Origin of the sequence: Halorubrum lipolyticum DSM 21995, from assembly GCF_000337375.1 — an archaeon.
In the GTDB taxonomy this organism is placed as follows: domain Archaea; phylum Halobacteriota; class Halobacteria; order Halobacteriales; family Haloferacaceae; genus Halorubrum; species Halorubrum lipolyticum.
The window spans coordinates 1-57,385 of sequence record NZ_AOJG01000010.1; the positions used below are offsets into that span (position 1 = coordinate 1).

Sequence of the window (57,385 nt, forward strand, 5' to 3'; positions counted from 1 at the left end):
GAGCGACTGAAGCGCGCAGCGAGCGTGCGCCGCCCTCGGCGACTGGGGCTTTGGAGGTCGTCACCGCAGTATCGTCGTACCCTTATAAACAGCCGACAGCAACACCACTCGATCACGTATAAATAACCACTCACCCAACTCGCTATACCCACTCCCGCTATCGATCGAGAAGCGCGCTTCGCCGACCGACCGGTTCAGCCGTCAGCCGTCGACGTGGGGGGCGGCCACCGACGCGTGATCGTCGATCAGCGCCGTGAACAGCTTCCGCTGTGCGGTCCGGATGTGCTGGTAGAACGCCTGCGGAGAGATGTCCAGCGAGTTCGCGACGGTTTCGCCGGTCGCTTTCCGCGGCGATTCGAAGAACCCGCTGTAGTACGCCGTCTCCAGGACCTCGAGCTGTCTGTCGGTCAGCCGGTCGAGAACCGACGCGTAGAACCCGTGTTCTGACGCCTGTTCGCGCGTCTGCTTCGACGCGAGGTCGACGTCGCCGAACCGCTCGCGGAGGAACTGCGTGACGTGCCGGTGATCGACGCCGCCGGGGACGTCGATGGCTAGCTCCGTGCCCGCGCTCGTCGCCGTCGCGTTCCGGAGGATGGCCCCGTGGTCGGCCAGCTCCGCCGCGAGAAACGGCTCGGTCAGTCGGAGCCGCAACACGCCCCCGGTATCGCCGCCGCGGATCCGCCGAACGGCCTCGACGGCCACGAGGTCGTCGGTCGCGTCGACGACGGCGTCGACCGGTGCGTCCTCGACGGTGAGGAACACGGAGTTACCGGTCTCGGTCTGCTGGACGCCGCCCTCGTAGGCGAGCGTACAGTCGGCGACCTCGGCCAACCGCGCGAGCACGAACGACGGGTCGCGAACCGCGTACTCGACGCGGGTCATCGAGGTGGTGAGCAGCGCGCGCTTGCGCTCGCTGGCGCTGATGGCGGCGGCGATCGTCTCGCCCAGCTCCGCGAGGACGGTCCGGACGGTCTCGTCGAAAGCGTCCGGCGTCTCCGCGTACACGGTCAACACGCCGTACGAGAGGTCGTTGTACACGAGCGGGACGCTCAACGCGGAGAGCAGGTCGCGCGAGATCGCGTCCGTGCGCCACGGCGACGCGCGGAGGTCGGTCGCGACGTTCGGGACGTGCGTCACGTCGCGCGTCGCCGCGGTCCGACCCGCGGGCTCGACGCCGTCGGCGGCGACGGGGAACGACTGCGTATCGAGGTAGCCCCGGTCGGTCCCCGCCCACGCCCGCGGTGTCACCGCCTCTCCCGTGTCGTCGCGGGCGCCGATCCACGCGAGTCGGAAGCGCCCGTCGGCGGTGAGCCGTTCGCAGACGGTGTGGTCGATCTCCTCGCGGGTCTCGGACTGCACGATCCCGTGATCGATCTCGCGGATGGTCTCGTTGATCCGGTTGAGCGCTGAGAGTCGATCGTTCTGCCGCTGGAGCTCGCGGTCCTGTTCGCGGAGCTGGGACTCGCGATCGACCCGGTCGAGCGCCGCTTCGGCCGTCGCCGCGAGGAGGTCGGCGAGTTCCCGCGTGACCTCGTCGAAGGCGCCGACTGCGGTCGATCCAGCGACGAACACGCCGTGGTTCCCGAGCGGGATGTACGCCGCGCTCCGGAGGTCGGTGGCGGGGTTCCCGAGGCGGTCCGCGTCGTGGATATCCGCGAGGAACAGCGCCTCGTCCTCGACGAAGCTGTGGCTCGTGAGGTCGCGGCCGTCCGCGTGTACGGCCGGCAACGGCCCGTGCGCGCTCCGCATCGCCCGCGAGCGGGCGGCGGGTCGGAGGCGGGTGTCGTCGGCGTCGAAGAGGTAGACGGCGCCGGCGTCGAGACCGAGGACGCCGGGAGTGTCGTCGACGACGTGCTGAGCGATCTCCTGGTGCGTTTCGGCGTACAGGAAGTCCCGGGCGGTCCCTTGCAGGGTGGCCAGCGCCCGCTCGCGCTGCTTGCGCTTCGTCACGTCCCGACAGCTGTACAGCAGCGTTCCGTCCTCGATGGACACCTCTCGAACGTTCACCAACAGCGTGTGTTCACGGCCGGCCTTGTCGGTGGCCGTGGTCTCGATGTTCTTCAGAACGCCCTCGTCGGCCAGCCTCTCGCGGTCGAAGAGCCCCTCGCCGAGCAGGTCCTCGATGGTCCCCAGCTCGCGGATCTCCTCGGCGGTGTACCCGAAGATGAAGTGGGCGTTGGGGCAGACGTACGTGTACTCGCCGCCCTCGTCGGTCATCAGGACGGTGTCAGTCATGTTGTTGAGGGTGACGCGGTGGAGCCGTTCCGACCGCCGAAGCTCTCGTTCGAGGGCGACCCGATCGGTGATGTCCACGCCGTCGACGACGATCGATACCAGATCGTCCCGCTCGTCGGTGACCGGTCGCACGGAGAGTTCCAGCACCCGCTCGTCGGCCGCGTCTCTGACGACGACGGCGTGCCCGAACTCACCGTCCCGAGCGACGTCGACGAGGCGTCGAATGTCCTCCCTCGGCCGGTCGGTCTCGGCCCACCACGGCAGCGTCCAGAACGGGTCGCCGACGACGGCGTCGACGTCGACCTCGACGTCAGCGTCGACCATCTCGCGGGCGGCCCGATTGACGCGCGTGAGCCTGCCGTCGGGATCGAGGACCCACGTCGCCGAGCGGGTGTCGTGGAAGGAGGCGTCGAACTGCCGCGCGCGCTCGCGCCGCGTCGCCGACCGCTGGGCCTCCCGGATCGCCCGTTCGGTCCGGCGGAGGGAGTCCGAGACGGCCGCCTCGATGTCGCCGACAGCGACGTAGTCGGTGACCCCGGCGTCGATCGCCTCGCTGGCAATCGCCTCGCTTCCCTCGGCCGTCCCGAGGATGACCGGAAGCGCGACCGTTCTGTCGCGGATCCGGCGAACGAGGTCGACGCCTGTGGTCTCCGGGAGCCCGGAGTCGGTCACGACGCAGTCGACCCCGGATCCGCGGAGCGCGTCCAGGGCCGCCGAGGCCGTCGAGACGGCGTGGACGGTCGCGTCGGACCGCTCTCGGAGGGCGTCGGCGTACGCGGTCGTCCACGTCGTCTCGCCGACCACGACGACCGCGGCGGTGTCGAGAGCGCTGTTGGATGCGGAACTCATGTGAAACGCGACGGCACCGATCGCGTGCCGGTACGCGACGCGGCGCGTCGATGCCGTCGACTACTCGCCGAACGAGGAAAATCTCTGCTATTTACTATTCAATCCCCGATCTTCGTCGGCGTTCGGCGTTCGTCCGGGCGCCGCCGCGACCGAGCGGAGCGGACGGCTTTTAGGTCGTCGCGGTCGAAACGGGCCGGTGTGACACGCTCCGACGCCTCGGGCGGGCTCCGGTCGCTCGGTCGGCTCCGGCGCGCGCCCGTCCGGCGGCGCGTTCGCGACGCCATCGCCGAGGAACTGCTCGGCACGCCGCGGAGCCTCGCCGTCGTGCTCGGCTTCACCGCGTTCATGCTCGCGGTCGGGATCGGGTACTACGCGCCGACCGCCGGCGAGGTGCCGGTCCCGCTGTGGCCGCTGTACGCGGACTCGGCCGTCGCGGTCGCGCTCGGCGGGATCGCCCTTTTAAGTCTCGTTCCGACGGTCCGCCGCGGAGAGCGCGTGACCGACGCCCCCGTTTCGCGCGGGCTCGCGTACCTCCAGACCGTCGCGTTCGTCTGGCTGGTCCAGTTCGGGCTCTGGCCGGTCGTCTCCCTGAACCTCGCGTTCGGCGCGTACGTCGCGGCCCCCGACGCGTGGATCTACTACTGGGGCGTGCTCGGGACGCACCTGCTGTTCGTCGGACTCGCGCTGCTGTTCCCGGCGTTCGGTCGAACGACCCGCGGCGCGCTGGGGCTCGCGCTCGCGCTCGTCGTCGGCAACGTCGCCCTCGACTACGGCGCCGGCTTCCACCCGCCGCTCCTGTACGAGCCCGGACCCCTGCTGGCGGGTTCGACGCTCGCGATCGGCGTCGGATCGGTCTGGCTCGCGAGCCGGTCGTTCCGGCAGCTCGGCGAGGATATTTAAAAGGCGGAGGACGGCGGGCGCTACTGCTCACTTCGTTCGCAGGTAGCGGGCACGGCGGGATCCTCGCGAGCGAACGGAGTGAGCGAGCGTGGAGCCGGTCGCGCTCGTGACTGAGCAGTAGCGAAGGAGCGGGCGCGACGGGATTCGAACCTCAGTCACTCCGCTCGCTTCGTTCCCTGCTTCGAATCCCGCTTGTGCCGCTACTGCTCACTTCGTTCGCAGGTAGCGGGCACGGCGGGATTCGAACCCGCGATCGAGAGGTTAGGAACCTCTCGCCCTGTCCGCTAGGCCACGCGCCCGAGGCGGTGGAGAGTGGAGAAAACGTCGCCGCGGGGATCGGTCGGCGCCGCGGAGCCGAATTACGCGCTGGTCTCTTTCTCGGTGTCGGTCTCGAGGTCCGCGTCCTCGTCGTCGAGCGTGGAGTCGGTATCGATCGTCGACTCCGCCTCATCGTCGCCCTGCATCTGCTGTAGTTCGTCCTCGACCTGTTCGCGCCCCTTCTTGAACTCGCCCATCGCCTGGCCGGTCGATCGAGCGAGCTTCGGGATCTTGTTCGCCCCGAACAGCAGGACCAACACGAGCAGGATGATGAGGAGCTCCGGGCCCGCCGGAATGCCGCCGATCAGTGGAATCGCACTTGCCATCTCTACACGACCGTAGCTCTCTGGCGACTATAGTCTTTTTGCCTCGATGAACGACCAACGGATACCGTCCGAGCGTCTCCGAACCCGTCGATCGCGGGCGTTCGACGTTCGAGGCGATTCGCCTCGGATCCGGACCGAACCGGCTGTCGACGGCGAAACGATGAAACCGCGGCGCCGCGACCGATCGGTATGACCGATGTTGGCGACGACGCCCCGACCTTCACCGCCTCGATCGTGACCGACGAGATCGAACCGTTCGACCTGTCCGACCACCTCGGCGGCGAGCCGGTCGTGCTCGCCTTCTTCCCGGCCGCCTTCTCGAACACTTGCACCGACGAGATGGAGGCGCTCCGCGACGGCTTCGACCGCGACGACTGCACCCTGTTCGGCGTGAGCACCGACCTCCCCCACGCGCTCGCGGCCTACCGGGGGCAGTACGAGCTCCCGTTCGGGCTCGTCGCCGACACCGAGCGCCGCGCGATCGAAGCGTACGACGTCGTCGAGTCGTTCGAGGACTACGGGGTCGACACGGTCGCGCGGCGGGCCGTCTTCGTGATCGACGGCGACGGCGTCGTGACGTACCGCTGGCTCGCGGAGAACCCCGGACGGGAACCGGACTACGACGCGCTGGCGGCGGCGGTCGCGGACGCGGCCGAGTAGCGTCCGAAACGGCGGTCGCGGCGGTCGAGGCGATCGTCAGGCCGCGTCGCGGAGGTCCGCCAGCGACTCCGGGTTCTCCATCGACGAGAGGTCGCCCGGGTCCTCGCCTTTATAAACGGATTCGATCGCGCGGCGGATGATCTTCCCGGACTGCGTCTTCGGAAACGCGTCGACGAAGAGGAGCTCTCGCGGCCGGAACGGCTTCCCGTGCTCCTCGCCCACGAGCGCCCGGAGCTCTTCGCGGAGGTCGTCGCTCGGCTCGACGCCGGGCTCGAGCACGACGTACGCGACCACCGCGGTACCGGTGGTGTCGTCGGGGACGCCGACCGCGGCCGCCTGGTTGACGGCGTCGTGGTCGATGAGCACGCCCTCGATCTCGGCCGGCCCGACCTTCCGCCCCGCGACGTTCAGGGCGTCGTCCGCGCGGCCGTGGAGGAACCAGAACCCGTCCGAATCCTTCTGCGCGAAGTCGCCGTGGTCCCACAGGTCCTCCCACGTCGACCAGTACTCCTCGAGGTAGCGCTCGTCGCCGGACCACAGCGACTTCGTCATCGACGGGCAGGAGTCGCGCGCGACGAGATAACCGCGCTCGCCCGACTCCCTGACCGACTCGCCCGTCTCGTCGACGATGTCGATATCCATCCCGAGCCCCGGTCCGCCGAGCGTGCACGGCTTCAGGGGTTGATTCGGCATCGGCATCAAAAAGCAGCCGCAGATCTCCGTGCCGCCGGAGATGTTGAGTATCGGGCAGTCGCCCCCGCCGACCGCGTCGTAGAACCAGCGCCACGACTCCGGGTCCCACGGCTCGCCGGTCGAGCCCAAGATGCGGAGCGAGGAGAGGTCGTGACCCTCGACCCACGAGTCCCCGTGCTTGCGGAGCGCGCGGATCGCGGTCGGCGAGATGCCGAACTGCGTGATTCCGTGCCGGTCGATCATCTCCCAGAAGCGGTCCGGCTCGGGGTGGTCGGGCGCGCCCTCGTACATCACCACCGTCCCGCCGAACGCGTGGTTGCCGATCAGCGTCCACGGCCCCATCATCCAGCCGATGTCGGAGACCCAGAAGAACCGGTCCGCGGGCTTCTGGTCGAAGCCGAAGTGGATCTCCTTGGCGCACTGCGTCAGGACCCCGGCGTGGGTGTGGACGATCCCCTTCGGCTCGCCGGTGGTACCGGAGGAGTACAGCAGCATGGACTCCTGATCGCTGGGGAGTCGCTTCGTCTCGTAGCTCGGCGACCGCGACGCGACCGCCTCGGTCCACGTGGCGTCGCGGTCGGGGGTCCACGGGACCGGGTCGGCGGCGACGCCCTCGGCGTCGGGGTCGCTCGCGGGCGTCGCCCCCAGCCGGTCGTACACCACGGCGTGCTCCACGTGACCCGCCTCGGCGATCGCCGCGTCGGCGGTCGCCTTCAGCCGAACCTCGCTCCCGCGGCGGTAGAAGCCGTCTCCCGTGAACAAGACGGACGGCTCGGCGGCCGCGATCCGGGTCGCCGTCGCCTCCGTACCGAACCCGGAGAAGATCGGCACCGCGATCGCGCCGACCTTCAGGCAGCCGTAGAGGATCGCGACGACTTCGGGAACCATCGGCATGTACAGCCCCACGGTGTCCCCGGTCTCGACGCCGACGGACTCGAGGTAGTTGGCGACGCGGTCGCTCTGGCGGGCCAGCTCGTGGAACGTGACCTCCCGAACGTCGCCGGGCTCGCCCTCCCAGATCAGCGCGACCCGGTTGCGGTCCGGCGAGTCGACCGCGGCGTGGCGGTCGACGACGTTGTGCGCGACGTTGATCTCGCCGCCGGGGTACCAGTCGGTGAACTGCGGCCCGTCGCCGTCGTCACGCACTCGGTCGTAGTCGGTGTAGAAGTCGATGTCGAGGTACGCAGTGATCTCGTCCCAGAACCAGTCGACGCCGGACGCCGGCTCGCCCGGGACCTCCGAGGTGGTCCGGGCGATCAGCTCCTCGTAGCCGTCGATCCCGTACTCCCGCATGAACGCGGCGACGTTCGTCGACTCGGCGAACGCCGCGCTCGGCTCGTGTACGATCTCGTCTGTCCCCTCGTACTCGTCCATCCCGTCCGGCCGTTTTCGCGGTGACCGTAAGTAATTTTCCTGAAAGTTCGGCTACCGCGGATCGACGCACTCGCCGGCGACCGAGACGGTCTCGCCGTCGACGACGACCCTCCCGTCGTACAGGGCGCAGACCCCGGCCTCCCACGCCAGTCGCCCCTCCCAGTCGGCGCCCGTCACGACCACCTCGTGGCGGCCCGTCTCGCCGACGACCACCTCGAACGCGCGGGCGACGCCGGGGTCGATCCGGTCGGAGGTCTCCTCGTACCTCGTCCCGTCGTCTCCCTCGACGAGCACGTCCGCCTCGACCGGGTCGTCGCCGTCGTTCCGGACCGTCAGGTCGAGTCGACCGGGATCGTTCTCTCCCGGACCGAGACAGCCGGCGGTGGCTCCCGTCGCCACGGTCGCGGCCGCCGCCGTCGCCGTGAGGAGTTCGCGTCGGTGCACGGTGGTAACTCGTCGCTGCGGAACTTGAACCCCGCACATGCGACTGCTCGAACGCGGTGTGGAGCGTGACCGCCGTTGGAATCCCCTTCTCGCGGCGGCTTCTCGTCCGGAATAGCGGACAGCTCAGAGGGGTTCTCGATCGGTCACGGGAGCGAGTATACGGGGTCGGCCGAGTGATTGTTCATACGCGATCGGATTTATAACCTATCGACGCCGCCAGTCATAACCGTTTAAATACTGAACCACACCGGGTCGACGTCCGGAACGGACGGGTCGGGTCGCCCTACTCCCGGACGAGCAGCTCGATCTCGTGACCGTCCTGGTCCTTCGTGAACGCGTAGTTGTGGTCGCAGGACTCCGGATCGCGGTAGTCGGCCGCCTCGCGGGTCATCAGCGTGTCCCACGCCTCGTCGAGGTCGTCGACGCGGACGCAGAGGTGACCCCAGCCGTCGCCCATCGTGTACTCGCGGCCGTCGTAGTTGTAGGTGAGCTCCAGCTTCATCGCCTCCTTCGGGGCGTCCTCGGGGGCCATGAAGTAGTTCGCGAAGGTGTCGGCCTCCCAGCGCCCGCGCGCCTCGGCGTGCTCGAACTTGCGGGTCCAGTAGCCGAGCGCCTCGTCGGCGTCCTCGACGCGGATCATCGTGTGGTCGATGCTCCACTTCGCGCCGTAGTCGCGCTTGACGATCTCGATCTCGTGGCCGTCGGGGTCCTTCACGAACGCGTAGCGGTTCCCGCAGGACTCGGGGTCGCGGTAGTCGTCGACGCCCGCCGCCATCAGCTCGTCGTACGACTCCTGTAAGGCGTCCTCGGGGACGCGCACGGCGATGTGGCCCCACGCGTCGCCGATCTCGTAGGTGTTGTCGCCGTGGTTGTAGGTGAGCTCCAGCGTCGCGCCGTCCTCGTGCATCTCCTCGGGACCGAGGTGGACGTTGGTGAAGGTGTCGGCCTCCCAGCGGCTCTTCTCCTCGTAGTTCAGGTGGGTCTGGTACCAGTCGAGGCTCTCATCTAAGTCCTCGACGCGGATCATCACGTGGTCGAAGGTTCCGTCCATACGCGGTTCATCGGTCGCTCGCCCCAAAAGCGTACTGAAGGGGGGCGAGGGTGGCCGCGACCGGCTCGCCGCGGGAGGGGAGCCCCGACAAACGCCGTCCGTGTTTTCTGCAGTTACTTTCGGGTTAATAGATAGTCACGGACTCTGATACGTAGGTGGCGGGGGACGCCGCGGACGGCGTCGCTCGCCGCACCGATGCAAGACACACGAGATCCGCCGTCGGCCACGACCGACGGCATCGACGAGTCGTATCGCGCTGAACCAACGCTCGACGCGGAAGCGGTCCCCGGACCGGGCGCCGTCGGCGCCGGAACCGCTGATTCGCGCGGAACGACTGCGACCGAACCGACTCCGATCGAACCGACCGAACCGACTCCGATCGAACCGACCGAACCGACTCCGATCGAACCGACCGACGCGGCCGAGACGGTCGACGCCATGGACCGCGTCCGCTCCCTCGTCGGGTTCGCCTCGGGCTCCCCGTTCGTGGCGGCGATCGCCGCGATCGAGACGGTCATCGCGACCGTCCTGTTGGGCGTGCCGCTCTCGCCCGCGCCGGCCGTGGTCGGGCTCGTCGCGTTCGCGGTGTACACCGTCGACCACGTCGCGGACGCGGCGGCGGACGCCCGGTCGACCCCCGAACGCGCGCGGATCGCCCGCCGATACGGCGACCAGTTGATGATCGCCGCCGCGGTCGCCTACGGGCTCGCCGTGGCGCTCTCGACGCTCGGCGGACCGCTCGCGCTCGGCGTCGCGCTGCTCCCCGGGGCGTTCTGGATCGCCTACGCCTCCGACTGGCTCCCGAACGCCGGGCGAGCCGTCCGCTCGCTCGCGCCCGACGACGGCCTCGCGGCCGCGCCGCGGCTCCCCCGCCTGAAGGAGGTGCCCGTCGTCAGTTCCGTCGTCGTCGCCGCCGGGTGGACGATCGCGGTCACGGTCCTCCCGCTGGCGTTCGCCGACGCCGCGGTGTCGACCCCGACCGTCGCGGTCGCGGTCGCGTACTTCCTCCCGCGGTCGTTCGTCGACACAGAGCTCCCGAACGTCCGGGACGTGGCGGCGGACGCCGCCGCGGGGGTCGCGACGCTCCCGATCGTCCTCGGCGTCGCCGGGACCCGACGCGTGCTGTACGGCGTCGACCTCCTGACGGCGGCGACGCTGGCGGCGGCGACGGCGACCGGGGTTCTCGCGCCGGGACTCGCCGCGGCGCTCGGCGTCGGGATCGCGGCGTCGCTCGCGGTCACCGCGCTCGCCGGGCGCGTCGACGACGACGCGGTGTTGGGCGTCGCCCCCGACTGCAGCTACCTCGTCGTCGCGGTCGCGCTCGCGTTCGTCGCGGCGTGAGCGCGTAACGGACCGCGAGTCTGACGGCGGGACTGCGGGGGCGGTGCGACGCCGCCGCGTCCCCGCCGTCAGCCTCGCTGTTTCCGCTCCGCTCACCGCAGACGACCGCACGGCAGCGACGAAAATGTCTGCCCTCCGGAACAAAATGATTTATATCAAGACTGTCTGCAATTAATTGTGTTCGGGCTGAGCCCCCTCTCGGTCGCGTTGCTCTCCGCGATCGTGACCGGCACGTCCGCGGCGATCCTCGCGTGGCGCGAGCGACCGGAGGCCGGGGCGACGTGGCTGACGGTGCTGCTCGTCGGGCAGGTGTGGTGGACGGCATTCCTCGTCTTCGAACTGGAGGCGCCGACGCTCGCGGCGAAGTCGCTCTGGTACGACGTGCAGTGGCTCGGCGTGGTGATCATCCCCGTCGGCTGGCTGCTGTTCGCGCTGGAGTACACGGGACGTGACCGGTACGTGACGCCGAGGTACGTGGCGGCGCTCCTCGTCGTGCCCGTCGTCACGCTGGTCGTCGTCGCGACCGGCGACCCGTGGGGGCTCGTGGTCACCGACCGCGAGGTCGCGGCGACCGCGGTCGGGTCGTTCCTCCGCGTCGAGACGGGGGCGTGGTACTACGTCGTCGCCGGGTACACGTACCTGCTCGGGGTGTTCGGCTCGATCCCGATCCTCCAGCTCGTCCGCGACGACGCGCGTCCGTTCCGCGGGCAGAGCGCCGCGCTGCTCGTGGGGACGGCGGCGCCGTGGGCCAGCAGCGTCCTCTACCTCACCGGGACGTTCCCGGTCGCCGGGCTGGACCCGACGCCGCTCGCGTTCGCGGTCTCGGGGGTCGCGTACCTGCTCGCGCTCTCTCGGTTCCGGCTGCTCACCCTCGCGCCGGCGCCGCGTCGGCGCGCGCGGCAGTTGGTGTTCGAGAACCTCCACGACCCGGCGTTCGTGATCGGGACCGAGGGGTACGTGATCGACTTGAACCAGAGCGCCGCGGAGCGGTTCGGGATCGACCGACGGGCCGCGATCGGCGAGGAGGCCGACGCGGTCGTCCCGCGGTACGACGAGGTCTCGGCGGCGGACTCGGACCGGTCTCCGCTCTCCGTCGTGGGGTCCCGGGGTCGCCGCCCCTACGAGGTCACCGTCCGGTGCATCTCCGACGGCCACGGGCGACCGACCGGCGAGGTGGTCGTGTTCCACGACGTCGGCGAGTACCTCGGGCAACAGCAGCGGCTGGACGTGCTCAACCGCGTGTTCAGACACGACGTGCGGACGGAGACGAACCTGATCTACGGGTACGCCGACCTGCTCCGCGAGGACCCGACCGACGAGCACGCGCTGGCGGTGGTCAAGCAGAGCGCCGCGCGCATCCTCGATCTCAGCGAGCGCACCCGGACGGCGAGCGAGCTGTTCAACCCGATGTCGGAGGCGTCGCCCCCCGTCCCGCTCGACGTGCTCGTCGACGAGGCCGTCGGGACGCTCCGGACCGAGTTCCCGGACGCGAACGTCTCCGTCGAGGGCGACGTGCCGGGAGTCCAGGTTCCGGCGGTGTTACGGGTGGTCGCGGAGAGCCTGTGTTCGAACGCGGTCCGGCACAACGACAGCGAACCCCCCTCCGTGTGGCTCAGTGTCGCCGCGGAGGACGGGTGGGTCGATCTCTCCGTGGCCGACGACGGCCCCGGGATCGACGACGCGGAACGCGAGGTCCTGAAGCGCGGGACCGAGACGCCGCTCGAACACGGCAGCGGGCTTGGCCTGTGGATCGTGAAGTGGGGCGTCGATCAGGTCGGCGGGAACGTCTCGTTCGCGGACCGGGAGCCGCGCGGAACGGTCGTCACCGTCTCGGTGCCGATCAGGGACGACGAGGGCGGCGGCGAAGGCGCGGACGACGCGGGCGGCAGCGAGGACAGGGGCGACGCGGACGCGGGTCGGTAGGCACTTGTCCGGCGCCGGCCACGTCGAAACATGGACACCTATCTCCCGTACGCCCTGCTCGCGATGGGTGCGTACGCGTTGGTCTCGCCGCTGATGCGCGTCGCGACGACCGGTCCCAACGCGATCCCGAGCGACGTCGCGGTCGTCGTTTCGAACTCGCTTCTCATCCTCATGGCCGTCGGCGTGCTCGCGTACACCGGACAGGGGTTCGCGGAGCACCTCTCCTCGCCGAAAATGATCCACGTGCTGGCGGCCGGCGTCTTCCTCGGGATCGGAATCCTGGCGCTGTACCGCTCGCTGGCGCTCGGCCCGGTGAGCGTCGTGACGCCCATCTTCGCGATGTTCCTTGTGTTCTCCTCCGTGATCGGCTTCCTCGTCTTAGGGGAGTCGTTCACCGCGCGGAAGGCGCTGGGGATCGCCTTCGCTGTGGCGTCGGTGTACCTCGTGTCGGGCGCCTGAGTCCGGTCCCGGTCTCGACGCCGCGCGTCGGCGCCCCGTGTCGACGCCCCGATCCGGAAACGCCCGCCGCGTGACGAAATCCCTTTACTACCGACGGAGAAAGGGGTGTACTCCCAGTGGCTCGCCTCCCGAACCCCTTCCGTGCGCTCATCTTATACATCGGCTTCGCCCTCGCGAAGGCGGGACTGATCGACCGTCACCGCGTGGTCCGGACCACGGACCTCGCGTGGCCACGGATCGTCACGGGGATCGCTCGGATGTCGAAGAACGCGGTCGACGTGGCGATGGTCGGCGTCGCCGTCGGCACCAGCGCCGTCGCCGGCGTCGGCTTCGCCGGCCCCTACTGGGGGCTCGCGTTCGCGCTCGGCGGGGGCGTCGCCGGCGGCACCATCGCCCTCGTCTCCCAGCGCTTCGGCGCGGAGGCGTACGGGGAGCTCGGCGACGCCGTCCGGGCGAGCGTCCTCCTCGCGATCCTCATCACGATCCCAGTCTCGGCCGTCTTCTGGACGTTCTCGACGCGATTCATCGACGTGTTGAGCAGCAACGAGGCCGCGATCGCGTTCGGCGCCGACTACCTCCGGATCGTGGGGCTCGGCGTCCCCTTCGCCGCGCTCAACCTCGTCGGGAGCCGGGTGCTCGTCGGCTGCGACGACGCCTACACCGCGATGCAGGTCCGGGCGGGCGGCGCGGTCGCGAACATCGTCTTGAGCGCCGCGTTCATCTTCGGGCTGGGGTGGGGCGTCGAGGGCGCCGCGCTCGGCACCGTCCTCTCGAACGTGCTCGCCGTCGCCGCGTTCACCGTCGGGCTCGTTCGGGGCCGAGTCCCCGGGATCGGCGAGTTCCCGATCGCGATCGACCCGTTCGGCTCGTACGTGAACCCGGACATGCTCCGCGACCTCGTGGAGATCGGCGTCCCGGTCGGCGCGCGTAACCTCGTGTGGACCGTCGCGGAGTTCCCAATGCTCGCCATCCTCGACGTCTTCGGCGAGAACACCGTCGCGGCGTTCGTCATCGCCCGGCGCATCTGGGGGATCATGAACGCCCCCGGCTGGGGCTTCGGGCTCGCCTCCTCCAGCCTGGTCGGGCAGGAGCTCGGCGGCGAAGACCCCGCGGAGGCGGAGGCGTACGCCAGCGACATCATCCGCTTCTCCGTGGCGACGTACGTCGTCTTCGCGGCGCTGACGGCCGTCTTCGCGACCGACATCGTCACGCTGTTCGCCGAGACGCCCGACAGCCCCGAGATCCCGATCGCCGTGAACCTCGTGTACGCGGCGTGCGTCGCCGTCATCTTCCAGGGGATCTCGGGCGGCGCGGCGGGGCCGCTCGACGCGGCCGGCGACACGAAGATCCCATTCGCGAGCCAGTTCCTCGGGATGTTCTGCGTGTCGATCCCGCTGGCGTACGTCGGGGCCCGCGAGACGACGCCCGCGATCGACGTGCCGGGGCTCGCGACGATCCCGGAGATCGCGCTCCCCGCGATCGGGCTGTGGGGGGTGTACCTCGCGTTCGTCGCCGAGACGACGATCCCCGCCGCGATCAACTACTGGCGGTTCCGCTCCGGGAAGTGGAAGAAGATAAGCGAGGCGTACCGGCCGGACGCGCCGGCCGACGACTGATCTCCCTCGCGGTCCCCTCCGGCGAACGGACGAGTTAGCCCGGCGGCTACCGGGGTAACGTCCGCATAGCAATACCGCTAGGGACGAATATTCACGTGTCCATGAACTTCGAGCGTCTCACAGCGGTCGGCGTCGCCGTCCTCGGTACCGTCTTCCTCGTCGCCGCCCTCGCGGCCGGCGGCGCGGCCGGTACCGACGTGACGCTCACCGTGTCCGTCGTCGATCAGGACGGCGATCCGGTCGGCGACGTGGAGGTGATCGCGACGTGGGAGACGGAGGACGACGAGACGCGCACGGCCACCGGAACGACGGCGAGCAACGGGAAGGTGTTCCTCGACGCCCCGGAGAACGCGACCGTCGAACTCGATGTCGACGACGACACCTACATCCGCAACCGACCGCTCACGGTCGAGGAGGCGAGCGAGTCAGCGGTCGATCTCGGAGTCGTGCGCAGCGGGACCGCGACTGTCTCGGTCGTCGACACGGAGGACCGGCCGCAGGCGGACGCGCGGGTGCGGGTCCGTGAGGGCGGTCGCACCGTGGACAGCGGGCGGACCGACGAGTCGGGCGCGTTCACGTCGGACCGGTTGGAGCGCGGCACGTACGAGCTCAGAGTCGTGAAACCCGGGTTCAACGAGACGATACAGGAGATAAACGTGACCGGGGAGGCGAACGCGAGCGTCGAGATCGAACGCGGCACCGTGTCGCTCGACGTCCGCGTCCTCGACGACCACTTCGACCCGCCGACGGCGATCGAGACGGGGACGATCCGGGTGGAGTCGTCCGTCTACGACGCCGAGGTGACCATCACCGAGGGCACCGTCTCGCTGAACGTTCCCGTCAACGTCGACTACACCGCGGAAGTCGTCAAAGACGGGTACGGCGCGGGGTCACAGATGATCTCCGTCGGGGAGTCGGACGTGAACGCGAACGTGACGGCACAGCGGACGCCGACGCTCTCGGTGACCCCGGCGAACGAGCGGGTGCTCGTGGGCGAGACGACCCGCGTCACCGTGCGCAACGCCTACGACGAGCCCGTCGAGGGGGTGACCGTGGAGGTCGACGGAACCGAGGTCGGCGAGACCGACGACAGCGGCGAGCTCGCGGTGTCCATCGACGAGGCCGGCGAGCGGGAGGTCGTCGCGACCGACGGCGACGTCACGTCCGAACCGGCCGCGATCACGGGCGTCGACGAAGGCGGCGACGCGAACGAGACGGACGACGCGAACGAGACGAACGGCTCCGACGGGACGGGCGACTCCGGTGAGACCGACGACGGCTCGCCCGGGTTCGGCGTCGTCGCCGCGGTCGCGGCGCTACTCGGAGCCGTCGCCGTCGGAGTGAGGCGCGGGAGAGGGCCCGACTGACGCCGATAGAGCCGGTCTCACCACGCCTCGCGCAGCACGCCCTCGATCGACTCCGGAGCCGCGTCGAGCCCCTCCGGGGCGCGGTCCATCGACCAGTCGTCCGCGACGTACCGGGCGATCGCGGGGAAGTCGGCCTCTTCGACCGGGTCCAGCTCCCGGAGCCGCGAGGGGACCGGGAGCGAGTCGCGGACGGCGGCGACCTCGCTGACCACGTCCTCGGCGATCGCGTCGCCGTCGCGGCCCGCGGTCGCGACGCCGAGCCCGTTCGCGAGCGCCCGGCGGCTCGCGTCCACCTCGTCGAAGAGGTACGCGAGGACGTGCGGCGCGACCGCCGCGTGGACCGCCCCCTGCTGTACGTCGTACCGGCGCGCGAACCCGTGGCCGAACGCGTGGATCACCGAGATCTTCCGGTCGAGCTGGACGAGGAGCGAGCCGACCACGGCGCGGTCGGTCGCCGACGGCCCCTCGGGTCGGTCGCCGGCGACGCGCGGGAGCGCGTCCCGGAGGAGCCGCGTCCCGTGAATCGCGGTCGCGTCGCTCACGGGCGAGGCGTCGGCCGCGTACGGCGTCTCGATCCCCTTGTCGAACCCGTTCATCGCCGATCCCGCCAACACCGACCGCGGGGTCGTCTCGAACAGCGCCGGGTCCGCGAGGTCGATCGCGGGCATCGCGCCGCCGCCGCTGACGGTCATCGGCTGGCCGGTGGGCGACGCGTCCGCGTCGAGCACCTCCAGCGACCCGCCCGTGGAGACGTCCGCGCCCGCGAACGTCGTCGGGATCACGACGACGGGGATCGCGGGGTCGGTCCCGGGCGCGAGGTCGCCGAGCGCGTCCGCCCCGGCCTCGGCGTCATCCCGGAGGTCGGCGAGGTCGCGTCCGTCGACGTCGAGCAGGGTCGCCTGTCGCGCGATGTCGAGGCTGCTCCCGCCGCCGACGGCGACGAGGGCGTCGGCACCGACCTCCGCCCGTCGGTCGAGCAGGTCGAACGCCGTCTCGACGCGCTTGTCCGGCGTCGTCCCGTCGAAGACGCCCGCGAGCCGGTCGCCGAGCCCCTCGCGTATCGGGTCCATCAGGTCGTCGTTGGCACCGACGTTCGAGCCGCAGACGACGAGCGCGTCGCCGAGCCCCCGCTCCCCGAGGGCGTCGCCGAGCTCGGCGGCGCGCCCGCGCCCGTACCGGATCTGACAGCCCTGATAGCCGTGCTCGAAGGAGTCCGCGATCGGTAGCATCGACCGCCGATACGCCAGGACGCGGTTTGTAACTGTGGGGGCGAGAGGCGGGCTCGCGGGGAGTCGGAGCGGGCGTCTCCGACGGACGACACCGCGCCCGCGACCCCAAAGAGCCAACCCGCTCCGGGACGCACGCTTCGACGACCCAGAGTCGCCCACTCATGCGCTCGTTCCCACCACTGCCCGACGTCCGCGGCTCGCCGGCCCCCGACGACCTCCTCGACGGCCACCTCTGGCTCCTCGAGCTGATCGACGGGACCGGCCTCCGCTTTTCCATGGACGAGTCCGGGCTCCTCCGCTTCGGCGGCCCGGAAACGACGTACGCGGGCCCGGAGGCGGTCCCGATCGCGCTTCGTCCCGCCGTGGGGCGCGTCCGCGAGCGGTTCGACCGCGAGGCCCTCCGAGGGGCGGTCGACGACCCCGAGGGCGTGGTCTTCTTCGGCGTCGCCACCCACCACCGGGGAACCGACTACGACTGGGACCGGCTCCCGCCGTTCCTCGGGACCGACGTGTGGATCGGGCCGCGAGAGGAGACAGAGACCGGCGCTTTCCGGCCGCCAGACGCCGCTGCTGCCATTTTCGAGGGGATCGGCCTCGGGGCGGTCAACGCGTTCGAGCGAGAGGTCAACGGCCGCGACTTCGATCCGGAGACGTACGCGATCCCCGGCTCGGCGTGGCGCGACGGTCCCGCCGCCGGGGTCGTCGTGCGAAACAAGCGCGGGGGACGCGGGAAGGTTCTCGCGGCGGGAGCGGCGACGGGCGCGGGCGAGCGGCCCCGGGAGGGCGACTCCGACGTTCCGCCGCTCGACGACCCGGAGGCGATCGCCGCGGCGTACGCCACCGAGGAGCGAATCGAGCGGGTCGTCGACGACCTCGACCGGCGGAAGGCGGGCGCGACCGTCGACGCGGTCGCGGACGGGGTCGTCGAGGCGGTCGCGAGGGAGACGCCCGTCCGGTTCGGCGCGGGCGGCGAGCGCGCGGATCCGGACCGGGTCCGCGCCGCGGTCGTCGAACGGGTTCGGGTCGTCGTCGACGGCCGGTAGGGTGCCGAGTTCGTCGTACCGTACGAGCGTAGCGAGTTCGTCGTACGATGGTCCGCGCTCACACGCCCGCGCGCGTGCGCCGGCTTTATAACCCGGCACGGATTACCTCCACCAAGTTCTATGTCAGAGCAGAGCGAATACGGAGCCGGCCAGATACAGGTCCTCGAAGGCCTGCAGGCCGTCCGTAAACGTCCGGCGATGTATATCGGGTCCACGGACGGTCGAGGGCTCCACCATCTCGTCTACGAGGTCGTCGACAACTCCATCGACGAGGCGCTCGCGGGGTACTGCGACGAGATCACGGTCACGATCCACGACGACAACTCCGTCAGCGTCAGCGACGACGGCCGCGGAATCCCGGTCGACACCCACGAGAAGTACGACCGCCCGGCGCTCGAAGTGATCATGACCGTCCTCCACGCCGGGGGGAAGTTCGACTCCAAGTCCTATCAGGTCTCCGGGGGGCTCCACGGCGTCGGGGTCAGCGTCGTCAACGCCCTCTCCGAGCGGCTGGAAGTGGAAGTGAAACGCGACGGCGGCGTCTACCGCCACGAGTTCGCCCGCGGCGAGCCCGCCGAGGACGGCTTCGAGCGCGTCCGAGACATGGACGACGGCGAGGAAACCGGGACGTACATCCGGTTCTGGCCCGACGACGAGGTCTTCGAGACGACCGCCTTCGAGTTCTCGACGCTCGCCAACCGGCTTCGCGAGCTGGCGTTCCTCAACTCCGGCGTCGCCGTCTCGCTCGTCGACGAGCGCGGCGCGGACGCCGACGACGACACGGGCGACGAGGAGACGTTCCGCTACGAGGGGGGTATCCGGGAGTTCGTCGGCTACCTCAACGAGACGCGGACCCCGATTCACGAGGAGGTCATTTACTTCGAGGACGAGGCCGACGACATCCACGTCGAGGTCGCGATGCAGGCGACCGAGGAACTGCAGGGCTCCGTCCACGCGTTCGCGAACAACATCAACACCCGCGAGGGCGGGACCCACCTCACCGGATTTAAAACGGCCCTGACCCGCACCGTCAACGACTACGCCAACGAGCACGGGCTCGTCGACGACCTCGACGCGAACCTCAAGGGCGAGGACGTCCGGGAGGGGCTCACGGCGGTCATCTCGGTGAAACACCCCGACCCGCAGTTCGAGGGGCAGACGAAGACGAAGCTCGGCAACAGCGAGGTCCGCGGCATCGTCGAGTCCGCGACCCACGAGAAGCTCGGGACCTTCTTCGAGGAGAACCCCGACACCGCCCGGAAGGTCGTCCACAAGGCCGCCGAGGCCGCCAGAGCGCGCAAGGCGGCGAAGAAGGCCGAGGAGCTGACCCGACGGAAGTCCGCGCTGGAGTCGACGGCGCTGCCCGGCAAGCTCGCCGACTGCCAGACCCGCGACCCCACCGAGGCGGAGCTGTTCGTGGTGGAAGGCGACTCGGCCGGCGGAAGCGCAAAACAGGGCCGGAATCGGGAGAATCAGGCGATCCTCCCTCTTAAAGGCAAGATCCTCAACGTCGAGAAACACCGGCTCGACCGCATCCTCGAGAACGACGAGATCCGCGCGCTCATCACCGCGATCGGCGCGGGGATCGGCGAGGAGTTCGACATCGACGACGTGCGGTACAACAAGATCATCATCATGACGGACGCCGACGTCGACGGCGCCCACATCCGGACACTTCTCCTCACCCTCCTCTACCGCCACATGAAACCCCTCTTGGAGGCAGGTTACGTCTACGCGGCCCAGCCGCCTCTCTACCGCGTCCGCTACCGCGGCGAGACGTACGACGCGATGACGGAGGCGGAGCGCGACCGGATCGTCGCCGAGGAGTGCGACGGCGACCCGGACCAGGTCCAGCGGTTCAAGGGGCTCGGCGAGATGAACCCCGACCAGCTGTGGGACACGACGATGGATCCCGAGAACCGGCGGCTCAAGCGGATCAACGTCGACGACGCGGCCGCCGCCGACCGCATGTTCAACGTGCTGATGGGCGACGCGGTCGAGCCGCGCAAGCAGTTCATCAAGGAGCACGCCACCGAGGCGGAGTGGGTGGACATATGAGCTCGGACGTGCCCGACGTCGACCCCGGCGACGTCCGCGCCGCGCAGGTGACGAACGCCCGCATCGAAGACGAGATGGAGCAGTCGTACATCGACTACGCGATGTCGGTGATCGCGGGCCGCGCGCTCCCCGACGTCCGTGACGGGCTCAAACCCGTCCACCGGCGGATCCTCTACGCGATGCACGAGGCGGGCGTCACCAGCAACTCCTCGCACCGGAAGTCATCCTCCGTCGTCGGCGAGACGATGGGCGACTACCACCCGCACGGCGACAGCGCCATCTACGACACGCTCGCGCGGATGGCCCAGGACTTCTCGATGCGGTACCCGCTCGTCGACGGACAGGGGAACTTCGGCTCCGTCGACGGCGACCCGCCGGCCGCGATGCGGTACACGGAGGCCCGGATGGCCCCCATCGCCGAGGAGCTACTGGCCGACATCGAGCGCGACACGGTCGACTTCACGTCGAACTACGACGACCGACTCGAGGAGCCCGAGGTGTTGCCCTCGGCGTTCCCGAACCTGCTCGTCAACGGCTCCTCGGGGATCGCGGTCGGGATGTCGACGAACATCCCGCCGCACAACCTCGGCGAGGTGATCGACGCCACCGTCGAGCTGATCGAGGCCCCCGACTGCACCGTCGAGGACCTGATGGAACACGTCAAGGGGCCGGACTTCCCGACCGGCGCGAACATCGTCGGCCGGAACGCGGTCCACAAGGCGTACAAGACCGGCCGGGGGCGCCTCCGCGTCCGCGCCGAGTTCGAGGTCGACGAGGAGGAGGGCCGGATCGTCATCTCGGAGCTCCCCTTCCAGCAGAACAAGTCCCGGCTCGTCGAGCGCATCGCCGACGACGTCAACGAGGGCGCGATCGAGGGGATCCGCGACCTCCGCGACGAGTCCGACCGCGACGGGATCCGGGTCGTCGTCGAGCTCAAGCGCGACGCGATGGCCGAGGTCGTCAAGAACCAGCTGCTCGAGAGCCACCTCGAGCGCACCTTCGGCGTCATCAACCTCGCCTTGGTCGACGGCTCGCCGCAGGTGTTGAACCTGAAGGAGACGCTCGAACACTACGTCGAGCACCGCCGCGACGTGGTCCGACGGCGCTCCGAACACGAGCTCGCGGAGCGCGAGGACCGCGCGCACATCCTCGAGGGGCGTCTGAAGGCGCTCGAACGGGTCGACGACGTGGTCGAGACCATCCAGAACTCCGACGACCGCGACGCCGCGAAGGCGGCGCTCGAGGCCGAGTACGAGTTCAGTGAGGCGCAGGCCGAACACATCGTCCGGATGCAGCTCGGCTCGCTCACCTCGATGGAGACCCAAGAGATCGAGTCCGAGTACGAGGACGTGACCGCCCGGATCGAGCGGCTGGAGACGATCCTCGCCGACCCCGACGAGCTCGATCAGGTGATCATCAAAGAGCTCCGGGAGATCAAAGACGAGTACGACGACGAGCGCCGCACGAGCTTCATCGAGGACGTCGGCGACGTGACCCACGAGGACCTCATCCCCGAGGAGGAGTGCGTCGTCGTGATGAGCGAGGACGACTACATCAAGCGGATGTCGCTCGACACCTTCCGCGCGCAGAATCGGGGTGGAAAGGGCATCATCGGCACCGACCTGAAGGAGGGCGACCGGGTCTCCTCCGTGTTCGCCGCCAACTCACACGACTACCTGCTCGTCTTCACCAACCGCGGGCAGATCTACGAGCTGAAGACGTACGAGATTCCGGAGATGTCCCGGACCGCCCGCGGGAAGTCCGCGGTCAACCTCCTCGACCTCGACGACGGCGAGGAGATCGAGGCGGTCGTCAACACCGAGGACTTAGACGACGACGAGTTCCTCACGATGGTCACCCGCGACGGGTACATCAAGCGGACCGCCGTCGACCAGTTCGGCAACATCCGCACCACGGGCATCCGCGCGATCCGGCTTGAGGACGGGGACGAGCTCGTCGACGTGGAGGTGACCGACGGCGAGACGGACATCGTCATCGGGAGTCGACACGGAATGGCGATCCGGTTCTCCGAGTCGGAGGCCCGCGCGATGGGCCGCACGGCCCGCGGCGTGATCGGCATCGACCTGCGCGAGGGCGACGCGGTCGCCGGCGTCGCCGCCATCGACGACGACTACCACAACTGGGTGCTCACCGTGACCGAGAACGGCTACGGGAAGCGCTCCGATCTGGACGAGTACCGCCTGCAGTCCCGCAACGGAAAGGGACTGATCGACATCAAGACCGGCGATCGCAACGGCGAGGCGGTCGCCATCGAGGCGGTCACCCACGGCGACCACCTGCTCGCGATGAGCGACGACGGCCAGATCATGCGGACCCGGGTCGAGGAGATATCGACGGTGAGCCGCAACACGAAGGGCGTCATCGTGATGAACCTCGATCCGGACGACACGGTCGCCTCCGTCGACATCGTTCCCGAGTCGGCGTACGCCGACGAGGGCGACGAGGAGGCGGGCGACGGCAAAGCCGCCGCGACCGAGAGCGACGAACCGGCTCACGGCGACGCAGAGTAACCGCTTCGACGCTTCCTCACTCGTCCGCCCGCTCCACGCCGGTCACCTCGAACCGGGCGCCCCCCTCGCCGCCCTCCGCGATCCGGACCGACCAGCCGTGGGCCGCCGCCACCTGCTCGACGATCCGGAGGCCGAAGCCGGTTCCCTCTCGGGAGGTTGAGTAGCCGGCGTCGAACACCTCGTCGCGGTCCTCCGCCGCGATCCCCGGTCCGTCGTCTTCGACGAAGAACCCGACTTCGCGGCTCGTCTCGTCGCTCGCTCCGTCTCGTCCCCCGTCACCTCCGGTTCCGCTCCCTCCGTCGAGCGCGCCGACGGTGATCGCCACGTCGTCGCCGCCGTGCTCGACCGCGTTCCGCACCAGGTTCTCGACGAGCTGTCTGAGCCGGCTCTCGTCGGCCCGGAGCCACAGGTCCTCCTCGACCGTCAGCGTCGCGTCCGCGGTCTCGACCGTCTGCCAGCAGGACTCGACGACGGCGGAGAGCCGGACCGGCCGCGTCTCGCTCACCCGCTCGCCCTCGCGAGCGAGCGTCAGCAGGTCGGCGATCAGCGTGTCCATCCGCTCGTGGGCGCCCGCGACCGCGTCGAGGTGCTCGCTGTCGCACTCGTCGCTGGCCAGTTCGACGCGCCCCTGCGCCACGTTCAGCGGGTTCCGGAGGTCGTGCGAGACGACGCTGGCGAACTCCTCCAACCGGTCGTTCTGCCGCTCGAGCTCCGCGCTCCGCTCGTGGAGGCGGCTGGTCCGCGCCGCCGCGTTGAGCGCCGTCTCGGCCGCGGTGGCGAGGATTCTCGCGAGGTGCTCGTCGGTCCCGTCGAACACGCCGGGCTCGGTCTCGCCGACGGAGATGGTCCCGTGCTCGCCGACGGGGAGGATCATCAGGCTCCGCAGCCCGGTTCCGGTGTCGGCCGCGCTCTCCGTCTCGATGTCGTCGTACACGCGAGGCTCGCCCCCCTCGAACGCCGCCCAGTTGAGGCTCCCGCCGTCGGGCGTGAACACTTCCCGCCGGGGGAGCACCCTTTCGACCGCGTCCGACACCGCGACGGGAACGAGCCCGCCGGCGTCCTCGTCGTACAGCCGAACGGTGACCACGGAGAAGCCGAGCACCTCCTCGGCGGCGTCGACGACCCGCTCGGCGATCTCCGTCGGGGAGTCCGCCCGAATCAGGCTCCGGGTCGCGTCGTGGAGCCGCTCTAAGCTGGTCTCGCGGGCGACGCGGTCCAGCGCGGCCTCGAGGTGGTTCGCGAGGATCTCCGCGATGAGCACGTCGGTCTCGGTGAACGCGTGCGGCTTCGACGAGGAGATGACGAACAGCCCGTGGTCGCCGATCGGGTGGAGGACGATGCTCTCGGCGGGACTCTCCTCGTCGAGCCGGTCGAGCGCCGACAGCTCGCCGACGGCGAGCGGCTCGTCGCCGCGGTACGCCTCCCACGCGAGGGCCGCGCGCGTCCCGGGCGCGGCGCCCCGATCGTAGGAGGGCTGTTCGTCGAAGAACGACGGCACCGACGCGGCGAGCGCGACGGGTTCGAGCGCGTCGCCGGCCTCGTTCAGCAGGTGGATCCCGCTCAGCCCGCCGCCGATGATCTCGTCCGCGGCCTCGACGGCCAGCCGCGTCGTCTCCGCGACCGTCCGCGCGTAGTTGAGGTCCCGCGTCCACTCGCGGAGCCGCGCCAGCTTCTCCTCGCGCCGCTTCCGCTCGGAGATGTCGCGCGTGTTGATCACGAACCCGCTGACGCCGTGGTCGTCGAGCCGGTTGCTCCCCACCGACTCCACCCACAGGTACTCCCCGTCCGCGTCCGCGAGCCGGTACTCCACAGCCGGGTTCGGCTCGTCGCCTCCGACCGACCCCACGAACACCTCGACGACCCGCTCGCGGTCATCCGGGTGGACGTACCCGAAGGCGTACTCGCCGACCAGGTCCGCCGGATCGTGGCCGAGGATCCGCTCGACCGAGGGGCTCGCGTACTGGAACGTCCCGTTCTCGTCGAGCGCGGTGACGATGTCGCTGGAGCGCTCGACGAACGCGCGGTGTCGCTCGCGCTCCGTCACGTCCCGGATGATGCCGACGAACCGCCGCTCGCCGTCCTCCTCGAACTCCCCGAAGGATATCGACAGGGGAATATCGCGGCCGTCGCGGTGTCTCCCGGGAAACTCGGCCGCCGACCAGTCGATCGAGCGCTCTCCGGTCGCGCAGTACCGCCCGATCGCCTCGCGGTGCGTCTCGCGCATCCGTTCCGGCATCAGCGTCTCCAGGGGCTCGCCGTCGAGCTCCGCGGGCGCGTAGCCGAACAGCCGCTCGACCGCCGGGTTCGCGAACCGGATCCGGCTGTCGGCGTCGATGGTGACGATAGCGTCCATCGAGTGGTCGGTGATCGCCTGCAGGTGGGCCTGCGTCCGGTCGGCCTCGCGCTCGATCCGACGCTTCTCCGCGGCGTCGGCGACCCGGTTCGCCAGTATCTCGTACTGCTCCGTGCCGCCGCCCTTCTGGAGGTAGTCCGTCACGCCCGCCGAGATCGCCTCGCTGGCGACCGACTCCGACCCCTTCCCGGTGTACAAAATAAAGGGTAGGTCCGGGTCGCGCTCGCGGACCGCCTCCAGGAACTCGATCCCGTTCGGTCCGGGCATGTCGTGGTCGGAGACGACACAGTCGATCGCCGTCTCGGACCCGTCGAGCCGTTCGAGCCCCTCGGTGGCGTTCGAGGCCGTGTCGACAGCGATCCGCGGGTCCTCGCGCTCGAGGAACGACGCCGTGACCTCCGCGAGGTCCGGGTCATCGTCGACGTGGAGCACGCGGATGCGGTCGCCCATGGACTCGAAATACTCGTGACGCCGGCATAACCGTTTGGACCGGCTGAGAGCAGCGTCCGACGGCTACTCCCCGCCAGCCGGCCGGAAGACGACGAGCGGCTCCCCGTCGGTCGCGCGCTCCTCGACGCCGACCGCGACCCCGTCGCCGACGTCGACGCCGTCGACGTCGGGGGACACGCCCCGCAGGACGCCCGTGAGCCGGACCGGCCCGAAGTCGGCGACGGCGTTCACGTACGGGGCGTCGTCGGCGAACCGCGGCCCGGCGACGTGGACGACGCTGTACGTCTCGACGGTCCCCGTCTCGGCGAGGGGCTCCTCGGTGAGCGTCGCGGAGCCGCACTCCGGACACACCCGCCGCGGGGGGAGCGACCCGTGCCCGTCGGGACACGCGAGCGCGTACCCCTCGCCGTCCGCGAGGGCGTCGAGCCACTCGTCGTACCCCGCGTTGCTCGCGGGCGCGCTCATTTCGCCACCTCCAGCACGTGGACGACCGCGCTGGCCACCGTCCCGCCGGCGTTGTGCGCGACGCCCACCTCGGCGTCGCCGACGTGGCCGCTGTTGGGGTGATCGCCGCGCAGCAGCCGGGTCAGCTCCGCGATCTGCGAGCCGCCGGTCGCGCCGACCGGGTGGCCCTTCGCCTTCAGCCCGCCCGAGAGGTTCACGGGGAGGTCCCCGTCGGCGGTCGTGACCCCGTCGCGGGCGGCCCCGATCCCCTCGCCGGGGTCGAAGAAGCCGAGCGACTCCAGGGCGAGCACCTCCGCGATGGTGAAGCAGTCGTGGACCTCCGCCACGTCGACGTCGTCGGGACCGATCCCGGCGTCCGCGTAGGCGGCGTCGGCCGCGTCGTCGGCGGCGGGGGTGCGCGCGAGGTGCTCGCGGTCCGCGAGCGCCATCCGGTCGGTCCCCTGTCCGGTCCCCGTCACCGCGACCGGGGCGTCCACGTCGTGGTCGGCCGCGTACTCCTCGGAGACGATCACGAGGGCGCTCGCGCCGTCGGTGATCGGGCAGGCGTCGTAGAGGTGGAGGGGCTCGGCGACGGGCGGGGCGTCGAGCGCCTCCTCGACGGACACCTCCCGGCGGTACTGCGCGTACTCGTTGGGAAGCGCGTTCTCGTGGTTCTTCGCGGCGACGTGGGCCAGATCGCGGCGACTCCCGCCGTAGGCGTCGAAGTAGGCGCTCGCCATCAGCGCGTACGCGCCGGGGAACGTCACTCCGGCCCGCACTTCGAACAAGTCGTCGGCGGCGATGGCGAGCCCCTCCGTCACCTCGTCGGTCGGGAGGTTGGTCATCCGCTCCATCCCGCCGGCCACCACCACGTCGGCGTCGCCCGCGCGGACGGTTCGGACCGCCTCGCGGACCGCGACGCCGGCGGAGGCGCACGCCTCCTCGTAGCGGGTCGCCGGGCAGTTCAGGCCGGCCGCCTCGGCCATCAGCGGCGCCTGGTGGCCTTGGTGCTCGGCGAGCGCACCCATGAAGTTGCCGTAGTTCAGCTCCTCGACGTCCTCGCGGGGGACGCCGGCGTCCTCGAACGCGCGCAGCGCGGCCGTCGCGAAGAGGTCCCGGCCCGTCCGGTCCGGGTGGCTCCCGAAGCGCGTGAGCCCGACCCCGGCGACGCGTGCGTCGGTCATACACGAACGATTGTCGGGATCCGGTTTATTGCTGCCGGAAGCCGGGAAGGCCTCCGCCACCGAGGCGGAGTCGTGACTACCCGATGTACCGCAGGTCGTCGTCCGGCACCGCCGGTCCGTCCTGCATCTCGCGGATCTTGCCGACGACCTCTTCCATCTCCTCGGCGCGGTCCTCGAGGCTCTCGTAGTCGATCGAGAAGTCGAGCAGCGCCGCGAGCACTTCGAGCACCGCGCGCGCGCTCTTCGGGTCGACGAGGTAGCCGCTCGTCTCGCCCATCAGGCAGGCGGCGTCGAAGCCGCGGCGGCCGCCGAGCCCGAGCACGAGCCCGGAGACGCCGACGATGCCGCCGGCGGGCTCGTCCGGTCGGAACTCGACGCCGGCGTCCTCCAGCGCCTCGACGAGGTCGCCGTCGGAGACCGCGCCGAGCACGGTGTACTCCTCGACGAGCTCGCCGGTCGGCACACCGCCGAGCGCGTACGCCCGGGTCGCGCCGAACTCCGCGGCGATGTCGAGGAACGTCGTGGTGAGCGTGTAGTGGCCCTTGTTCGAGCCGGCCTGGTGGTCGCCGGTCAACACGAGCAGGTCGGCGCCGTCGGTCTCGACCGCGTGGAACTCCGCGCAGGTCAGCTCCGCGACGCCGTCGCCGTCGACGCTCACCTGCGGCGGGAACTCCGTGGTGTACACGCGACGGACCAACTCGCCGTCGAACTCCTCTAACAGGTGCTCGGCCGCGAGCTTCCCCACGTGGCCGACGCCCGGCAGCCCCTCGATGAGCACCGGGTCGTCGAGCTCCGGCGTCGCGACCTCGTCGATCTCGATGTCGTCCATACCGGAGTCGTCGGGGCGGCGGTCACAAGAGGGTGGCTATTCCGGCGGCGCTGGCGGGGCTCGGCGTCGAGAGAGTTGCGGCAGCGGTGCGATCTGGGCCCGGCGTCGGCGGCGAGAGCGGGAACCGCGCTACTCCGACCGTCGCCGCCGCGCCCGGCGCCGGTACTCCCCGTAGGGGTCCTCGGGGCTGAACGGCGCCGGCGCGCTGTTCTCGGTCGGGCCGTCGCACTCCGGGCAGCGATCACCGAGCGCGTACACCGGTCGGTCGTGGGCGGTCTCCCAGTTCGCGCAGACGCGGATATCGGATTTCACAGATACAAAAAGCGGCGCGGGTCGGATCGACTACTCGTCGTCCTCGCGGCGCTCGCGGTGGAACCCGCCGACGCCGCCGGCGGCCTCGATGGCCTCGCGGGCGCGGGCCGCGGCGGCCTCCAGCTGGTCCTCGGCCGTCTTGTAGTCGGGCGCGCGGACCTTGATCCGGTACTCGGGCGAGCCGACGTAGCCGACCTCGAGGTCGACGCCGTCCGGGACCTCGCCGTTGCCCTCCGCCGCGGTGAGGGCCTCGCGCACGTCGTCGACGCCGTCGGGGGCCGCTGATTCGAGGTCGACGTAGCCGGTCACGTCGACGTAGGGCACGGAGACGTTGTCGCGGGCGGCCTCGACGACGGCGTCGAGCGCGTCGTCGTCGAGGTCGACGTCTTCGAGCGCCTCCTCGCCGCTGATCGCGGCCGCCTCGAAGGCGTCGTACAGGGAGTCGTACTCGACGAGCAGCGCGTTGGCGACCGTGGTGTAGCGGTCGTCGTCCACGTCCTCGCCGAGCGCGATGAGCATCCAGTTGTCGGCCTTCTGTGAGTTCTTCCAGTCCTGAATCTTGTCCTTTCGCTGGTGTTCGTTGACGTCTTTGATCGAGAGGTCGATCTGGTTCGACGACTCGTCGACGTCGAGCACCTTCGCGACGACCGTCTGTCCCTCGCGGACGTGGTCGCGGACGTTCTTGATCCAGCCGGAGGCGACCTCGCTGATGTGACAGAGGCCGCGCTTCTCCTCGTACTCGTCGAGGTCGACGAAGACGCCGAAGTCGGCGATCTCGTCGACGTCGCCGACCACCAGCTCGCCGGGTTCGGGCCAGCCGCTGTACTTCATGACGGAGCGGTGAGGCGGTTACCGCGCCTCAACGGTTTCGACGATCTCGCCGTGGAGCTCGGCCTCCCCGCCGGTCGGGGTCGCGAGCGTCGTGCCGCAGACCGCACACGACACCACGGAGGAGGCTTTGCCGAAGACGACCTGTTCGTTCTCGCAGTCGCCGCAGGCGACGCGGTGGAAGCTTCCCGCCATGCTTACTCCTGGAACGTGAGCCGGCCGGCGCGCCAGCCTTCACGCATGTGGGCCTTGCCGCAGTCGCCGCAGCGGTACTTCAGGTGGGTCTTCTTGGTCGGCTTGTCGCCACCGGGCACCTTCGAGTACCCGCCGGCGTTGCCGATCGTCGCGAGCGCGCGGCGTCGCTGGCGCGCGTCGCGTTTCATTCCGGTCGCCCGACCCGATCGAACCTTCTCCACTTCGTGCTCCTGGTGGGAGTCACAGTTGGGACAGTACGTGTTGAAACGACGTGGCATTTCCATGGATATCGACCTTGAGTCGCGGTTCGTCGCCGACGCTTAAAACGGGTTTGGTATGGCCCGCGTGCGGCGGTGCGATCTCCGTGAGCCCCCGCTCACCGCCCTTCACGACTCCTCCCACTCGGCGACGGCTCTGACCGGCGACCCGTCTCCCCCCCGAAGCCGGAGCGGGAAGGCGTACAGCCGGAACCGCTCGGGGAGCCCGTCGAGCCCGCACAGGTTCTCGACGATCGCCAGCGAATCCGTTAAAAGTGCGTCGTGGGCGGGAGTGCCGTCGGGCTCGTCCTCGCGGGCGTATCCGGCTTCCTCCGGCGACGCGGGCGGCGTCGGGTCCGGCCCGAACGCGTCGAGTCCGACCCCGACGCCCAGCCCGCGGCACCGCTCCGCGGCCGCCGCGGTCAGGTACGGGTGGTCGCGGTATCGGTCGGTCCCCCAGCGCGACGCCCACCCGGTCCGGAGGACGAGGAGGTCGGCGTCGAAGTCCGCGGCGTCAGCGTCGGCGTCGTCGAGGGCGTTCGGCTCGGGGAGCGCCTCGGCACCGATCGCTTCCCGCGGCGCCAGCGGCCGGCAGTCGACGAGGCGGGCGTCGAACGCGAACGCGCCGACGCCGCGCTCGTCGATCGTCTCGCCCTCGGAGAGCGTGTGGCGCGGCGCGTCCACGTGGGTCCCGGCGTGGGTCCCGGTCCGCAGCTCGCTCGTCGCGTAGCCGTCGGCCTCGTGGGTCGCGTCGAGCGCGAGCGTCACGTCGGGGTCGCCCGGATACGTCGGCATCCCCGTCTCGATCGGCCGCGAGAGGTCGCGGAACACGGAGCGAGGTGGCTCCGAACGCATTTAAACCGTCCGTCGCGTCTCGGGCGGCCTTCCGCGGCCCGAACGTATTTCCTCCGCCCGCCGCTCGGTGGGCCCATGTCGGAACTGCCGCTCGACGCCTACTACGACCTCACGCAGATCGGCGAGGTCGCCGTCTCGCCCGCCGGTGACCGCGTCGCCTTCACCGCGACCGAGTACGACCAGGCCGAAGACGAGCCCGTCGCCTCGCTGTTCGTCGTCCCGACCGACGGCTCCCGGGAGCCGCACCGCCTGACGAGCGCGTCGGGCGCCTCCTCGCCGGCGTGGGGGCCCGAGGGCGACCGCCTCGCGTTCGTCGCCGCCCGCGAGCGCGACGCCGAGCGACGGGTCGGCTGGCGGGATCGGGACGAGGAGGACGGCGAATCGGACGACGAGGGCGGCGCGGAGGACGAATCGGACGACGAGTCAGCCGATGAGGACGACGACGACCCCCTCGGAAACGGCGACGAGGAGCCGAAGCCGCAGGTGTGGCTGTTCGACCTCGCCCTCGGCGGCGACGCCCGACAGGTCACGGACCGCGACGAGGGCGTCGCCGGCTTCGACTGGTCGCCCGACGGCGACCGACTGGTGATCGAGTCGCGCGACCCGACCGACGAGGAGTCGGAGTACCTCGATCAGGTGCGCGAGGAGGGAGGCCCGATCGAGACGACCCGGCTCCAGCACAAGGTGAACGGCGCGGGGTGGACCGACGACGTGACCGCGTACCTCTTCGTGGTCGACCTCGCGGACCTCGACGACCCCGAGAGCGACCCCCGACGGCTCGACGACGCGTACGGCGGCGGCGCGTTCCAAGATGTCTCCGGTATGGACCCGACGTGGGGGCCGGACGGCCGGATCGCGTTCACGTCCTGTCGGCTCGACCGCCCCGACGACACGAGCGTTCGAGACCTCTACGCCGTCTCGCCCGACTGCGGCGACGCCGAGCGGCTCACGGGCGGCGACCTCACCCACGGCGCGCCGGCGTGGCGCCCGGGAAGCGACGAGGTCGCGACGGTCGCGAGCGACCCTAACGACCCGCCCGCGCCGGCGGAGGTGTATCTCGTCGACGGCGGAGCGGGCGGTGAGGGCGACGGCGTCGCCTCCCTCACCGGCGAGCTCGATCGGACGATCGCCCGCGGCGGCGAGCCCGAGTGGGTCGACGGCGCGATCTACACGCGGATCGCCGACGAGAGCAGCACCCGGCTGGTCCGCGTGGAGCGCGACGGAACCGCGGAGCGCGTCTTCGAGGCGCAGGGCCGCGGCCGCGCCATGGCCGCGTTCGACGTCGCCGCCGACGGCTCGACGGCGGTCATCGTCCTCTCGGATCCCGAGGACGGGACCGACCTGTACGCGGTCGCCGTCGACGACCTCGACGCGGCGGGCGGCGCCGCCGACGGGGACGCCGATACGGCGATAGAACCCGACTCCCTCCGGCGGCTCACCCGCGTCAACGAGTCGCTCACCGACGAGTTCGCGATGCCGGAGGCGCGGCGCGTCGAGTGGGAGTCGGGCAGCTGGACGATCGACGGCGTGCTCTATCACGACCCCGAGGTCGACCCCGCCGACGGCGACCACCCGCTGGTGGTGGCGATCCACGGCGGGCCGATGTCGTACGACGAGCCGGTCTTCAGCTTCGCCCACGCCGCGCTGACGAGCCGCGGGTACCTCGTGCTCCGGCCGAACTACCGGGGCGGGACCTCCCGCGGCCGCGAGTTCACCGCCGAGCTGACCGGGGCGTGGGGGACCGCCGAGGTCGACGACATCGCCGCGGGCGTCGAGGCGCTGGCCGATCGCGGCTGGGTCGACCCCGACCGCGTGTTCGGCCACGGCTTCTCGTACGGGGGGATCGCGCAGGGGTTCCTCGTCACGCGTGAGCCCGACCTCTTCGCGGCGGCGGCGCCCGAGCACGGCATCTACGACCTCCGGTCGGCGTTCGGCACGGACGACACCCACGTCTGGCTGGAGGCGGAGTTCGGGCTCCCGTGGGAGGAGCCGGAGGCGTACGACGCGTCGACGGCGGTGCTCGACGCGGGGGACATCGAGACGCCCCTGCTGGTGATGGCCGGCGGGGAGGACTGGCGGTGCCCCTCCTCGCAGTCGGAGCAGCTGTACGTCGCCGCCCGGAAGCAGGGGATCGACGCCGAGCTGGTCGTCTACCCGGACGAGCACCACAACATCGGGGACCCCGACCGCGCGATCCACCGGCTGACGAAGATCCTCGACTGGTACGAGGCGCACGACCCGGCGGTCGACGGGGACGACTGAGTCGTCTCACCGTCGCTGGCGAAAGGTTCCCGCCCTCAGTGTTCGACGAACTCCACGAGGACTCCGCCCGTCGAGCGCGGGTGCAGGAAGGCGACCTCGTGGCCCCACGCCCCGGGTCGCGGCTCCTCGTCGACGAGGTCGACCCCGAGGTCGCGGGCGCGGTCGAGCGCCCCGGAGACGTCGTCGGTCGCGAGCGCGACGTGGTGGATCCCCGGCCCCTCGCGGTCGAGGTAGTCCGCTATCGCGCCGCCCGCGGTCGGTTCGAGCAGCTCGAAGTAGCCGCCGTCCTCGAGTTCGAGGAAGACGACTTCCATCCCGTCGAACGTCTCCTCGTGGGCGACGGGCGCGTCGAGCAGGCCGTCGAACAGGTCGGCGAGGTCGGCGGCGTCGCGCGTCGCGACGCCGACGTGGTCGAATCGCATACGTCTCGGATCCGCCGCCGCCGACTTATAAGAACCGAGCGAGAGTCGGGCCTCACCCGTGTCCCGCCGGGACCCAAAGGTTTGGATAGCACCCGGGAGAAATGCGTTCAGGCCAGTGAGCGACTCACGACCCGACGCGACGACGGAGCAGATGTCGTCACGGAACATCCTCGGATCGCTGCTCGAGAGCGGGCTCCACGAGATGCAGCGGGAGCGGTCCGGGCTGCTGCTCTCGGGGCTGTCGGCGGGGCTCGACATCGGGTTCGGTCCGCTGATGATGGCGGTGGTGTTGACGCTCTCGCCGGGGGGCTTCGGCGACCTCGGAACCGAGCTGCTGCTGGCGAGTGTCTACTCTATCGGCTTCATGTTCGTCATCCTCGGCCGTTCGGAGCTGTTCACGGAGCACACGACGCTGGCCGTGATCCCGGTGCTCGATCGGCAGGCGTCGCTCCGACAGCTGGGTCGGCTCTGGGGGCTCGTGTACGTCGGGAACGTCGTCGGCGGGCTGTTCTTCACCCTGCTCGTGACGCTCCTGATGCCGGAGCTCGGCGTCGTCGACCCGGCGTCGTTCGAGAGGATCGCCCTGAAGCTCGTCGATCACGACCTCCCGTGGCTGTTCGTCGGCGGCGTCTTCGCGGGGTGGCTGATGGGGCTGCTGGCGTGGCTCGTGACGGCGGCGCAGGACACGACCGCGCGCATCCTCCTCGTGTTGATCGTCACCGGCACGATCGGCCTGCTCCACCTCCCGCACTCGATCGCGGGCAACGTGGAGGTGCTGTTCGGGCTGATCGTCTCGTCCGCCATCACGCCGACCGACTACATCGGGTTCCTCGTGCTGGCGACGCTCGGCAACGCCTTCGGCGGCGCGGTGTTCGTCGCGCTGCTGAAGTACGGCCACGTGGTCCGCGGCGCGAACTGAGGCCGAAAGGGGGATCGGTCGACTAACCGATCGACCTCACCGCCCCGGCTTGTACTCCCCGAACTCGTCGCGGAGCACGTCCGAGATCTCCTGGACCGTCGCGTACGCCTTCACGGCGTCGACGATGTGGGGCATCACGTTCTCTGATCCTTGCGCGGCCTCGCGGAGCGACGCGAGCGCGTCGTCGACCGCGTCGCCGTCGCGCTCGGCTTTCACCCCGTCGAGGCGCTCGCGCTGGTTCTGCTCCTGTTCCGGGTCGACCTCTTCGAGGTCCATCTCCGGCTCCTCGTCGACCTCGAACTCGTTGACGCCGACGATCACCCGATCGCCCTCCTCGATCTCGCGCTGGCGCTCGAAGGCCACGTCCTGGATCTGCCGCTGGACCCACTGGCTCTTGACGGCCTCTAACATCCCGCCGCGGCGGTCGACCTCCTCCAGTATCTCGAAGGCGTCCTCCTCGATCCCGTCGGTGAGGTTCTCGACGTAGTACGAGCCCGCGAGCGGGTCGATCGTGTCGGCCGCGCCCGACTCGTGCGCGAGGATCTGCTGGGTGCGGAGCGCGGTCCGGACCGACTTCTCGGTGGGGAGCGCGAGCGCCTCGTCTTTCCCGTTGGTGTGGAGGCTCTGGGTGCCTCCCAGCACCGCCGCGAGCGCCTGATACGCCACCCGGACGACGTTGTTCTCGATCTGCTGGGCGGTCAGGGTGGAGCCGCCGGTCTGCGTGTGGAACTTGAGCTGTTTCGACTTGGGGTTCTCGGCGCCGAACCGCTCCTCCATGATCTGCGCCCACATCCGGCGGGCGGCGCGGAACTTCGCGGCCTCCTCGAAGACGTTGTTGTGGGCGTTGAAGAAAAACGATAGTTGGGGGGCGAACTCGTCGACGTCGAGCCCGGCGTCGATCGCGGCCTCGACGTACTCGATCCCGTCGCCGAGGGTGAACGCGACCTCTTGGGCCGCGGTCGACCCCGCCTCGCGGATGTGGTACCCCGAGATGGAGATGGTGTTGAAGCTGGGGGTCTCGGCGGCGCAGAAGTCGAAGATGTCCGTGATGAGTCGCATCGAGGACTCGGGCGGGTAGATGTAGAGGTTCCGCGCGATGTACTCCTTCATGATGTCGTTCTGGATGGTGCCCCGGAGCTCCTCGCGTGGGACGCCCTGTTTGTCCCCCATGGCGACGTACATCGCCAGGAGGACCGCCGCGGGGGCGTTGATCGTCATCGACGTGGACACCTCGTCGAGGGGGATCCCGTCGAAGACGGTCTCGAAGTCGTCTAAGGTGTCGATGGCGACGCCCGACCGTCCCACCTCGCCCTCGGCCATCGCGGCGTCGGAGTCGTACCCCATCTGCGTCGGGAGGTCGAACGCCATCGAGAGCCCGGAGGAGCCCTGATCGATGAGGTAGTTGAACCGCTCGTTCGTCTCCGCGGCGGTGCCCATCCCCGCGTACTGGCGCATCGTCCAGAGCCGCCCGCGGTGCATCGTCGAGTAGACGCCGCGCGTGTACGGCTCCTCGCCCGGGTTCCCCAGGTCCTCGCGGTAGTCGTGGTCCGGGACGTCGGCGGGCGTGTACAGCGGGTCGACCTCCTGTCCGCCCGTGTCGGTGGTGAACGTCTCCTTCCGCTCCCCGAACCGGTCGACCGTCTCGCCGTAGGTCCCCTCCTCCCACGACTCCTTGGCGTCCCGGATCGCGTCCAGTTCCTCAGGATCGTACATTAGTAAACGGGTCGCGCGAGCGGGACTTAACACTTTTCGGCGGCCGCGCTCGCGCCGCCGACCTCGATTCCCCCGACCGCTCCGAACCCCCGCGGACGGTCGGTTTCAAGTGACGTGCGGCCGAACGCCGAGCATGGACGCTGCCGCCGACCCCACCGAGCGCTTCCTCGCCGCGACGGCGCCCGAGCACACCGCGACGCAGGCGGAGATGGCGGCCCTCGCGGACGATTGGGGGTTCCCCATCATCGGGCCGGAGGCGGGGGCGGTCCTCCGGCTGCTCGCTCGTCTGACCGACGCCGAGCGCGTCTTCGAGTTCGGTTCCGGCTTCGGCTACTCCGCGACGTGGTTCCTGCGCGGCGGCGTCGACGCCGTGATCTGCACGGAGTTCGACGAGGACGAGGCCGAGCGCGGCGTCCGGTTCGCCGCCGACGGCGGCTACGCCGACAGCGTCACCTTCGAGGTCGGCGACGCGCTGGAGACGATCGAGCGCTACGACGGCCCCTTCGACGTGGTCCTCATCGACCACCAGAAACACAGATACGCCGAGGCGTACCGCACTGTCCTCCCGAAGGTCCGGACGGGCGGCGTGATCGTCGCCGACAACGTCATCCGCGGCTCGGCCGACTTCGGTGACCTCGTCGCGCACTTCGAGGACGGCGCGCCGCTGCCCGATCCCGAGGTCGACGAGAAGACCCGCGGGATCGGGGAGTACGTCGGCACCGTGCGCTCCGACGACGCCGTCGAGACGGCGATCCTCCCGGTCGGTTCCGGGATCGCGGTGTCGACGAAGGTGGCGTGACCCCGCGCAGCCCTTTCTTCCGCCGTTTTCGACGAGAAAACACCGAAGATCAGCGTTCGGTTCCGTCCGTCAGCAGGGGGACCAGTAGTGATGCCAACGCTTCCGTGTCACGAGCCGTCACGGACGGATCGGACGGGTCCTCGTCACCGACGTAGACCGTTTCGAACCCCGCTTCGCGTGCCGGGACGACGTCCTCCTCGTAGGTGTCGCCGACGTAGACCGTCGTCTCCGCGGGCAGTCGCTCCCTCGCCGCATCGAAGATCGCTTGGCTCGGCTTCCGCGCGCCGATCTCGTTGGAGATGAGGACCGCGTCCACGAGGTCGTCGAGGCCGTGTTCCGCGAGCTTGCGGCGTTGCATTCGGCCGTCGCCATTCGTGAGGACGCCGACATTGTGTCGGTCCGCGATGGACGCCACAAGTTCGCATACCGCGGGGGCGAGGCGTGTCGCCGCGGCTTCCAGCTCAACGTACTCCGTCGCGAGCGCTGCCGGGTTCACATCGAGGTCGTATCGCTCGCGAACGGCGTCGAAGGCCTGCTCGTAGGGATCCGACTCCACGCGTTCGATCCCTTGGAGCACCTGTTCAGAGTACGTCTCGGCCATCTCCTCGGTCGGATCGATCGGGAGGGTTCGCGCAAAGAGTTCCTCGAAGGGCACCGCATAATTGAGGAGGGTCCCGTCGAGGTCGAAGTACACTGTCGTCGTCACGGGGTGTGGCTCTCCCCGCGACGAAAAGTAGGTTCCGAACGAGAGGCACCCGTATCGGCCGAAGCTATTCGGGCGTCGACGCCGAACCCCCACTCGATGAAGGTGGGCCTCATCTCGGACGTACACGCGAACCTCCCCGCGCTCGAAACCGTCCTCGACGACATGCCGGCCGTCGACCGGATCGTCTGCGCCGGCGACGTGATCGGGTACAACCCGTGGCCGGCCGAGTGCGTCGAGCGCGTCCGCGAGGTCGCCGCGATGACCGTCCGCGGCAACCACGACCGCACGGTCGGGACGCCCGAGAAGTACCGGGCCAATCGCATGGCCGAGGCCGGGCTCGAACACGCGAAGGAGTCGCTCTCGGACGACCAGCGCGCGTGGCTCGACGGGCTCCCGCGCGCCGAGACGTTCGCGGGGGGGCGATTCCTCCTCGTCCACTCGCACCCCGCGGCCGAGCGCGAGGATGCGTACGTCTACCCCGAGGAGTTCCCGAATCTGGACCGCCACATGGGCGATCACGACGGGATCGTGCTCGGGCACACGCACGTCCAGGGGAAGCGGTCGGTCGCGGGCGGGGTCGTCGTTAATCCGGGGAGCGTCGGGCAGCCGCGCGACGGCGACCCCGACGCGGGGTACGCCGTGCTCGACACGCAGACCGACGAGGTCGATCTCCGCCGCGTCGCATACGACATCGATCGGGTGAGCGAGGCGGTCGCCGACGCCGGACTCCCCGAGCGAACGGCCGCGCGTCTTTATAAAGGCGAGTGACGGAACGCGGCGCTGGACCCGCGGACGAACAGGCGCGTCACGGCCAGACGCCAGCCACGAAGAGGACGTTCCGCACCGCGGTCGCGAGCGAGAGGACGCCGACGCCGGCGCACATCAGCGTCGCGACGAGCCGACGGGTCCCGCCGGCGACCGCGACGGGGATCCCGATGAGGACCATTCCGGCGGCCTTGGTGAACAGCATCCCGGGGACGAGTCCGAACGCGGCGATGAAGGCGGCGCCGACCGGCGACCCCTCGACGAACTGCCCGCTCGCGACCGCGACGTAGGTCGAGGCGATGTCGGCGGCGGCGCCGACGAGGAGGAGCGCGACGGCGGCGGCGAGTCGCGAGGGCACTGCCACACCGGAGGCGATGAACCGTAATAAGCTTCCGGGGACTCGCGGAATTGACCGACGTGAACCGGGTAGGCGGGGATTAACGGGCTGGCCGCGGTGCGCGCACAGCACGACTTCATTTAAACCGCCGCGACGCATATATCCGGTAATGAGTTCGTCCGACGACGAGTACGAGATCGCAGTGGTCGGCGGCGGGCCGGCCGGCCTGACGACCGCGCTGTACGGGGCCCGACTGGGTCACGAAACGGTCCTGATCGACCGCGGCGGCGGCCGCGCGGCGATGATGGCCGACACGCACAACGTGATCGGCGTCACCGAGGACACCTCCGGCAACGAGTTCCTCGCGACCGGCCGCGAGCAGGTGGAGTCGTACGGCGGGACCTTCGAGCGCGGCTTCGTCACCGACGTCAACCGCACCGACGACGACCGGTTCCGGCTGACGACGAACGACGCCGAGATCCTCGCGGACCGCGTCGTCCTCGCGACCGGCTTCTCCGACGAGCGCCCGGACCCGCCCCTGCCCCGAACCGGAAAGGGGCTCCACTACTGCCTCCACTGCGACGCGTACATGTTCGTCGACGAGCCCGTGTACGTGATGGGTCACGGCGAGGCCGCCGCCCACGTCGCGATGATCATGCTGAACGTGACCGACGACGTGGACGTCCTGACCCGCGGCGAGGCGCCGACGTGGAGCGACGAGACCGCCGCCCAACTGGAGGCGCACCCGGTCGACGTCGTCGACGAGGACGTAACCGGCGTCGAGAACGACCCCGAATCCGGCTGGCTCGACGCGCTGGAGTTCGCGGACGGCACCCGCCGCGAGTACCGCGGCGGCTTCGCGATGTACGGCTCCGACTACAACACCGCCTTGGCCGAGGGGCTCGGCTGCGAGCTGACCGAGGGCGGCGAGATCGACGTCGACGACCACGGCCGCACCAGCGAGGACGGCGTCTTCGCGGTCGGCGACATCACCCCCGGCCACAACCAGGTGCCCGTCGCGATGGGTCAGGGCGCGAAGGCCGGCCTCGCGATCCACAAGGAGATCCGCGAGTTCCCGCGCTCGACGGAGTCGATCGAGGCTGAGGGCCCGGTCGACCCCGACGAGGTGCCCGCCATCCCGCCGGAGCTCATGGCGACCGCGGTCGCCCACGAGGGTCACGCCGGCGGACCGCGCGAGGAGGGCGTCGAGGCCGACGTGGAAACGCCCGCGGCCGACGACGACTGAAGAGGGCTGGCTGCGGACGAGTGCCGGAGGGTCGGAGATGTCTCGACTGCAGGGCCCGATCGACGCGTCAGTCCTGTCGGTCGAGGACGCCGCGAATGAATGCACCCTTTTCAGCGGTGTACCGGTCCCGATTCTCGGGATATCGCGCCGCGAGCCGTCGCTTCAACGAGGCGTACCGCTCGGCGAGCTCCGAATCGTCTCGGAGCGCGTCTCTGAAAGCAATCTTCTCGTCGTGAAACGTGCTCCCGACTTCGGCGATCGAGAGGTAGCACGTGCGGTTCTCCGGCGGTCCCTTCGCGAGGAACACCCGTCCGTCCACCTCGTCAGGGCGGCGTTCATAGCCACACGCTTCAAGTGGTGAGACGAGCTCGCTCGCGGTCGTCGACTCGTCGACCAAGGCGAGCACGTCGAGTATCGGCTTGGCAGGCATACCCTCGACCGCGGTGCTACCGATGTGTTCGAAGCGATCGACTCGGTCGCCGACAACATCGATCAGCCGGGCGACTTCCGCGTCGTACGCGTCGCTCCACGACTCCTGATAAGGCTCTAACTCGACAGTGCCGCGAGCTGGCCCGACCATGAAAGTGCCTCTGCCTCGGAATACAAACAATTTTCAGTATTTTCCGAGCGAAGCGAGGAAAATCGCCGGCCGGGACTCCCGCGAGCGAGCGAAGCGAGTGAGTGGGAGTACGGGCGGCGCACGACCGAAGGGAGTTTGCTGAGCGAAGCGAAGCAAACGTCGACTGACGAAGTCAGTCGGAAGTGCGCCGGCCGGGATTTGAACCGGAGGAAGACGGTCCGGGCGTGCGGCGCTTCGCGCCGTTCCGGGCTGCGACTTCCAGGGTTCAAACCCCTTGGCGCATCTTCCCGCACGACTCACTCGTCGCTGTCGCTCCTCGTTCGTAGTGTGCGGGAAGATGCGCCGGCCGGGATTTGAACCCGGGCCATGAGCTTGGAAGGCTCAGGTCCTACCACTAGACCACCGGCGCGCGTTGGGGCGTCCGTTGTTGAACGCGTCTACACGTAGGCCGAACAGTTCTGATAAACGTTCCGTGTTCTCGTCGCCGAGACGCGTCGTCGGACAGCTGAACGCGGTCGATGAAGAACGGTCGACGAAGGGCGGTCGACCGGTGTGAGACGCGAGACCGGAACTGTCGGAAAAAGCGGTCAGACGATGGTGAACTGGTTGGTGACCGTGGTCGCGATATCGGTGGCCTCGCCGCCCTTGATGTGGACCTCGTACTCGTAGTCGCCCGGGTCGGTCTCCTCGTCGGTCACGATCTTCGAGCCCCACGTCGAGCGGTCCCACGCCTCGTGTGCGCCCTCCCAGTTGAGTTCGAGGGGGCCGTAGTCCGCGTCGGGGAACTCGACGACGACGGAGTCGATCGCGTCGGCGCCCAGCGGGTCGCCGGTCTCGGGGTCGAAGATGCCGACGTGGAGGCCCACCTCCATCCCGGCCGAGAACCGCCCGAGACTGGCGCAGTCGTCGCCCGAATCGCCTCCGGACTCGTTCGTCGACTCGTTCGTGGACCCGTTGGTCGTGTTGCCGGTCGTCGTCGTCTCGTTGGTGACGGTCGGTCCGTCCTCGTCTTCGACCCCGGGATCAGTGATGTACGTACAGCCCGCGAGGCTGACCGAGGCCCACGTGGCCGCGCTCGCCGCGACCAGACGGCGGCGCGTCACCGGCGAGTCGGTCGCGTCCGACGACTCGGTGGAGGTGCTGTCGGTTCGTTCCGAAGGCTGGTCTCGATTCATATTAGCTGGTATCCTCCGGACAGCATATAAATCTAAACACGGGTTATTAGCTTCCTACGAACCGGGGACGCCTTTATATGTGTCGGATATGTCGGTCGAACCATGGGATCCGATGGACGACAGGCCAGTAGAACCGATTCACAACAAACAAGCGCCAGCGATTCGGGAACGGCGAGCACGACGCGTCGACGGCTGTTAGCCACCGGCGCGGCGACGTGGGCGACCGTCGGACTGGCCGGCTGTATGGGCGACGACGGTGACGACGGAGGCGACGGGTCCGACGGCGGATCCTCCGAAGCACGGAACTACGTTGTCACCGCTGAGACCGGCGCCGGCTCCGAGGGCGTCCCCGAGAGCGCGGGATTCATTTCGTCGTGTTCCGCGAGTCGGTACTTCGTACCGGGGATGCAGGCGGTCTTCTACGTGGGCATCTTCGACCCCGAGACCGGTGACCAGCTCACCGACGAGGACCTCGAAAGCGTCGTCGTCAACGTCGATGGGCTCCAGAACGTCGAACTCGGTTGGGCCGGCGACGACGAGGAGAACCCGGCCGACGAGTGGGGCGGCTCGTTCGTCATTCCGGAGGACACAGAGGTCGGCTCGTATTCGTACACGGTCGAGGTATCCAACGGCGACAACAACTACCAGACCGTCGGTATCCTCGAAGACTCCTTCGAGGTCATCGAGCAGTCGAATCCGACCAACTACGTCGTCACGACCGAGACGTGGTGGGACAATCAGGCACCCGAGGAGTCGGTCGGCTTCGTCGAGTCCTGCGGTCCGGAGCGGCAGTTCACCCAGGACATGGATGTCACGTTCGTCATCGGCGTCTACGACGGCTCGAGCGGCGAGATCGTCGGCAGCGACACCCTCGACTCCGTGACGATCGAATCGACCGACGGCGCGTTCGATCCGATCGAGCTGTCGTGGGACGAAGGCGGCGAGGACTCCGAACCGCAGTGGTCCGGCACGCTCGACACCGCCGATCTGGCACCGGAGACCTACGGCTACGAGGTCGTCGTCACCAACGGCGACGCGAACTACTACAACGTCGGCATCGCCTCGAACCAGTTCACGATCATCGAGCTGTAAGGCCGGCGCGGTTCCGGGACCGATTTTTACACCGCACACACTGCCAATGAACCACAACGATACACAGTCATCCGGCGGGAACACCGCCGAACCGACGGATTCGGAGTCGATCGACACGGACGAACACGGCGAGGTGAGTGCGGAGACCGACGCGGAGACCGCCGCGGGTAACGAGATCGACACCGAGTCAGCCGACGGGACGCTGACGTTTTCGGATTCGGTGGCCATCGAGACGACGCCCGAGGATCTCTGGTCGACGATCTCGGATCCGGTGACGCTGACCGAGTGCGTGCCGGGCGCGGAGTCGATCGAGCGCGTCTCCGAACGGAAGTACACCGTCGAGATCACGCGCGGGGTGAGCCACCTCACCGTCTCGCTGTCGGGCGAGGCCGAGTTCGTCGAGATGAATCCCCCCGACACCGTGGTGACGAGCGCCACCGCGTTCGATTCGAAGACGGGCAGCGACTTCGACATCCTGGCGGGGATGGAGATCCAGCCGGCCGACGACGGGGGCGCCGAACTGGCTTACTCCGCCGAGGTGTCGATCAGCGGCGGCGTCGGGACGATGAGCCCGCGGCTCCTCCGACCGATCGTCAACCGCGACATCAAGCGCTACTTCGAGAACGTCAAAACCGTCGTCGAAACCGAGTAGGGGCTGCCCAGTGCGGTTCCGGTCCTGCTCGCCAGTGGTCAGTCGTCTCGCACGACTCTACCCGCCGCCTGCCGCGTCAGAGCGTTTTTGCAGGTCATATATACATGCGCAATCGAAAAGGCACCCAATGACAGCCGATCCGACCGACGCATTCGACGAGATCTCCGAGTACGACTCGACCGCCCTATTTAAACCGAAGGTGGTGTCGTTGGTCGTCTCCAACAGCGAGGAGCGGGGCCCGAACCTCATGACCGCCTCGTGGTGGATGCTCGCCGGATACAACCCGTTCCGCTATCTGCTCGCCGTGAGCCACAAGACGCTGACTCACGAGCTCATCGAGGAGAGCGGGGAGTTCGTGCTGGCCGCGCCGTCGATGGAGATGATCGACGCGCTGACGCTCTCGGGGATGGTCAGCGGCCGGGACATCGACAAGATCGAGCACCTCGATCTGGAAACGGTTCCCGGCCGGGACGTCGACGTGCCGCTGTTGGTCGACGCCACCGGTAACATCGAGTGTTCGGTGATGGAGTCGTTCGAGTTCATGGACTGCACCTACTACTTCGGGGAAGTCGAGAACGCCTACGTCACCTCCGGCGGGATGGACGGTCGACTCCTGTCGCCGGACGCCGACGTGCTGGCCTACATGGGCAGCGACTGGGGCGAGGAGGAGACCAAGACCAAATACCGCTATTACGCCGACATCACCGCCGAGTCGATCAAGCGGTTCCCCGGCGACGAGGTCGTCGACTCGCTGCCGCCGGAGCTCCGCGAGCAGTTCGACGACTGAGGGGGCTCACCACAGGGCGGTCGACCGCTGGATGACGAAGTGGGGCTCGTCGCTGTCTTCGTCGCCGAAGAGGAACGAGAGGAACGACAGCGAGTAGCGGTGGTCCGCGATGTCGATGGCGTGTCCGTCGACGTCGTCGAAGCGGTCCGCGTAGCGCTCGACGGTGTCTCGGTGGACCTGGAGGCCGTACTGCCGTCGGAGCGTGCGCTCACAGGCGGTCGGCGACTCGTCGGCGGCGTGGAACACGCAGAGGTCGACGACGGGCTTCGCGTACGCGCAGCCCTCGTAGAACAGCGCCGAGAGGTCGCCCTGAAACGACCGCCCGCAGTCGAGACACTCGTACTGCTGGACGTCGACCCCGACGTCTTCGAGCCCCTCGGCGGTGACCAACCGCGCGACCGTCTTCGGTTCGTTCTGATAGCCGTTCTTCCGATGTTCGTCCGAGCCGCAGTTCGGACAGGGCCGCGGATCGCCCCTGCGCTCGTCGGCGACCTGCCGGAGCTCCTCGTGGATCGCGTTGACGAACAGCGGCGAGACGGCCGGATCGAACGGCTTCTCGTCTGGGCCTCGCATACGGTCCCGTCGACCCCCGTTGGCATAAATCTCACGTTATTATTCGTACCAAATATCACGTTATCTGTCGTATTTACCGTCCCCCTTTATCACGTTAGTATTCAAATCCAAAAAGCCACCTAATAGAAAAACACGGAAACAATTTATATATCGACGAAAGAGGTCCGTCCATGAGCGACGAGAAGCCTGAAAACGGCACTCTGGAGCGAGCAGAGACGGACGGACAGCGGCTCGGTAGAGGAGGGGTGACCTCCCGTCGGACGTTCCTCGCTACCGGGGCCGCGGTGTCGGCCGCAGCAGTCGCGGGCTGCGCCGGCGGGACCGGATCGGGGTCGACTGAGGGGCCGGAGCCGCCGTGGACCACCGAGGAGTTAGCCGATCAGATCGATGATGAGTCGACAGTAACGATTTACGCGGCAAACGGTGACCGACCAACGTGGGAGGCACTGGTCAACGTAATCAACGAGGAGTTCGGGACGAGCCTCAAACTTGAGCAGTACAACGCTCACGCAGGCGCCGTCTCCCAGCGGTTTATGCAGGAACACCAAGCGAACAGTACAAAAGCCGATCTGATCACAACGGCAAACGACGTAACCGCACTCATCCGAGAGGACGGCCGATCGGTCGCCGAAAAATACTACGAAACCGGTCTTGAAGAGAACTTCTGGTTTACCGACGTTCTTAACGATAATGAGGTGTACCCGTGGATGGTTCATGCCCTCAATGGCGGTGCTTGGTCTGTGATGCCGATCAACGAGACCGTCTTTGAGGATCGGGGCCTCGACTATCCCGAGAGCTACAACGACCTCTTCGAGGATCAGTACGAGGGATTGGAGGTCGCTCTACCGGGGTATGTCGTTGACAATCAGATCGGCTGGATTATTGACTACCACGCCGCCGAGACTGAGATGGATAACATGGAGTGGATGGAAACGCTCGTCGATCATCTGAACTTCGTCGGTGTCGAGTCCCACTCGACGGGTGCGCGGTCGGTCGCCGAAGGAAACACGCCGATGATGTTCTACAACTTCCCGTCGACGATCCATCCGCTGATGGACGAGTACCCACTCCGTGCGAACTTTGTCGATCCTGTGAAAGGGAGCTCATGGAAGACCGAGCTGTCGATCCCTGCCAATGCCCCGAACCCGTGGGTCGCTCGGTTCGTCCTGAGTGCGACACTTGAATCGGCAGTCCAACGCCGGATCATCCACGATGTGCCACAGGTCGCACCTGGACGCACGGACATTGATTACGCTGCTGAGGAGCCGACTGAATATATGCAAAAGCGGATGAACGCTGACACTATCAACTATTCCTTCGAGGAGAGCAGTCAGTTCATCGAGATTGGACAGCAAGCCAAAGACGAAGGTGTATTGGACTTCTAATCGGAGCGTCGGCCAACCTCGTTTGGCTTACTAGCGGTCCGACACCATCTATCGAACTACCGACAATACTGAAATACTCATGCCAGATGACGCCCAACTAACCGTCCGTAATCTCCGCAAGCGATTCGGAGATGAGTTTGCGATCACTGATGTCGACCTCACGGTCGGCGTCGACGAGAGCGTCGCCCTCCTCGGACCGAGCGGCTGCGGCAAAACGACGATCCTCCGCTGTATCGCCGGGGTCGAGACTCCCGATGAAGGGGCAATTACGATCGACGGAGAGACTGTCCAAGGACCGAACGTCTCGAGGTCTCCAGAGGATCGGGACGTGGGAATGGTCTACCAGAACTACGCCATCTGGCCCCACAAGACGGTCTACGAGAACGTCGTCTTTCCGCTGAAACACGGCGATCACGACCTATCTAGAGCCGAATACGAGCCACGCGTCGATTCGGTACTAGAGATGGTCGAGATTGCCAATCTCAAAAACAACCCTGCGACCGATCTAAGCGGCGGTCAACAGCAGCGAGTCGCACTGGCCCGGTCGCTGGTTCACGATCCCCCGCTGTTGCTGCTGGACGAGCCACTGAGCAACTTGGATAAGGGACTCCGGCGAAATATGCGCTATGAGTTACAGCGCCTTCAACACGAGATCGGCTTTAGCATGTTATATGTGACACATAATCAACAGGAGGCGTTCTACTTGGCTGACCGGGTGATCGTTGTACGCGATGGGCGTGTCGTCGAAAGCGGTTCTTCACGAGAGCTGTACCGCCGTCCGACCACGGCGTTCACCCGCGATTTCGTCGGCCAGCGGAACCGGTTTAATGGCGTGATCGAGACGGACACCGACGGTCAAATACTCGTCAGAACCGATCTCGGACGGATTCCCTATGATAATGTTGGGTACGTCGCAACGGAGGCCAAGACCGGCTCCGTCGTCTGTTTCCTCCGTCCCGGCGATATCTCGATCGGTAAGTTCGCTTCCAACGAGGCCGATACCTTGCAGTTCGAGGGCATTGTCGTTGCCGAGGGACTCTTAGATGACAGATACGAGATTCGAGTCCAACTATCGGGCACCGAGACTGAACTGACACTTCACACACGAATAAATCAGTCCTACGAGCCCGGCGACAGTCTGTACGGTTACGTCCCACCGAGGGCGATTCAGGTCTACGAGGACCCCGCAGAATGAGTGGTCTCAGAGAGCTGTACAGTCGAATCAGCGCCGCGATCAGTCGGCTCGTCCGGCTATGGACGTCAACGGTAGACCATCCAAGAGCCAAAGGTGTCGTCCTCAAGACCATCGTTGGGACCGTTGCCGTACTCACGCTCGTCCCGCTGCTGTTTCTGTTGTGGACGAGCGTCTGGACCGGCTATCCCGGACAGTTCGACGCCTCGTTCACGCTCGACAACGTACTCTCGGTGTACATCGAAGGGGCCTACAACGTCCCGACGTTGCTGTCTCACTCCGTTTTTGTCGCGCTTGGCATGACGCTGATCGCAATGTCACTTGGCCTGACGTTCGCGTGGCTATTCGTCAGGACGAACCTTCCCACGAAAGGTGCGATGGAACTCGTCCTTCTCTCACCGTACGCCGTGCCGGGATATATTTCGGCGCTCATGTACATCACCACCTACGATCCGAACAACGGCCTTGTGTCAACGTTCCTTGCTGATACACTAGGTGTAGGAATCCCGATCAACATTTTCAGCCCGCTTGGGATCACCATCGTCGTAGGGATCAACGGGGTGACAGCGTTCTACCTGTTTACTGTTCCCGCCCTCCAGAACATGGACCCCGCGCTCGAAGAAGTCAGCCGTATTCACGGAGCCAATATTTTCCAGACGATTCGGTCGATCAGCTTTCCGCTGATACTGCCCGCGATCCTCTCGGGAGCGCTCGTCACTTTCTTGCGGGGACTCGGTGAGTTCTCTGTCGTCGAGATCCTCGGTGTTCGGGAGGGATTCGATGTGTATGCGACTGCAATCTGGGCGGCGATCCAACAGCAGGCACCACCGGAGTACGGCCAGTCGGCGGCGTTGGCGCTCAGTTTACTCCTCGTTACGGCCGTGTTGATGTGGTACTACCGTCGGCTTACGAGCCGAAACCAAGATTATATGACCGTCACAGGACGGGGATACCAACCCGACCGGTGGGACTTGGGTAGGTGGCGATGGCCTATCGCGGCCACACTCTGGGTCGTGCTGTTCGTCCTCTGGATTCTCCCGTTGGTGGTCATGATCGCCGTCTCGTTCCACTCGACGTGGCTCGGGCAGTTCGATCCCGCGAGCCTCTCGCTCATCCACTACGCGGATGTCCTCACCAGCCAGCGACTCCAAGAGTCGTTTCTCAACAGCGGTATCGTTGCAGTTACCGGCGCGACACTTGGCACAATACTGGTCGTCGGCATCGCCTACTACACTCAGCGGACGGCGTACCGGTTTAGGTCCTCCATCGAGTTCCTGTCGCTGACGCCGCTAGCAATTCCGGGAATCATCTTGGGTACGGGCGTCCTTTTCACCGTTTTGTGGGTGGGACGCATTCATCCGCTGCTGAATTTCTACGGCACGCTGGGAGTCATTATCATCGGCAGCGTCATCGTTTTTATACCGTTTTCGTCGCGGATCGCTATCGGGAATATCGTCCAGATCCACTCCGATCTCGAAGATGTCGCTCGTGTCTCGGGTGCGTCGTGGGTTGGGCAAATGCGAGAGATTTTCCTTCCACTATTTAAGAATACCACGGCTATTCTCTGGTTTTATCTGCTGGTCCACATCGTCCAACTGCTTTCGATTCCGATTATGACCTACACCTCAGATACGCGGGTGATCCCAGTCGACATCTTCGATATCTACTACCAGCAGGCGAACATCGAATTGGTCTCGGCAGTCTCGACCATCTTCGTGCTGTTGTTGGCGTCGATACTGGTCGTATTCCGTCTATTCGGTATCAGATTCTACGATCTCGATCACCGTTAACAGTACTCAGCAGTCGAGCGTCGATTCGACGAACAGCTCCTCGGGATCGTACTGTCGTGGAATCAGCCCTTGATCGTGAGCATACCGAATGAACGTCCGCAGTTCCTGCCGAGTCCGTTCGGTCAGTCCGTACTCCCATGCGTGTGGACCGAGCGTCTCGGCTTGGTCGACGCGATGGAGATGTGACCATGTGAGCGAGGTCTTGGCGCTCGGACTCCGGTTCCGCTCAAAACACCGGTCCCGGGAGTCGACGAACGCATCAAAAACGTTGACTGCGACCCACGGGTGAGCCTCTAAGACCTCATCTCGAATGGCAACGACGTGCATCGGGGGGTGGATACCCGTATCCGCGTAGTATTGTTTCTCCTCGGCGATCGGCTCGTCGAAAAACAGTTCGGCGGTCTCGGATTCGACAACTGCGTTGAACATCTCTCCAGCGGGGTCCATGGCCGCATCGAGGTCACCAGATAGCAGGGCCTGCTTGAGATCCAGTGGCTCTTCGACGGCATCACCGCCCTGCTCTCCCGCGATTGGGGCGATATCGAACCTGTCAGGAAGCGATGCCCCGACGTCATCGTCCTTCCGTCGGAACCACTGAACGGTTTCGAGATCTAGCCCGTAATACTCCTGAAGGATCCCGCGAATCCAGACGTTTGCGGTCGTCTCCCACGACTGTATGCCCACCTTTTTGCCAGCTAGATCAGTTGGATCCGAGATATCGCTGTGAACGTGTTTGAACAGGAACGAATGACGAAACTTCTTTTCGGGGAACACCGGAATCGCCGTGAAAGCGTGTTTATCGGGATCGCTCCGCGAGGAGAGATAGGAGGCCAACGACACCTCACAGATATCGAACTCCTCGTGGCGGAAGAACCGCCGGTGTCGTTTCGGAGGGTATTCGATGATTGTCGTTAGATCGATCCCCTCTGGCTCTATCTCTCCAGTCATGAGTGGTCTCACGATATCACCGATATAGCTGCTCAGGCTGAGTTCGATGGTCATCTGTGATCGATTCTTTTACTGAGCGTCCTATAGTTGTAGGGCTGGTACTCAGCGATCGAGAACTACAGACAGTCGACCTCCACGAGAACATCGATCAGTCAACAGTGATAACTCGGCCGACCGCTCTCAGGCGAAGTACGGCGTCTCGAGGTGCTCGGTCGCGAACAGCTCCTCGAGGCCGTACCGCTCGTCGGCGACGCCCTGCCGGTGGGCGTGATCGATAAGCCTCTCCAGCGTCGCGACGTTGCCCTCGGAGAGCCCGTACTCCCAAGGGTCCTCGCCCAGCACCTCGCGCTGCTCGTCGGCGTGGATGTCGGCCCAGACGAGCGGGAGGTCACGCGGCCGGTCGAGCGTCGACAGGCCGATCTCCTTGGCCCGTTCGAAGGCGTCGTAGAGGTTCTGGGCGACCCACGGTTTCTCTCGAAGTAACTCGTCTTCGAGCGCGATCGCGTGCATGATCGGGAAGATCGACGTCTCGCGGAAGTACTCCTGTTCGACCGACTTGACGTCGTCGAACAGCCGCTCCACGTTCGCACCGTCAAGGTCGATCGGATGAAACACCGCGTCGAGGTCGCCGCGGTCGAGCATCTCCGTCAGCATGCCGACCATCGACCGCTGGTGGTCGAGGTACTCGACGTCGTAGCGGTCCGGCACGTCGACGTCGACGATCTCCGACCCACCGGCGACCCACTCGATCGACGAGAGGTCGACGCCGTGCCGCTCCGCGAGGGTCCCGCGCTGCCAGATACCGGTCGTCGTCTGCCAGTTGACGATCCCGACCCGCTTGCCGTCGAGGTCGCCGATCGAGTCGATTCCCGCGTCGGTGCGCTTGTACATGTACGAGTGCCGGAACTTCCGAAACGGGAAGACGGGGATCGCCGTGAACGGGTAGCGGTCGGGGTCGCTCCGAGAGGCGAGATACGTGCCCATCGAGAGCTCGCAGGCGTCGAACTCGCGGCCGTGGACCATCCGGGAGAAGCGGGTCGGATTCGGGTAGTCGACGGCCGTCAGGTCCACTCCTTCCGGGGTCACGCGACCGTCCCAGAGCGGCTCGGTCCAAGCGTAATCGTGACAGGCGAGCGTGAGGTCGAGCGTCATGCATTCGAACACGAACAGCGAGTAGATTGTAGTTCCGATCGGTAAGCGATCGATCCGCGGAGTCACTGCAGTTCGGTCAAATCATTCATTGGGCTCGGGAACCATCTAATAGGTCGACAGCGTTGCCGAGTCGATCAAGCGGTTCCCCGCCGACGAGGTCGTCGACTCGCCGCCGCCAGAGGTCCGCGCGAAACGCAGCAAGGGACTATTCGGCTTCCCAGAAGGTCAGGCGGTCGCCAAGTGCGTCCACGCCGTAGATGAAGACGATCCCCAGCAGGGTTATCATCACCAGCGCGGCGTACATCCGCTGGATGGTAAACAGACGCCAGGACCGCCAGATGAGATAGCCCAGCCCCGATTTCGCCGCCAGCATTTCGATGACGACGATGAGGTTGAACCCGACGCCCAAACCGAGGCTCAGCCCAGCGAAAATCTCCGAGAGCGACCCGGGGAGCAGTACGTCGCGGTACAATGCGAGTGTCCCGGCACCGTTGTCGAGCGCGGCGTCGATGTACGCGTCGTCTATCTGCTGGACACCACCCATCGTGTTGACCGCGACCAGCAGGAATATGGCGATGCTCATCGCCAGCACTCGAACCGTCTCGGTCACGCCCAGTAGCGTGAACATGATAGGGACGAGCGCGATCTTCGGGATGGGATAGAACAGACTCACGTACGGGTTCACGAGAAGTCGAATCGGTCGCGACCATCCCATCCAGAGACCGATCGCGATACCGCTCGTTGAACCCACGAAGAAGGCGAGTAGGACGCGCCGCAGGCTGACCCAAGTGTGATAGGCCAACGACCCCTCGACGAGTAACTGACCGGTTACGCCCACGACGACCGACGGCGGCGGGAAGAAGGTCGGATTGACGACGGCCAGTCTGGCGAGCACCTCCCAACACAGCAACACCGCGAGAATAGGGGCGACATGGAACCCGAGTTTTCGCGGGGACGTGTACCGACGGCGGCGGGATTGGCTCATCGCTCGACCGACTGCTGAACCTCGTCGCTTAACAGTTCCCAGACGCGCTCGCGAAGCGTGGTGAACTCGTCTGTCGGGATCGACCCGCGAGTACGCGGTCGCGGCAGATCCACGTCTAGCACCTCCTTTACACCGCCGGGTCTGGCGGTCATGACTGCCAGTCGGTCACCGAGAGTTATCGCCTCCTCGATATCGTGTGTGACGTAGACGACCGTCTTTTTCGTCTCGCTCCACAGTGAGAGCAGTTCCGCCTGGAGGTTGCGTTTCGTCTGTGCGTCCAGCACGCCGAACGGTTCGTCCATCAGGAGAACTTCGGGATCGTTCGTGAACGCGCGGGCGATAGCGACGCGTTGTTTCATTCCGCCGGATAACTGATGCGGGTAGGAGTCGGCAAACTCCGCCAGGTCGACCTTCTCCAAGTAGGTTCGGGCCTTCTCGTGGCGGCGTTGTTTCTCGACGCCGTCCATCTTCAACCCGAACGCGACGTTGTCGAGGACGGTCTTCCAGGGGAAGATGCCGTGTTCCTGAAAGACCATGTTCGTCACGGAGCCACCGTCAGCACGCGCCGCTGAGATCTCGACCGTCCCGGTGTAGTCGGAGTCGAGTCCCGAGAGGATGCGAAGGAATGTTGACTTTCCGCACCCCGAGGGACCGAGCAGGCAGAAAAACTCTTGATCGTGGATCGTTAGATCCACGTCTGCGAGTGCCTCGACATCGTCTGACCGGGCTGCGTAGGTCTTCCCGACGCCGCGTGCGCGGATACACGGGGACTCGGTCACTGACTCCTCGCGGGAAGTCTCGGCCATCTCTGTGGCCTTCGAGTTCTGCTCATTGAACGCTTTCGGTGGCTCTCCATTCATACTCGGTGGCGTCGATTACTGGCAGATGGTGTCGCCCGGGAAGTCGGGCAGCTCTGATATCTCACCGATGGGCGTGTACGGCCGCGGTGCGTTCTCTCCCCACTGTCTGACTTGGTCCGGCGAGGGAGCAGCTTCCGCCTCGGAGACGCGCCCGACCGAGTCGAGCGCCTCCGACAGCAGCGAGGTGTCGAACAGTTCGCTCCGCTCGACGGGATTGTCCACGTACCCACGGCAGGCGTGGTACTCCTGCTGGCGCATCACGTCGTCCTGGTTGACGCGTCCGTTCTTGTTCGGGATTGCCGGGACCGACGACTTGATCGCCTGTTTGTTGATGTCGAACGCCTCGTTGATGATGGTCGCGACCTCGTCGTCCGGGTACGAACCCATCTCGTAGTACGTCCGGACCCCTTTCAGGTAGCCTTCGAGCCATCGGACGGCCACGTCCGTTCGCTGCTCGATGAACGGGCCACCGAAAAAGTACGCGGCGATCTGCATCCGGGGGGCGACCGCCGACGCGTACAGGACGTGCCCGGCGTTTGCGTTGTTCGCCAGTGCCAGTCCCAGCGGGTCCGGTGCGATGCACGCGTCTACGTCGCCGGACATCAGCGCCGACACCATATTCGAGAACTGTATCTCGTTGACCTCCACGTCCTCCCAACTCATGTCGTATGCGGTGAGCACCCGGCCGAGGACGTAGTCCAGTGAGCCGCCTTCGGCGTTGTGTGCGACCGTGAGCGGCCCGTCGACTGCGTCGGCGATCTCCGGGAACGTGGCGTCTTCCGAGTAGATGCCCTCCCGGGCCCAGACCCGCGCTGCTCCCGGTACGTTCGGGTAGTGCTGTGCCATGTCGGCCGCGATTTTGATGGGCACGTCCTGCGAGATGGAGTTGGCGATGCTGGCCCCGAACGACCCGGCGGCGACGTCGATGTCGCCCGACGCCAACTGTGGCGCCGCCAGCGGGACGCCGTTGATTCGCTCGCGCTCGACCTCGATGTTCCGCTCCTCGAAGTATCCCTCCTCTTGAGCGATGAGAATCGGTACGACCGTCGCGATGGGAAGGGTCCCGAACGTCACGGTGTCGGTACCGCTCCCCCCGATTGTGGACCCGAGACAGCCACCGAGCGCGGCGGCCGTCGTCGCTCCGGCGGCACCGAGGAACTGTCGGCGTGAGGGCGCCGCGTCACGGCCGTCTGTCTCGCTTCGTTTCGACGTCGATGACCGTCGTCCCGTTGAGTCGGCAGACGATCGCTCCGCCCGTTTCATGAGTCACAGTCACTTCTTCCCCTTATTAAAAAGCCTCCCAATTCCCCGGTCGTGAGAGTCCGAGACAGTAGAAACCTGCAAAACAGTTATTGTGGAATGGACTACACATCGGCCTGATGGGACCCAATCGCTCCTCCAAAACGGAAGACCGTGAGCCAAGCCTCCGACAGCCCGACCATCGAGGGACGCTCGTCTTGAGCGACGAGAGTGGGTATGTCGGTGATACGATCACGTTCCACGGTCGGAACTTCCCGACTGACGAACAGTTCGACATCGAGTGGCGGACCGTCGAGGGGTCGTGGGGCGTCCTCGAGGCCCACGAAATTGTCGGGCCGCAGTTTCGCCCGCGAACCGAGACGATTGCGACGGTCACCACCGACGCGGACGGTCGCTTCGACCACGAGTGGACGATACCGGAAGATTACGGCAGTTTCCACACCGTATCGGTCACCACGAAAGACGGAACGACCGTCGATCAGGCCGAGTTCGAGATCTCGCCGTGGTTCGAACTCGACCGGAAGAGCGCGGAACTCGGTGACTTCGTTGTCGTCACGGGCTACGGACTGGGTCCCGGCGTGATGGTCAACAACTACCAGGTCGCCTGGGACAACACCACCGTCGGATTCCTGACGGGCGTCCGGAACCGTGGCACGGCGACGGCCGAAATCCGCGCCGTCGGGCCGCCGGGCGAGCACATCCTGCAGGTCTGGCGGGGGTATCGCGGAATGCCGTTCCTCCAGAACAACACTCAGTCGCCGTACGGAAAAGTCGCGAACGGGCGACAGACGGCCTGGACTGTGGACGTGACCGAACCAGAGACGGACCCGCAAACCGCCTGGGTCGATCCCATGCCTGAGGAGCGCCCGCTCAGCACTCACTACCCCGAGTTAGACGAGGCGAGCGAGGCCGAGCTGTCGATCTCCCCGGAGTACGGCCAGTCCGGGACGGAGGCGATTATCACCGGCGAGCAGTTCCAGCCCCACACCGAAGTCGATCTCATCTGGTACCACCACAGCGGCCACGAACCCCAAGGCCCGGACAAACCGCCGCTGCCGACCATTACAGCGGAACCCTGGCCCGAGACGCTACCGACCGTCGAGACCGACGCGGACGGTCGATTCCAAGTCGACGTGACGATACCGAAGGACATCGGGTCGACGCGACCGATAACCGCCCGCGTCGGCGGGCGTGACGTGGCGGTGACGGGGTTCATGATGCAACCCTCCATCGAGACCTTCTCGCCGACGAGCGGCCCGGTCGGGACCGAAATCGAGATCGAACTCACCGGCGTGGGATGGACCCAGTACGAGATGTCACCGCTTTTCGTCTACGACAACGGCCCGCTGGGATACGCCTGCGGGCTGAGCGATAAGGAGGACGGAACGACGATTCGGACCATTTTGCAGGCCTCGGGACAGCCCGGGTGGCACTTCATCGACGCCTACCCGACGCTCTTCCGGATGCAAGAGGAGGAGCCGGAGTTCGAGCTCAACGCACACCTCTCGTACCTCGACAATCATCCGATGCGGCCGGTGCCGGCGTTCCACTTCGCGTTTGAGATCACCGAGTAGAGCCTTTCCCCTTCTTTTCCCGCGTTTTCGTCGAGTTACCGGAGGGCGGCTTCCGCGGGGCGATCATTCTCGTCGGGCGTCCACGTGATGAGTCGGTCGCCGATCCATCTGAGCCCGTACGTGATGCCGACGCCGATAGCGGCGATAACGGTCAGCGTGGCATAGACATCACCCAGCGAGTACGTTTGATAGGACACCCAGAGGTAGTATCCCAGCCCGCGCCCGCCGGCCAGCAGCTCCGCCGAGATGACGATGAGCAGCGCCGTGTTCATCGCCAGTCGCAGGCCGACAAAGATGGCCGGCAGAGACCCCGGTAGGAGGATCTCCCGAAATATCGTGAGCGAACTCGTGGCACCGTTGTCAGTTGCCACGTCGAAATAGATATTCCGTATCTGCCGGGCACCGTTCATCGCGTTCCACAACATGACGAAGAAACCACCGAGTGCGGCCGTGAACACGAGCGCGCTGCTGTCGGTGCTAAACACGAGCACCACCAGCGGGAGCAACGCGATAACCGGGATCGGATACACTGCGGAAAACAGTGGCCCGAGTAGCGCCTTCACGGTGTCGTTCCAACCCATGATGACCCCGACGCTGACTCCGGACACAGCCGCCAGCACCGAAGCGAGGAGTGTCCGCTCGATAGTCGCCGAGAGGTGGCCGAGAAACGCCTGCTCACCCAGCAACGTAAGCGTGCGCTCGAAGACCGTCACTGGCGGCGGCAAGACTCCTGGATCCACCACGCCGAAGACACCGACGGCGAGCTGCCAGGCGAGTAGCGCGGCGGCGAGCGAGAGCGTCTGATAGAGGCGGTCGGAGTTCATCGAAGATCCGGCGGGGAGGCGTGACTACTCCTCGATTTTAAACGCCATGTGGTAGGCCGGCAGCGGCCGGATCGGGTGGTTGTCGAGATACGACAGGTGCGGTCGGAGCTCGAACTCCGGCTCCTCTTCTTGCATCTCGAAGATCATCGGGACGGCGTCGATGAAGTGCCAGCCGGGCTCGCCGGTGGCCGGCAGTTCAAGCCGGACGGTCCCGCCGCCGTCGTCGTCGGTCAGCCCGCAGACGTAGCCCAGCGGCTTGTTGTCGTAGAGGAAGTACGGAGCGTTCTCGTACACCGGCCAGCCGACGCCGGAGAGCTCGATCTCGATCGTCGTCCCGACGGGGCCGCTGGTCGGCGTGAACGTCTCGATCGACGGCTGCATCATGAAGCCGGTGACCGCGATCTCGCGGCCGCCGACCGCGGCCGTGATCGGCCGGGTGGAGCCCTCGGCCCTCGGGATCGTGAACTCCGTCTGGAACGCGCCGTCGTCGTCGGTCGTGACCGTCGGGAGCACGTCCGGCTTCGGCTCCGGCGTGATCGGGACCCCCTTGACGCGGTGGCCCTCGTGGCGGTACCAGATCAGGTTGACCTCCTCGTTCGCCGGGAAGTTCTCGCCGGTGATGAACGCCGAGGTACCGGGCTGCCCCGAGGACGGCGAGATCGACAGCTCCGCGTCGGTCTCCTCGTCGATCTCCGGGTAGTGAATGCTGATCGGGCTCTCGTCGAGCTGCTCGTCGAGCCACGCCGTCCGCGGCTCGCCCTCGGGCTCGGTGACCTCGACGGTCCACTGCGACTGTCGCCCGTCGGCGACCGGGCCGTACGGCGACTGGGTGTTGTTCTGGAGGTACGGGACGCCGCGGTAGTTGCGCCACACCTGCACGACGTGTTTGCCCGGCGGGCCGACCGCGCGGATGCGAGCGGTCGCCGTCCCGCGGTTCATCACGCCCGTCATAAAGCCCACGTTGCCGTTGTCCCACGCGACCTGGTAGTTGTTGGTGACGACGTTCGGGCCGATCCCGTGGCCGGTGACCGTGAAGAAGTCACCGAGGGGGGCCTCGGTGTTCTCGAGTTCGAAGTGCGGGAGGATCGTGAACGTCGCCGTGGCGACCGTCGACTCGCCGTCGACGACCTCGATCCGGTGTTCGCCGCCGTAGTCTTGGGCGACGGTCCACTCCTCGTCGAACGCGCCCGACCCGTCCGTCGTGACGGTGGCGACGGTCTCCGTCCGGGGGTGGTACTGCGGGCCGACGACCTCGTTCGCCTT

At 67.4% G+C, this 57,385-nt stretch carries 51 protein-coding genes and 2 tRNA genes (1 of these 53 cut by a window edge); 22 read left to right on the top strand and 31 right to left on the bottom strand.

Annotated elements, in window-relative coordinates; genetic code table 11:
- Positions 1-201: 201 nt before the first annotated feature.
- Positions 202-3,084, bottom strand: a complete 2,883-nt coding sequence (locus tag C469_RS03930) for a bacterio-opsin activator domain-containing protein (protein ID WP_008004052.1) — start codon at positions 3,082-3,084, stop codon at positions 202-204.
- A 198-nt stretch (positions 3,085-3,282) separates the two neighbouring features.
- On the opposite strand from C469_RS03930, the gene C469_RS03935 reads away from it, so the two are divergent.
- Positions 3,283-3,984 (top strand): DUF1405 domain-containing protein, encoded by a 702-nt coding sequence (locus C469_RS03935; RefSeq protein ID WP_008004053.1) that lies wholly within the window; start codon positions 3,283-3,285, stop codon positions 3,982-3,984.
- Between the two features lie 226 nt (positions 3,985-4,210).
- Here the strand turns inward: C469_RS03935 and C469_RS03940 are convergent.
- Positions 4,211-4,283 (bottom strand) — tRNA-Arg (locus C469_RS03940).
- A gap of 60 nt (positions 4,284-4,343) precedes the next feature.
- Positions 4,344-4,628, bottom strand: coding sequence for a Sec-independent protein translocase subunit TatA/TatB (locus tag C469_RS03945; protein WP_008004055.1), 285 nt, complete (start codon positions 4,626-4,628; stop codon positions 4,344-4,346).
- A gap of 189 nt (positions 4,629-4,817) precedes the next feature.
- Between C469_RS03945 and C469_RS03950 the strand changes: the two genes are divergently transcribed.
- The gene (locus tag C469_RS03950; protein WP_008004058.1) at positions 4,818-5,288 is read left to right on the top strand and encodes a redoxin domain-containing protein; all 471 of its coding nucleotides are present in this window, start codon (positions 4,818-4,820) and stop codon (positions 5,286-5,288) included.
- Positions 5,289-5,324: 36 nt separating this feature from the next.
- Here C469_RS03950 and C469_RS03955 read toward each other — a convergent pair whose 3' ends face one another.
- The 3 genes from C469_RS03955 to C469_RS03965 all read right to left on the bottom strand — a co-directional run bounded on the left by C469_RS03955 (position 5,325) and on the right by C469_RS03965 (position 8,850).
- Positions 5,325-7,355, bottom strand: coding sequence for an AMP-binding protein (locus C469_RS03955; RefSeq protein ID WP_008004059.1), 2,031 nt, complete (start codon positions 7,353-7,355; stop codon positions 5,325-5,327).
- A gap of 51 nt (positions 7,356-7,406) precedes the next feature.
- Positions 7,407-7,799 (bottom strand): hypothetical protein, encoded by a 393-nt coding sequence (locus C469_RS03960; protein WP_008004060.1) that lies wholly within the window; start codon positions 7,797-7,799, stop codon positions 7,407-7,409.
- A gap of 283 nt (positions 7,800-8,082) precedes the next feature.
- A complete protein-coding gene (locus C469_RS03965) occupies positions 8,083-8,850 on the bottom strand; it encodes a VOC family protein (RefSeq protein ID WP_008004061.1) in 768 nt (255 codons plus the stop codon).
- A gap of 195 nt (positions 8,851-9,045) precedes the next feature.
- On the opposite strand from C469_RS03965, the gene C469_RS03970 reads away from it, so the two are divergent.
- From C469_RS03970 to C469_RS03990, 5 genes are all read left to right on the top strand, one after another.
- Positions 9,046-10,191: a UbiA family prenyltransferase gene (locus C469_RS03970; RefSeq protein ID WP_008004062.1), complete on the top strand. Its 1,146-nt coding sequence runs from the start codon at positions 9,046-9,048 to the stop codon at positions 10,189-10,191.
- A gap of 177 nt (positions 10,192-10,368) precedes the next feature.
- Complete coding sequence (locus C469_RS03975) at positions 10,369-12,114, top strand: sensor histidine kinase (protein WP_008004063.1); 1,746 nt, start codon at positions 10,369-10,371, stop codon at positions 12,112-12,114.
- A gap of 30 nt (positions 12,115-12,144) precedes the next feature.
- A complete protein-coding gene (locus C469_RS03980) occupies positions 12,145-12,573 on the top strand; it encodes an EamA family transporter (protein WP_008004064.1) in 429 nt (142 codons plus the stop codon).
- Positions 12,574-12,689: 116 nt separating this feature from the next.
- Entirely contained in the window at positions 12,690-14,189 is a 1,500-nt protein-coding gene (locus tag C469_RS03985) for an MATE family efflux transporter (protein WP_008004065.1), read from the top strand.
- Positions 14,190-14,290: 101 nt separating this feature from the next.
- Positions 14,291-15,556 (top strand): carboxypeptidase-like regulatory domain-containing protein, encoded by a 1,266-nt coding sequence (locus tag C469_RS03990; protein ID WP_008004067.1) that lies wholly within the window; start codon positions 14,291-14,293, stop codon positions 15,554-15,556.
- A gap of 17 nt (positions 15,557-15,573) precedes the next feature.
- Here C469_RS03990 and C469_RS03995 read toward each other — a convergent pair whose 3' ends face one another.
- Positions 15,574-16,785 (bottom strand): iron-containing alcohol dehydrogenase family protein, encoded by a 1,212-nt coding sequence (locus tag C469_RS03995; protein ID WP_008004069.1) that lies wholly within the window; start codon positions 16,783-16,785, stop codon positions 15,574-15,576.
- Between the two features lie 161 nt (positions 16,786-16,946).
- Between C469_RS03995 and C469_RS04000 the strand changes: the two genes are divergently transcribed.
- The 3 genes from C469_RS04000 to gyrA all read left to right on the top strand — a co-directional run bounded on the left by C469_RS04000 (position 16,947) and on the right by gyrA (position 22,417).
- Positions 16,947-17,828 (top strand): hypothetical protein, encoded by an 882-nt coding sequence (locus C469_RS04000; protein WP_008004071.1) that lies wholly within the window; start codon positions 16,947-16,949, stop codon positions 17,826-17,828.
- Positions 17,829-17,948: 120 nt separating this feature from the next.
- Entirely contained in the window at positions 17,949-19,886 is a 1,938-nt protein-coding gene (gene gyrB, locus C469_RS04005; protein ID WP_008004073.1) for a DNA topoisomerase (ATP-hydrolyzing) subunit B, read from the top strand.
- Positions 19,883-22,417, top strand: coding sequence for a DNA gyrase subunit A (gyrA, locus tag C469_RS04010; RefSeq protein ID WP_008004075.1), 2,535 nt, complete (start codon positions 19,883-19,885; stop codon positions 22,415-22,417). The genes gyrB and gyrA overlap by 4 nt, the downstream gene beginning before the upstream one ends.
- 16 nt (positions 22,418-22,433) lie before the next feature.
- Here gyrA and C469_RS04015 read toward each other — a convergent pair whose 3' ends face one another.
- The 9 genes from C469_RS04015 to C469_RS04055 all read right to left on the bottom strand — a co-directional run bounded on the left by C469_RS04015 (position 22,434) and on the right by C469_RS04055 (position 30,100).
- Complete coding sequence (locus C469_RS04015; RefSeq protein ID WP_008004077.1) at positions 22,434-25,220, bottom strand: hybrid sensor histidine kinase/response regulator; 2,787 nt, start codon at positions 25,218-25,220, stop codon at positions 22,434-22,436.
- Between the two features lie 63 nt (positions 25,221-25,283).
- Entirely contained in the window at positions 25,284-25,685 is a 402-nt protein-coding gene (locus tag C469_RS04020) for a Zn-ribbon domain-containing OB-fold protein (RefSeq protein WP_008004079.1), read from the bottom strand.
- The gene (locus C469_RS04025; protein WP_008004080.1) at positions 25,682-26,848 is read right to left on the bottom strand and encodes a thiolase domain-containing protein; all 1,167 of its coding nucleotides are present in this window, start codon (positions 26,846-26,848) and stop codon (positions 25,682-25,684) included. The genes C469_RS04020 and C469_RS04025 overlap by 4 nt, the downstream gene beginning before the upstream one ends.
- A gap of 76 nt (positions 26,849-26,924) precedes the next feature.
- Positions 26,925-27,677, bottom strand: a complete 753-nt coding sequence (locus C469_RS04030; RefSeq protein ID WP_008004081.1) for a proteasome assembly chaperone family protein — start codon at positions 27,675-27,677, stop codon at positions 26,925-26,927.
- Between the two features lie 129 nt (positions 27,678-27,806).
- Positions 27,807-27,989, bottom strand: coding sequence for an RNA-protein complex protein Nop10 (locus C469_RS04035; RefSeq protein WP_008004082.1), 183 nt, complete (start codon positions 27,987-27,989; stop codon positions 27,807-27,809).
- A 30-nt stretch (positions 27,990-28,019) separates the two neighbouring features.
- Positions 28,020-28,820: a translation initiation factor IF-2 subunit alpha gene (locus C469_RS04040; RefSeq protein WP_008004083.1), complete on the bottom strand. Its 801-nt coding sequence runs from the start codon at positions 28,818-28,820 to the stop codon at positions 28,020-28,022.
- 18 nt (positions 28,821-28,838) lie between these two features.
- Entirely contained in the window at positions 28,839-29,012 is a 174-nt protein-coding gene (locus C469_RS04045; RefSeq protein WP_008004084.1) for a 30S ribosomal protein S27e, read from the bottom strand.
- Between the two features lie 2 nt (positions 29,013-29,014).
- Positions 29,015-29,296 (bottom strand): 50S ribosomal protein L44e, encoded by a 282-nt coding sequence (locus C469_RS04050; RefSeq protein ID WP_008004085.1) that lies wholly within the window; start codon positions 29,294-29,296, stop codon positions 29,015-29,017.
- Positions 29,297-29,398: 102 nt separating this feature from the next.
- Positions 29,399-30,100 (bottom strand): cyclase family protein, encoded by a 702-nt coding sequence (locus C469_RS04055; RefSeq protein ID WP_008004086.1) that lies wholly within the window; start codon positions 30,098-30,100, stop codon positions 29,399-29,401.
- 99 nt (positions 30,101-30,199) lie between these two features.
- Between C469_RS04055 and C469_RS04060 the strand changes: the two genes are divergently transcribed.
- Positions 30,200-32,386: a S9 family peptidase gene (locus tag C469_RS04060; RefSeq protein ID WP_008004089.1), complete on the top strand. Its 2,187-nt coding sequence runs from the start codon at positions 30,200-30,202 to the stop codon at positions 32,384-32,386.
- A gap of 35 nt (positions 32,387-32,421) precedes the next feature.
- On the opposite strand, the gene mce is transcribed toward C469_RS04060, so the two are convergent.
- The gene (gene mce, locus C469_RS04065) at positions 32,422-32,808 is read right to left on the bottom strand and encodes a methylmalonyl-CoA epimerase (RefSeq protein ID WP_008004091.1); all 387 of its coding nucleotides are present in this window, start codon (positions 32,806-32,808) and stop codon (positions 32,422-32,424) included.
- 115 nt (positions 32,809-32,923) lie between these two features.
- Between mce and C469_RS04070 the strand changes: the two genes are divergently transcribed.
- Positions 32,924-33,727, top strand: a complete 804-nt coding sequence (locus tag C469_RS04070) for a formate/nitrite transporter family protein (RefSeq protein ID WP_049911020.1) — start codon at positions 32,924-32,926, stop codon at positions 33,725-33,727.
- Positions 33,728-33,763: 36 nt separating this feature from the next.
- On the opposite strand, the gene C469_RS04075 is transcribed toward C469_RS04070, so the two are convergent.
- The gene (locus tag C469_RS04075) at positions 33,764-35,440 is read right to left on the bottom strand and encodes an acyl-CoA mutase large subunit family protein (RefSeq protein WP_008004095.1); all 1,677 of its coding nucleotides are present in this window, start codon (positions 35,438-35,440) and stop codon (positions 33,764-33,766) included.
- Between the two features lie 133 nt (positions 35,441-35,573).
- Between C469_RS04075 and C469_RS04080 the strand changes: the two genes are divergently transcribed.
- Complete coding sequence (locus C469_RS04080) at positions 35,574-36,239, top strand: O-methyltransferase (protein ID WP_008004097.1); 666 nt, start codon at positions 35,574-35,576, stop codon at positions 36,237-36,239.
- Between the two features lie 49 nt (positions 36,240-36,288).
- On the opposite strand, the gene C469_RS04085 is transcribed toward C469_RS04080, so the two are convergent.
- A complete protein-coding gene (locus C469_RS04085; RefSeq protein WP_008004099.1) occupies positions 36,289-36,933 on the bottom strand; it encodes an HAD family hydrolase in 645 nt (214 codons plus the stop codon).
- 108 nt (positions 36,934-37,041) lie between these two features.
- On the opposite strand from C469_RS04085, the gene C469_RS04090 reads away from it, so the two are divergent.
- Positions 37,042-37,713: a metallophosphoesterase family protein gene (locus C469_RS04090; protein WP_008004101.1), complete on the top strand. Its 672-nt coding sequence runs from the start codon at positions 37,042-37,044 to the stop codon at positions 37,711-37,713.
- Positions 37,714-37,750: 37 nt separating this feature from the next.
- Here the strand turns inward: C469_RS04090 and C469_RS04095 are convergent, their stop codons facing one another.
- Entirely contained in the window at positions 37,751-38,068 is a 318-nt protein-coding gene (locus tag C469_RS04095) for a hypothetical protein (RefSeq protein ID WP_008004102.1), read from the bottom strand.
- A gap of 148 nt (positions 38,069-38,216) precedes the next feature.
- Between C469_RS04095 and C469_RS04100 the strand changes: the two genes are divergently transcribed.
- On the top strand, positions 38,217-39,293 hold the full coding sequence (locus tag C469_RS04100) for an NAD(P)/FAD-dependent oxidoreductase (protein WP_008004103.1): 1,077 nt from the start codon (positions 38,217-38,219) through the stop codon (positions 39,291-39,293).
- Between the two features lie 67 nt (positions 39,294-39,360).
- Here the strand turns inward: C469_RS04100 and C469_RS04105 are convergent, their stop codons facing one another.
- The 3 genes from C469_RS04105 to C469_RS04115 all read right to left on the bottom strand — a co-directional run bounded on the left by C469_RS04105 (position 39,361) and on the right by C469_RS04115 (position 41,048).
- Positions 39,361-39,873 (bottom strand): GrpB family protein, encoded by a 513-nt coding sequence (locus C469_RS04105; protein WP_008004104.1) that lies wholly within the window; start codon positions 39,871-39,873, stop codon positions 39,361-39,363.
- A 338-nt stretch (positions 39,874-40,211) separates the two neighbouring features.
- Positions 40,212-40,282 (bottom strand) — tRNA-Gly (locus C469_RS04110).
- 178 nt (positions 40,283-40,460) lie between these two features.
- Positions 40,461-41,048: a hypothetical protein gene (locus tag C469_RS04115; protein WP_008004105.1), complete on the bottom strand. Its 588-nt coding sequence runs from the start codon at positions 41,046-41,048 to the stop codon at positions 40,461-40,463.
- Positions 41,049-41,150: 102 nt separating this feature from the next.
- On the opposite strand from C469_RS04115, the gene C469_RS04120 reads away from it, so the two are divergent.
- The 3 genes from C469_RS04120 to C469_RS04130 all read left to right on the top strand — a co-directional run bounded on the left by C469_RS04120 (position 41,151) and on the right by C469_RS04130 (position 43,579).
- Positions 41,151-42,140, top strand: a complete 990-nt coding sequence (locus C469_RS04120; RefSeq protein WP_241429980.1) for a hypothetical protein — start codon at positions 41,151-41,153, stop codon at positions 42,138-42,140.
- A 46-nt stretch (positions 42,141-42,186) separates the two neighbouring features.
- A complete protein-coding gene (locus tag C469_RS04125) occupies positions 42,187-42,792 on the top strand; it encodes a CoxG family protein (RefSeq protein WP_008004107.1) in 606 nt (201 codons plus the stop codon).
- Positions 42,793-42,919: 127 nt separating this feature from the next.
- Positions 42,920-43,579, top strand: a complete 660-nt coding sequence (locus C469_RS04130; RefSeq protein WP_008004108.1) for a flavin reductase family protein — start codon at positions 42,920-42,922, stop codon at positions 43,577-43,579.
- A gap of 6 nt (positions 43,580-43,585) precedes the next feature.
- Here C469_RS04130 and C469_RS04135 read toward each other — a convergent pair whose 3' ends face one another.
- Complete coding sequence (locus C469_RS04135; RefSeq protein WP_008004109.1) at positions 43,586-44,152, bottom strand: hypothetical protein; 567 nt, start codon at positions 44,150-44,152, stop codon at positions 43,586-43,588.
- 170 nt (positions 44,153-44,322) lie between these two features.
- Between C469_RS04135 and C469_RS04140 the strand changes: the two genes are divergently transcribed.
- From C469_RS04140 to C469_RS04150, 3 genes are all read left to right on the top strand, one after another.
- On the top strand, positions 44,323-45,537 hold the full coding sequence (locus tag C469_RS04140; protein WP_008004111.1) for a hypothetical protein: 1,215 nt from the start codon (positions 44,323-44,325) through the stop codon (positions 45,535-45,537).
- Positions 45,538-45,616: 79 nt separating this feature from the next.
- Positions 45,617-46,732 (top strand): ABC transporter ATP-binding protein, encoded by a 1,116-nt coding sequence (locus C469_RS04145; protein ID WP_008004113.1) that lies wholly within the window; start codon positions 45,617-45,619, stop codon positions 46,730-46,732.
- The gene (locus C469_RS04150; RefSeq protein WP_008004116.1) at positions 46,729-48,519 is read left to right on the top strand and encodes an ABC transporter permease; all 1,791 of its coding nucleotides are present in this window, start codon (positions 46,729-46,731) and stop codon (positions 48,517-48,519) included. Before C469_RS04145 ends, C469_RS04150 begins: the two co-directional genes overlap by 4 nt.
- Positions 48,520-48,525: 6 nt before the next feature.
- Here C469_RS04150 and C469_RS04155 read toward each other — a convergent pair whose 3' ends face one another.
- From C469_RS04155 to C469_RS04175, 5 genes are all read right to left on the bottom strand, one after another.
- Entirely contained in the window at positions 48,526-49,521 is a 996-nt protein-coding gene (locus C469_RS04155) for a hypothetical protein (RefSeq protein WP_008004118.1), read from the bottom strand.
- A 126-nt stretch (positions 49,522-49,647) separates the two neighbouring features.
- Positions 49,648-50,619 (bottom strand): ABC transporter substrate-binding protein, encoded by a 972-nt coding sequence (locus C469_RS04160; protein WP_008004121.1) that lies wholly within the window; start codon positions 50,617-50,619, stop codon positions 49,648-49,650.
- Between the two features lie 205 nt (positions 50,620-50,824).
- On the bottom strand, positions 50,825-51,604 hold the full coding sequence (locus tag C469_RS04165; RefSeq protein ID WP_008004124.1) for an ABC transporter permease: 780 nt from the start codon (positions 51,602-51,604) through the stop codon (positions 50,825-50,827).
- Positions 51,601-52,410: an ABC transporter ATP-binding protein gene (locus C469_RS04170; RefSeq protein ID WP_008004126.1), complete on the bottom strand. Its 810-nt coding sequence runs from the start codon at positions 52,408-52,410 to the stop codon at positions 51,601-51,603. The genes C469_RS04165 and C469_RS04170 overlap by 4 nt, the downstream gene beginning before the upstream one ends.
- Positions 52,411-52,479: 69 nt before the next feature.
- The gene (locus tag C469_RS04175; RefSeq protein ID WP_008004128.1) at positions 52,480-53,538 is read right to left on the bottom strand and encodes an ABC transporter substrate-binding protein; all 1,059 of its coding nucleotides are present in this window, start codon (positions 53,536-53,538) and stop codon (positions 52,480-52,482) included.
- Positions 53,539-53,921: 383 nt separating this feature from the next.
- Here C469_RS04175 and C469_RS04180 point away from each other — a divergent pair, with 383 nt between their 5' ends.
- Positions 53,922-55,298, top strand: a complete 1,377-nt coding sequence (locus C469_RS04180) for a hypothetical protein (protein ID WP_008004130.1) — start codon at positions 53,922-53,924, stop codon at positions 55,296-55,298.
- Positions 55,299-55,333: 35 nt separating this feature from the next.
- On the opposite strand, the gene C469_RS04185 is transcribed toward C469_RS04180, so the two are convergent.
- Together C469_RS04185 and C469_RS04190 are read right to left on the bottom strand one after the other, a co-directional pair.
- Complete coding sequence (locus C469_RS04185; RefSeq protein ID WP_008004132.1) at positions 55,334-56,122, bottom strand: ABC transporter permease; 789 nt, start codon at positions 56,120-56,122, stop codon at positions 55,334-55,336.
- A gap of 24 nt (positions 56,123-56,146) precedes the next feature.
- A protein-coding gene (locus C469_RS04190; RefSeq protein ID WP_008004133.1) for a hypothetical protein crosses the window boundary here: on the bottom strand, positions 56,147-57,385 show its 3' portion. The gene runs 204 nt beyond the window's last position; only the last 1,239 of its 1,443 coding nucleotides appear in the window; its start codon lies off the right edge, out of view — the gene reads right to left on this strand; its stop codon occupies positions 56,147-56,149.

What these genes read in the sequence shown, in the direction of transcription:
- C469_RS04040 (WP_008004083.1), bottom strand. Translation starts at nt 28,820, where the DNA reads ATGAAGTACAGCGGCTGGCCCGAACCCGGCGAGCTGGTGGTCGGCGAC.
- C469_RS04020 (WP_008004079.1), bottom strand. Translation starts at nt 25,685, where the DNA reads ATGAGCGCGCCCGCGAGCAACGCGGGGTACGACGAGTGGCTCGACGCC.
- C469_RS04060 (WP_008004089.1), top strand. Translation starts at nt 30,200, where the DNA reads ATGTCGGAACTGCCGCTCGACGCCTACTACGACCTCACGCAGATCGGC.
- C469_RS03945 (WP_008004055.1), bottom strand. Translation starts at nt 4,628, where the DNA reads ATGGCAAGTGCGATTCCACTGATCGGCGGCATTCCGGCGGGCCCGGAG.
- C469_RS04045 (WP_008004084.1), bottom strand. Translation starts at nt 29,012, where the DNA reads ATGGCGGGAAGCTTCCACCGCGTCGCCTGCGGCGACTGCGAGAACGAA.
- C469_RS04140 (WP_008004111.1), top strand. Translation starts at nt 44,323, where the DNA reads ATGAGCGACGAGAAGCCTGAAAACGGCACTCTGGAGCGAGCAGAGACG.
- C469_RS03965 (WP_008004061.1), bottom strand. Translation starts at nt 8,850, where the DNA reads ATGGACGGAACCTTCGACCACGTGATGATCCGCGTCGAGGACTTAGAT.
- C469_RS04160 (WP_008004121.1), bottom strand. Translation starts at nt 50,619, where the DNA reads ATGACGCTCGACCTCACGCTCGCCTGTCACGATTACGCTTGGACCGAG.
- C469_RS04080 (WP_008004097.1), top strand. Translation starts at nt 35,574, where the DNA reads ATGGACGCTGCCGCCGACCCCACCGAGCGCTTCCTCGCCGCGACGGCG.
- C469_RS04165 (WP_008004124.1), bottom strand. Translation starts at nt 51,604, where the DNA reads ATGAGCCAATCCCGCCGCCGTCGGTACACGTCCCCGCGAAAACTCGGG.
- C469_RS03980 (WP_008004064.1), top strand. Translation starts at nt 12,145, where the DNA reads ATGGACACCTATCTCCCGTACGCCCTGCTCGCGATGGGTGCGTACGCG.
- gyrA (WP_008004075.1), top strand. Translation starts at nt 19,883, where the DNA reads ATGAGCTCGGACGTGCCCGACGTCGACCCCGGCGACGTCCGCGCCGCG.
- C469_RS04075 (WP_008004095.1), bottom strand. Translation starts at nt 35,440, where the DNA reads ATGTACGATCCTGAGGAACTGGACGCGATCCGGGACGCCAAGGAGTCG.
- C469_RS03995 (WP_008004069.1), bottom strand. Translation starts at nt 16,785, where the DNA reads ATGCTACCGATCGCGGACTCCTTCGAGCACGGCTATCAGGGCTGTCAG.
- C469_RS04050 (WP_008004085.1), bottom strand. Translation starts at nt 29,296, where the DNA reads ATGGAAATGCCACGTCGTTTCAACACGTACTGTCCCAACTGTGACTCC.
- gyrB (WP_008004073.1), top strand. Translation starts at nt 17,949, where the DNA reads ATGTCAGAGCAGAGCGAATACGGAGCCGGCCAGATACAGGTCCTCGAA.
- C469_RS04015 (WP_008004077.1), bottom strand. Translation starts at nt 25,220, where the DNA reads ATGGGCGACCGCATCCGCGTGCTCCACGTCGACGATGACCCGGACCTC.
- C469_RS03930 (WP_008004052.1), bottom strand. Translation starts at nt 3,084, where the DNA reads ATGAGTTCCGCATCCAACAGCGCTCTCGACACCGCCGCGGTCGTCGTG.
- C469_RS04000 (WP_008004071.1), top strand. Translation starts at nt 16,947, where the DNA reads ATGCGCTCGTTCCCACCACTGCCCGACGTCCGCGGCTCGCCGGCCCCC.
- C469_RS04105 (WP_008004104.1), bottom strand. Translation starts at nt 39,873, where the DNA reads ATGGTCGGGCCAGCTCGCGGCACTGTCGAGTTAGAGCCTTATCAGGAG.
- mce (WP_008004091.1), bottom strand. Translation starts at nt 32,808, where the DNA reads ATGCGATTCGACCACGTCGGCGTCGCGACGCGCGACGCCGCCGACCTC.
- C469_RS04115 (WP_008004105.1), bottom strand. Translation starts at nt 41,048, where the DNA reads ATGAATCGAGACCAGCCTTCGGAACGAACCGACAGCACCTCCACCGAG.
- C469_RS04130 (WP_008004108.1), top strand. Translation starts at nt 42,920, where the DNA reads ATGACAGCCGATCCGACCGACGCATTCGACGAGATCTCCGAGTACGAC.
- C469_RS03950 (WP_008004058.1), top strand. Translation starts at nt 4,818, where the DNA reads ATGACCGATGTTGGCGACGACGCCCCGACCTTCACCGCCTCGATCGTG.
- C469_RS04145 (WP_008004113.1), top strand. Translation starts at nt 45,617, where the DNA reads ATGCCAGATGACGCCCAACTAACCGTCCGTAATCTCCGCAAGCGATTC.
- C469_RS04170 (WP_008004126.1), bottom strand. Translation starts at nt 52,410, where the DNA reads ATGGCCGAGACTTCCCGCGAGGAGTCAGTGACCGAGTCCCCGTGTATC.
- C469_RS03970 (WP_008004062.1), top strand. Translation starts at nt 9,046, where the DNA reads ATGCAAGACACACGAGATCCGCCGTCGGCCACGACCGACGGCATCGAC.
- C469_RS04030 (WP_008004081.1), bottom strand. Translation starts at nt 27,677, where the DNA reads ATGGACGACATCGAGATCGACGAGGTCGCGACGCCGGAGCTCGACGAC.
- C469_RS04155 (WP_008004118.1), bottom strand. Translation starts at nt 49,521, where the DNA reads ATGACCATCGAACTCAGCCTGAGCAGCTATATCGGTGATATCGTGAGA.
- C469_RS04150 (WP_008004116.1), top strand. Translation starts at nt 46,729, where the DNA reads ATGAGTGGTCTCAGAGAGCTGTACAGTCGAATCAGCGCCGCGATCAGT.
- C469_RS04025 (WP_008004080.1), bottom strand. Translation starts at nt 26,848, where the DNA reads ATGACCGACGCACGCGTCGCCGGGGTCGGGCTCACGCGCTTCGGGAGC.
- C469_RS04090 (WP_008004101.1), top strand. Translation starts at nt 37,042, where the DNA reads ATGAAGGTGGGCCTCATCTCGGACGTACACGCGAACCTCCCCGCGCTC.
- C469_RS04125 (WP_008004107.1), top strand. Translation starts at nt 42,187, where the DNA reads ATGAACCACAACGATACACAGTCATCCGGCGGGAACACCGCCGAACCG.
- C469_RS03955 (WP_008004059.1), bottom strand. Translation starts at nt 7,355, where the DNA reads ATGGACGAGTACGAGGGGACAGACGAGATCGTACACGAGCCGAGCGCG.
- C469_RS03990 (WP_008004067.1), top strand. Translation starts at nt 14,291, where the DNA reads ATGAACTTCGAGCGTCTCACAGCGGTCGGCGTCGCCGTCCTCGGTACC.
- C469_RS04135 (WP_008004109.1), bottom strand. Translation starts at nt 44,152, where the DNA reads ATGCGAGGCCCAGACGAGAAGCCGTTCGATCCGGCCGTCTCGCCGCTG.
- C469_RS04100 (WP_008004103.1), top strand. Translation starts at nt 38,217, where the DNA reads ATGAGTTCGTCCGACGACGAGTACGAGATCGCAGTGGTCGGCGGCGGG.
- C469_RS04185 (WP_008004132.1), bottom strand. Translation starts at nt 56,122, where the DNA reads ATGAACTCCGACCGCCTCTATCAGACGCTCTCGCTCGCCGCCGCGCTA.
- C469_RS04120 (WP_241429980.1), top strand. Translation starts at nt 41,151, where the DNA reads ATGGGATCCGATGGACGACAGGCCAGTAGAACCGATTCACAACAAACA.